The 57,671-nt window shown below is 39.2% G+C and carries 50 protein-coding genes and 2 pseudogenes (2 of these 52 only partly in view); 48 read left to right on the forward strand and 4 right to left on the reverse strand.

The window, feature by feature from the left end:
* The 13 genes and pseudogenes from GSF04_RS07610 to GSF04_RS07670 all read left to right on the forward strand — a co-directional run.
* On the forward strand, positions 1-1,278 hold the 3' portion of the coding sequence (locus GSF04_RS07610) for a GspE/PulE family protein (RefSeq protein ID WP_193522402.1). The gene continues 363 nt to the left of window position 1, outside the view; the window shows 1,278 of its 1,641 coding nt (coding positions 364-1,641); its start codon lies off the left edge, out of view; its stop codon occupies positions 1,276-1,278.
* Positions 1,278-2,474 (forward strand): type II secretion system F family protein, encoded by a 1,197-nt coding sequence (locus GSF04_RS07615; RefSeq protein ID WP_017217148.1) that lies wholly within the window; start codon positions 1,278-1,280, stop codon positions 2,472-2,474. The genes GSF04_RS07610 and GSF04_RS07615 overlap by 1 nt, the downstream gene beginning before the upstream one ends.
* A 3-nt stretch (positions 2,475-2,477) precedes the next feature.
* A complete protein-coding gene (locus GSF04_RS07620; RefSeq protein WP_017217147.1) occupies positions 2,478-2,903 on the forward strand; it encodes a prepilin-type N-terminal cleavage/methylation domain-containing protein in 426 nt (141 codons plus the stop codon).
* A complete protein-coding gene (locus GSF04_RS07625; protein ID WP_211859170.1) occupies positions 2,890-3,300 on the forward strand; it encodes a prepilin-type N-terminal cleavage/methylation domain-containing protein in 411 nt (136 codons plus the stop codon). Before GSF04_RS07620 ends, GSF04_RS07625 begins: the two co-directional genes overlap by 14 nt.
* Positions 3,287-3,976 (forward strand): type II secretion system protein, encoded by a 690-nt coding sequence (locus GSF04_RS07630; protein WP_211859171.1) that lies wholly within the window; start codon positions 3,287-3,289, stop codon positions 3,974-3,976. Before GSF04_RS07625 ends, GSF04_RS07630 begins: the two co-directional genes overlap by 14 nt.
* 37 nt (positions 3,977-4,013) lie before the next feature.
* Positions 4,014-4,859 carry a type II secretion system protein GspK gene (locus tag GSF04_RS07635; protein ID WP_165383822.1) on the forward strand — a complete coding sequence of 282 codons (846 nt, stop codon included), beginning with the start codon at positions 4,014-4,016 and terminating at the stop codon, positions 4,857-4,859.
* Positions 4,859-5,971 carry a hypothetical protein gene (locus GSF04_RS07640; RefSeq protein ID WP_039494212.1) on the forward strand — a complete coding sequence of 371 codons (1,113 nt, stop codon included), beginning with the start codon at positions 4,859-4,861 and terminating at the stop codon, positions 5,969-5,971. The genes GSF04_RS07635 and GSF04_RS07640 overlap by 1 nt, the downstream gene beginning before the upstream one ends.
* On the forward strand, positions 5,968-6,537 hold the full coding sequence (locus GSF04_RS07645; RefSeq protein ID WP_211859172.1) for a hypothetical protein: 570 nt from the start codon (positions 5,968-5,970) through the stop codon (positions 6,535-6,537). The genes GSF04_RS07640 and GSF04_RS07645 overlap by 4 nt, the downstream gene beginning before the upstream one ends.
* 2 nt (positions 6,538-6,539) lie before the next feature.
* On the forward strand, positions 6,540-7,115 hold the full coding sequence (locus GSF04_RS07650; RefSeq protein ID WP_211859173.1) for a hypothetical protein: 576 nt from the start codon (positions 6,540-6,542) through the stop codon (positions 7,113-7,115).
* 5 nt (positions 7,116-7,120) lie between these two features.
* Positions 7,121-9,184 carry a secretin N-terminal domain-containing protein gene (locus GSF04_RS07655; protein ID WP_039494215.1) on the forward strand — a complete coding sequence of 688 codons (2,064 nt, stop codon included), beginning with the start codon at positions 7,121-7,123 and terminating at the stop codon, positions 9,182-9,184.
* 435 nt (positions 9,185-9,619) lie between these two features.
* Positions 9,620-11,320 (forward strand): hypothetical protein, encoded by a 1,701-nt coding sequence (locus tag GSF04_RS07660; protein ID WP_211859174.1) that lies wholly within the window; start codon positions 9,620-9,622, stop codon positions 11,318-11,320.
* A gap of 591 nt (positions 11,321-11,911) precedes the next feature.
* Positions 11,912-12,292, forward strand: a pseudogene (locus GSF04_RS07665) (hypothetical protein); the annotation flags it as partial.
* 11 nt (positions 12,293-12,303) lie between these two features.
* Positions 12,304-14,175 carry a hypothetical protein gene (locus tag GSF04_RS07670; protein WP_211859175.1) on the forward strand — a complete coding sequence of 624 codons (1,872 nt, stop codon included), beginning with the start codon at positions 12,304-12,306 and terminating at the stop codon, positions 14,173-14,175.
* A 134-nt stretch (positions 14,176-14,309) separates the two neighbouring features.
* Here the strand turns inward: GSF04_RS07670 and GSF04_RS07675 are convergent, their stop codons facing one another.
* Genes GSF04_RS07675 through GSF04_RS07685 form a run of 3 tightly spaced genes read right to left on the reverse strand, consistent with a single transcriptional unit; the run spans position 14,310 to position 17,368 of the window.
* Positions 14,310-14,981 (reverse strand): sulfotransferase family 2 domain-containing protein, encoded by a 672-nt coding sequence (locus tag GSF04_RS07675; protein WP_039494220.1) that lies wholly within the window; start codon positions 14,979-14,981, stop codon positions 14,310-14,312.
* A gap of 1 nt (position 14,982) precedes the next feature.
* Positions 14,983-16,182, reverse strand: coding sequence for an oligosaccharide flippase family protein (locus tag GSF04_RS07680; protein WP_211859176.1), 1,200 nt, complete (start codon positions 16,180-16,182; stop codon positions 14,983-14,985).
* A 31-nt stretch (positions 16,183-16,213) separates the two neighbouring features.
* Positions 16,214-17,368 (reverse strand): glycosyltransferase, encoded by a 1,155-nt coding sequence (locus GSF04_RS07685; protein WP_211859177.1) that lies wholly within the window; start codon positions 17,366-17,368, stop codon positions 16,214-16,216.
* A gap of 87 nt (positions 17,369-17,455) precedes the next feature.
* On the opposite strand from GSF04_RS07685, the gene GSF04_RS07690 reads away from it, so the two are divergent.
* Both GSF04_RS07690 and GSF04_RS07695 read left to right on the forward strand, forming a co-directional pair.
* Positions 17,456-18,103, forward strand: coding sequence for a sulfotransferase family 2 domain-containing protein (locus GSF04_RS07690; RefSeq protein ID WP_211859178.1), 648 nt, complete (start codon positions 17,456-17,458; stop codon positions 18,101-18,103).
* A 64-nt stretch (positions 18,104-18,167) separates the two neighbouring features.
* Complete coding sequence (locus GSF04_RS07695; RefSeq protein WP_211859179.1) at positions 18,168-19,289, forward strand: glycosyltransferase family 4 protein; 1,122 nt, start codon at positions 18,168-18,170, stop codon at positions 19,287-19,289.
* Between the two features lie 52 nt (positions 19,290-19,341).
* Here GSF04_RS07695 and GSF04_RS07700 read toward each other — a convergent pair whose 3' ends face one another.
* The gene (locus GSF04_RS07700; RefSeq protein ID WP_211859180.1) at positions 19,342-20,910 is read right to left on the reverse strand and encodes an Ig-like domain-containing protein; all 1,569 of its coding nucleotides are present in this window, start codon (positions 20,908-20,910) and stop codon (positions 19,342-19,344) included.
* A 247-nt stretch (positions 20,911-21,157) separates the two neighbouring features.
* Between GSF04_RS07700 and GSF04_RS07705 the strand changes: the two genes are divergently transcribed.
* The 33 genes and pseudogenes from GSF04_RS07705 to GSF04_RS07865 all read left to right on the forward strand — a co-directional run.
* Positions 21,158-22,549, forward strand: a complete 1,392-nt coding sequence (locus GSF04_RS07705; protein ID WP_211859181.1) for an oligosaccharide flippase family protein — start codon at positions 21,158-21,160, stop codon at positions 22,547-22,549.
* A gap of 2 nt (positions 22,550-22,551) precedes the next feature.
* Positions 22,552-23,724, forward strand: a complete 1,173-nt coding sequence (locus GSF04_RS07710) for a glycosyltransferase (RefSeq protein WP_249122497.1) — start codon at positions 22,552-22,554, stop codon at positions 23,722-23,724.
* On the forward strand, positions 23,721-25,295 hold the full coding sequence (locus GSF04_RS07715; protein ID WP_211859183.1) for an asparagine synthetase B family protein: 1,575 nt from the start codon (positions 23,721-23,723) through the stop codon (positions 25,293-25,295). The genes GSF04_RS07710 and GSF04_RS07715 overlap by 4 nt, the downstream gene beginning before the upstream one ends.
* Positions 25,296-25,543: 248 nt before the next feature.
* Positions 25,544-26,626, forward strand: a complete 1,083-nt coding sequence (gene wecB, locus GSF04_RS07720) for a UDP-N-acetylglucosamine 2-epimerase (non-hydrolyzing) (RefSeq protein WP_249122453.1) — start codon at positions 25,544-25,546, stop codon at positions 26,624-26,626.
* On the forward strand, positions 26,626-27,702 hold the full coding sequence (locus GSF04_RS07725; RefSeq protein ID WP_211859184.1) for a glycosyltransferase: 1,077 nt from the start codon (positions 26,626-26,628) through the stop codon (positions 27,700-27,702). The genes wecB and GSF04_RS07725 overlap by 1 nt, the downstream gene beginning before the upstream one ends.
* A 19-nt stretch (positions 27,703-27,721) precedes the next feature.
* On the forward strand, positions 27,722-28,495 hold the full coding sequence (locus GSF04_RS07730; protein WP_211859185.1) for a WecB/TagA/CpsF family glycosyltransferase: 774 nt from the start codon (positions 27,722-27,724) through the stop codon (positions 28,493-28,495).
* Positions 28,496-28,502: 7 nt separating this feature from the next.
* Positions 28,503-29,783 (forward strand): Vi polysaccharide biosynthesis UDP-N-acetylglucosamine C-6 dehydrogenase TviB, encoded by a 1,281-nt coding sequence (tviB, locus tag GSF04_RS07735; protein ID WP_039494231.1) that lies wholly within the window; start codon positions 28,503-28,505, stop codon positions 29,781-29,783.
* A 16-nt stretch (positions 29,784-29,799) separates the two neighbouring features.
* A complete protein-coding gene (locus GSF04_RS07740) occupies positions 29,800-30,747 on the forward strand; it encodes a Gfo/Idh/MocA family oxidoreductase (protein WP_088531608.1) in 948 nt (315 codons plus the stop codon).
* Entirely contained in the window at positions 30,747-31,325 is a 579-nt protein-coding gene (locus GSF04_RS07745; protein ID WP_211859186.1) for an acyltransferase, read from the forward strand. The genes GSF04_RS07740 and GSF04_RS07745 overlap by 1 nt, the downstream gene beginning before the upstream one ends.
* 12 nt (positions 31,326-31,337) lie before the next feature.
* Entirely contained in the window at positions 31,338-32,420 is a 1,083-nt protein-coding gene (locus tag GSF04_RS07750; RefSeq protein ID WP_211859187.1) for a DegT/DnrJ/EryC1/StrS family aminotransferase, read from the forward strand.
* 24 nt (positions 32,421-32,444) lie between these two features.
* Positions 32,445-33,374 carry a glycosyltransferase family A protein gene (locus GSF04_RS07755; RefSeq protein ID WP_052258250.1) on the forward strand — a complete coding sequence of 310 codons (930 nt, stop codon included), beginning with the start codon at positions 32,445-32,447 and terminating at the stop codon, positions 33,372-33,374.
* 2 nt (positions 33,375-33,376) lie between these two features.
* Entirely contained in the window at positions 33,377-34,528 is a 1,152-nt protein-coding gene (locus GSF04_RS07760; protein WP_130126903.1) for a hypothetical protein, read from the forward strand.
* A gap of 52 nt (positions 34,529-34,580) precedes the next feature.
* Positions 34,581-35,747 (forward strand): nucleotide sugar dehydrogenase, encoded by a 1,167-nt coding sequence (locus tag GSF04_RS07765; RefSeq protein WP_039494236.1) that lies wholly within the window; start codon positions 34,581-34,583, stop codon positions 35,745-35,747.
* Positions 35,748-35,822: 75 nt separating this feature from the next.
* Complete coding sequence (gene rfaH / locus GSF04_RS07770) at positions 35,823-36,302, forward strand: transcription/translation regulatory transformer protein RfaH (RefSeq protein ID WP_130126901.1); 480 nt, start codon at positions 35,823-35,825, stop codon at positions 36,300-36,302.
* A 994-nt stretch (positions 36,303-37,296) separates the two neighbouring features.
* Complete coding sequence (locus GSF04_RS07775) at positions 37,297-38,412, forward strand: polysaccharide export protein (RefSeq protein WP_039494238.1); 1,116 nt, start codon at positions 37,297-37,299, stop codon at positions 38,410-38,412.
* A gap of 11 nt (positions 38,413-38,423) precedes the next feature.
* On the forward strand, positions 38,424-38,858 hold the full coding sequence (locus GSF04_RS07780) for a low molecular weight protein-tyrosine-phosphatase (protein ID WP_039494239.1): 435 nt from the start codon (positions 38,424-38,426) through the stop codon (positions 38,856-38,858).
* Between the two features lie 14 nt (positions 38,859-38,872).
* Positions 38,873-41,104, forward strand: a complete 2,232-nt coding sequence (locus GSF04_RS07785; RefSeq protein ID WP_211859188.1) for a polysaccharide biosynthesis tyrosine autokinase — start codon at positions 38,873-38,875, stop codon at positions 41,102-41,104.
* Positions 41,105-41,168: 64 nt separating this feature from the next.
* Complete coding sequence (gene cysD / locus GSF04_RS07790; protein ID WP_211859189.1) at positions 41,169-42,083, forward strand: sulfate adenylyltransferase subunit CysD; 915 nt, start codon at positions 41,169-41,171, stop codon at positions 42,081-42,083.
* 100 nt (positions 42,084-42,183) lie between these two features.
* The gene (locus GSF04_RS07795) at positions 42,184-42,531 is read left to right on the forward strand and encodes a four helix bundle protein (RefSeq protein ID WP_095730100.1); all 348 of its coding nucleotides are present in this window, start codon (positions 42,184-42,186) and stop codon (positions 42,529-42,531) included.
* 207 nt (positions 42,532-42,738) lie between these two features.
* The gene (cysN, locus tag GSF04_RS07800; RefSeq protein WP_211859190.1) at positions 42,739-44,172 is read left to right on the forward strand and encodes a sulfate adenylyltransferase subunit CysN; all 1,434 of its coding nucleotides are present in this window, start codon (positions 42,739-42,741) and stop codon (positions 44,170-44,172) included.
* Positions 44,169-45,098: a hypothetical protein gene (locus GSF04_RS07805; protein ID WP_211859191.1), complete on the forward strand. Its 930-nt coding sequence runs from the start codon at positions 44,169-44,171 to the stop codon at positions 45,096-45,098. The genes cysN and GSF04_RS07805 overlap by 4 nt, the downstream gene beginning before the upstream one ends.
* The gene (locus GSF04_RS07810; protein WP_211859192.1) at positions 45,076-45,804 is read left to right on the forward strand and encodes a glycosyltransferase; all 729 of its coding nucleotides are present in this window, start codon (positions 45,076-45,078) and stop codon (positions 45,802-45,804) included. The genes GSF04_RS07805 and GSF04_RS07810 overlap by 23 nt, the downstream gene beginning before the upstream one ends.
* A 1-nt stretch (position 45,805) precedes the next feature.
* A complete protein-coding gene (locus GSF04_RS07815) occupies positions 45,806-46,342 on the forward strand; it encodes an acyltransferase (RefSeq protein WP_211859193.1) in 537 nt (178 codons plus the stop codon).
* Positions 46,343-46,502: 160 nt separating this feature from the next.
* Positions 46,503-47,660, forward strand: coding sequence for an O-antigen polymerase (locus GSF04_RS07820; protein ID WP_211859194.1), 1,158 nt, complete (start codon positions 46,503-46,505; stop codon positions 47,658-47,660).
* Entirely contained in the window at positions 47,657-48,742 is a 1,086-nt protein-coding gene (locus GSF04_RS07825) for a glycosyltransferase (protein WP_211859195.1), read from the forward strand. Before GSF04_RS07820 ends, GSF04_RS07825 begins: the two co-directional genes overlap by 4 nt.
* Positions 48,732-49,976 (forward strand): glycosyltransferase, encoded by a 1,245-nt coding sequence (locus GSF04_RS07830; RefSeq protein WP_211859196.1) that lies wholly within the window; start codon positions 48,732-48,734, stop codon positions 49,974-49,976. Before GSF04_RS07825 ends, GSF04_RS07830 begins: the two co-directional genes overlap by 11 nt.
* 14 nt (positions 49,977-49,990) lie before the next feature.
* On the forward strand, positions 49,991-51,112 hold the full coding sequence (gene gmd / locus GSF04_RS07835) for a GDP-mannose 4,6-dehydratase (protein ID WP_211859197.1): 1,122 nt from the start codon (positions 49,991-49,993) through the stop codon (positions 51,110-51,112).
* Between the two features lie 68 nt (positions 51,113-51,180).
* Positions 51,181-52,146 carry a GDP-L-fucose synthase gene (locus GSF04_RS07840; RefSeq protein WP_211859198.1) on the forward strand — a complete coding sequence of 322 codons (966 nt, stop codon included), beginning with the start codon at positions 51,181-51,183 and terminating at the stop codon, positions 52,144-52,146.
* Between the two features lie 10 nt (positions 52,147-52,156).
* On the forward strand, positions 52,157-52,630 hold the full coding sequence (locus GSF04_RS07845) for a GDP-mannose mannosyl hydrolase (protein ID WP_211859199.1): 474 nt from the start codon (positions 52,157-52,159) through the stop codon (positions 52,628-52,630).
* 5 nt (positions 52,631-52,635) lie between these two features.
* Positions 52,636-54,045 (forward strand): mannose-1-phosphate guanylyltransferase/mannose-6-phosphate isomerase, encoded by a 1,410-nt coding sequence (locus GSF04_RS07850; protein ID WP_211859200.1) that lies wholly within the window; start codon positions 52,636-52,638, stop codon positions 54,043-54,045.
* Positions 54,046-54,048: 3 nt separating this feature from the next.
* Positions 54,049-55,463 (forward strand): annotated as a pseudogene (locus GSF04_RS07855) (phosphomannomutase).
* Positions 55,464-55,604: 141 nt separating this feature from the next.
* Complete coding sequence (locus GSF04_RS07860) at positions 55,605-57,041, forward strand: undecaprenyl-phosphate glucose phosphotransferase (RefSeq protein WP_211859201.1); 1,437 nt, start codon at positions 55,605-55,607, stop codon at positions 57,039-57,041.
* 41 nt (positions 57,042-57,082) lie between these two features.
* A protein-coding gene (locus GSF04_RS07865) for an oligosaccharide flippase family protein (protein WP_211859202.1) crosses the window boundary here: on the forward strand, positions 57,083-57,671 show its 5' end (the start). Its footprint extends 710 nt past the window's final position; only the first 589 of its 1,299 coding nucleotides appear in the window; the start codon lies at positions 57,083-57,085; its stop codon lies beyond the right edge, outside the window.

Here is a 57,671-nt window from a genome sequence, read left to right on the forward strand (position 1 = left end):
GCGTCGGAATCTGTAGTTAAATCAATTCTTTCTGAATACTCTACAAATAAAAGCAACGTAGATGAGGTTAGTTCGGGTTCAGAAGAACAAAGGCTAAGGGATTTAGCATCAGAAGCTCCGATTGTTAATTTGCTGAACTCCCTAATGACTCGCGCCTTGAGGGAAGGTGCATCGGATATGCATATTGAACCTTTTAGAGGGCGTTGTCGTGTTCGCTATCGGGTCGATGGTGTACTACTGGATATAGAAAAACTCCCGTCATCGATGCAGCTGCCTGTAGTTACCAGATTAAAAATCTTATCTGGGATGGATATTGCTGAAAAGCGCCGCCCGCAGGATGGTAAAATTGAGCTTAAACTTGCTGGTCAAGAAATTGATATTCGTGTTTCTGCGTTACCTGTAAACGAAGGTGAGTCGGTCGTAATGCGATTTCTTCGTAAAGAGAATGTCACTTACGATATAAATGTTTTAGGGCTATCACCAGATATAGAAACCGCTTTACGTGCAGATATTAAGAAGACTGCGGGAGTTATACTGATGACAGGCCCTACAGGGTCCGGTAAAACAACCACACTGTATACATTTCTTAATGAACTAAACAATGATGATGTAAAGATCATTACTTTGGAAGACCCTGTAGAATATCAACTGCCTGGAATCAACCAAGTACAAGTTAATAGCGATATTGGTTTTACATTTGCGTCTGGTTTACGCTCTATAGTGCGTCAAGACCCTGATGTAATAATGTTAGGTGAGATTCGAGATAAAGAAACTGCACAAATAGCGTTGCAGTCAGCGTTGACTGGGCACTTGGTATTCTCAACTGTTCACACTAACGATGCTGCGAGTGCTTATACTAGGCTATTAGACTTAGGTGTGGAAGAATTTCTTTTAAATGCAGCTTTAGTCTCTATTGTCGCCCAGCGTTTAGTAAGAAAAAATTGTTCTCATTGCTCTGAACCCGTGAATTTGGAGCAAGAAATTATAGAGAAGTACCTGCTTCATGATCTTGCAGACAAATGCAATGAAACTCTACAGCCGAAGGCCGGTGTAGGTTGTGAAAATTGTGGTTTTACAGGCTTTAAAGGCCGGCTTGCCATTATCGAATATTTACCTTGTGACGATTTTATAAGAAGTACTCCAAAAGACAGTAACTTCGTTACAGTTGCAAGACAACACAATTTAGCTTCAGGTAGAAGAACACTTGTTGAAGACGGATTATTAAAAGTTATTAAGGGACAAACAACGATTGCGGAAGTACTCAGGGTTGCGGGTTAATGAACTATATATATCGAGGCTATGATGGCAGTGGTGCAAAGCTTAAAGGGAATGTAGAGGCAGAAGACAAAACTCAAGCCATTGAATTGTTGGAAGCGCAAGATATAACCGTAATTGAATTAAAGGAAGAGCGAAAAGGGATAACTCTTTTTGGAGGCAGTAAAGTTGGCTTGTCAGAACTTGAATTTATGACATCTGAACTCAGCTTACTTTTGGCCTCTGGAGTCAAAATAGATAAGAGTTTAGAGATTATTAAAAACTCTAAATCTGAGCCTCAATTGGTCAGATTAATTGAAAAAATATTAAGCGCAATTAAGTCGGGTGAAAAGCTATCTGAAGCATTTAAAAAAAGTTCACCGATATTTGATGACCTCTATTGTAACCTTATTCAATTAGGTGAAGAGTCGGGGATGTTGAGTGCAGTCTTTAAGGACCTAGCGGACGATTTAAAGTTTAAAAAGCAGCTAAAAGATAAGATCATATCTTCACTTACGTATCCTGCAGTTATTTTTGCTGTTTGTATACTCAGTGTATTTTTTATATTTAACTTTATTATTCCTAAAATGGCAGTGATGTTTGAAGGAATGAAAGAGCTGCCTTGGTATACCTCTCTCATGTTAGATGCCAGTCAATGGATGCAAAATTATCAGTTTTATTTAATTGGTGGAGTTTTGTTATCAGCTTATGGGATAGTTAATTTCACAAAAAAAAACAATGCCTTCAAATCGTGGCTGAACTTAAAGTCTTTAAGAATCCCGGTGCTCTCCCATTTTATCTTATTGGTCGAACGTATTCGCTTTAATAGTGCTTTAACGATGATGATAAAGTCAGGGGTCGTCGTCGACAAGGCGATAGGGTTTGCACAAAAAAACTTACGTAATATCGAGTTAGCCAATCAAATAGAAGTGGCTAGAAAAAAGGTTAATGAAGGTGAAAAACTATCTTCTTCCTTAAATCAAACAGATCTCTATCCTGCATTTTTTGTTTCGTTATTGGAAGTAGGTGAAGAATCCAATAATTTAGAGCTGATCTTTAATGAAATTGCTGACCGTTCAAAAAGTGAGTTTGAATCCTGGACTCAAAAACTGACGTCTTTACTCGAGCCTATTATGATATTGATTATGGGCCTACTCGTTGGGGGAGTTGTAGTTGTGATGTTACTGAGTATGGTATCAATGAATGACATTGGGATTTAGATAATGTCTACGAGCCGTGGCTTTACTATGGTTGAATTGCTGGTCGTCTTGGTATTGATTGGGCTACTTAGTAGTTTTGTAGGTCCAATGGTAATTTCTCAGGTAGAAAAAACAGAAGCTAAAATAGAAGCTGCTCAAATCCTTAAGCTATTTGAGAATGCCAGTCAAACAGCATTTTGGCTTAATGAGAGAGTATTATTTCGCACCGAAGCAAATAACATTCTGGTTGTTAGAGAGATAAGTGGGAAACAGATTGTTAAAAAAGAGTTTAGAGTGCTTCGATTTAAAACTGGAGAAATTGAGATTGGGGCTACAGGGGATAGCAGTGCAAGAAGTTTGAATTATTACGTGAATGACCAAATGCGTACAATCGAACTTGTCTCAATGTGGCCTGAATATAAAGGACTGCCTGTAAATGCATTCAATTAAGGGTTTTACACTGATCGAAGTATTAATTGCGTCCATAATTCTTTTTTCGACCATCGCGTTAAGCACACAAGTTTTTCAAGGGGCAATTATCTCATCGGAGAAAGCTGCGGACCATATAAAAATCTCAGCGATTAAGATGCTATCGTTGGATTTCATTTCAAGTGAAATTAGGAAAGGAGAAAGAAAAGGAAGCTTTTCGAATATGGGCGTTATGGTGAGCTGGGAAGCTAATGTGATTAAGAAAGGAGCACCTCCGGCGGTATTTAATTTTGACGAAAACCAAATGCAATATTTTGAAGACAAATTTGAAGTGCTAGAAATTTCTGCCACTTTTCAGTTTGGAAGGTTAGTTGACACAATGAAATTCAAAGAGCTGTATTGGCATGAAAAGTCTTAAAGGCTACACACTTGTGGAGCTGCTAATAGCTATGGCGGTTATGTCAAGTTTGATGCTAGTAGGTAGCTTTAGCTATCAGTTTTTTGCAAACCGTTGGAATAAAGAGTTAGGCTCCTTCTCAAAAGTTGAATCACTGTCTTCTGGTCTTATTGCTTTACAATCTATTTTTAAAGGCATATCTCCCTTTGTTATCTATAATACTTCAACCTCACCTCGGACCCCTACTATCTTATTTGAAGGTAACAACGACGCTTTGTTAGGATATACAAAAAGAGGTCTGATGTATGAAGAGGAAATTTTTCGCATACTTATAGAGCCAGAAGGTGAGGGCTTTCAATTAGTTTATCAGTACAATAACTTTAATAAAATGAGGCTTTTAGAGACTACAGATACAATTGAATTTGAGAAAAGTGTTGTATTGCTGAATAACATAAAGCACGTCACCTTTCAATATTATGGTTGGAATAGCATTACCGAAAAAGTAGAATCGGGAAGTATTGGCACAACCCCCAATTTAATGGAAAAGTACTCTTCAAGTACCACTCAATTGCTGCCTTTATACATTCTTGTGAGCATAGCAACCGAGGAGGGAAGTGCCGTAATAAAGGTGGATACGGAAAAAGGGGCGCATCGACATATCTCTCCTTATATCGGGAGGCTACTGGATGAAGTCTAGAATGTGTTGTGGCATCGCATTAGTACAGGTCCTTATCATGGTAGCCATGATTTCGCTCTTCCTTTTGTACATTCAGCAAGTTAATAGCGCTAAAATCAAGCAGACTGAAAGAGTAAAGCTCAGAGCAAATGCAGAAGCTGCATTGCAATCAGCTAAAGCAGAAGTTGAGTTCCAATTGTTGACGAATTCGAAGCAGTTGGTCGATGCTCACAACAATTTTGACCAAGAAGACAACCGACGAAATTGGAATCTACATGGAAAGAAATTTCCGCTAGAGGGAAACGTGTATGCCTCTATTCAAGACCATGCTGGGTTAATTAGCATACATCACTATAGTTCATTGAGAATGACACGTGCATTAAAGGCACTAGGGATGAACGAAACTCAAGCGCTAAAGTTAATAAGCGCTCTGCGAGATTGGCAAGATGAAGACTCTTCTACCGCTGATGTCGGTATCGATGGAGTAGTAGACTATAAAATAAGAAATGGGTTGGTGAGTCAGATTAGTGAACTAAGCTGGTTTAGTTCTTTAGATGAGAAAATGCTCAAGCAGGTAACTTCGTTATTTACTACCCACTTTAATGGTGAGTTCAATCCGTTAACAGCGCCTGACAACCTTTTGAGAGCAGAGGTGGGCGAAGATTATGGTGATAATATAGTAGCTTTAAGGGATAATGGTCAGCTGACGGTTAATCAATTTCAAAATTTGACTGGGGTCGTCAGGGGGGATGGTATTCGTTTTTCTCCTTCAAACTGGTTTAGCGTTTTATTAGAATATTCTGAACAGGACATCACTATCAGAAGAAAGTATGTATTGAATGTGAGTCCATACAGTAAAAGCAAAAAACCGGTCGTGTTATTAGAAGAGTCCAGCATAAGGTAGTGATTAAGTTGTTAAGCAAAATAAAAAATCTGTGCAATAAATTGCTAAGTAAAGGAGTTTACTATTTTGATGGTGAACTAAAGGCAATTGACTTTAATAAAAAGCAGCTATGTGTTGTTGAGCAAAAAGAGATAACTCCTTTAGTGGTGATCGTGTCTAGTGACCATTACAAAACAGAGTTGAGAACGGTTCCTTTTACCACGGATGCTGACGTAAGAAGAGCATTAAAGCTTAAGCGCAACACAGGGCAATTTTGGACTGTTGGTAAAAAGCTCTCTCAAAAAACTGAGGTAAACTATTGGCGGTTCAGTGATGCAGTGCCAAAAGGTGTATTCACTGTACCTGAAGCGCTATTTTATTTGTGTGCAAATAAGCTTAGATTTCTGGAGGTAGAAGGGCATCGCAGCAGTTACTATATGAGCTTTTCAGAAGGAAGTTTTCAGGTTACGAGGAAATTTGGCCTGATTAATTCAGCCGAAAAATTTTTGCTTTCAATCGGTGAACCCCAGCATTTTTCTCAACAGTTTAAATCAGCTGACAACTCACTTTTAATAAATAGTCTTACTAATTTGGCGAGCTTTAACTCACTTAGACTTTGCTTGTCATTTTTTAACAGTCAAGCGGCTGGGATTGACAAGATAAAGCTTACAAATAGCGTTATACTACCGCTTTCTTTGGTTTTGTTTATATATTTGTCTGCATCTAGTTTATATCTAATCGGGAAAGAGCTTTATGTCACTTCTAAATACCAATCGATCGAGTCTTCTGCTTTTTCATTAATTGAAAATCAAAATAAGTTTGATGAAACCAAAACGAAGTTAGATGCAATTAACCGTCTTGTATCTCAAGATGCAAACTATCCAGCTGCACTTTATGTCATGACAAATGTATTTAACAAGGTAAAAATGTCGAACCTATTGTTTGAGTCAGGGCGGTTTGTGTTTAGAGCTGAAGCCGAAAAGGCAACAGATATATTGGCTATTGTCAAAGAGCACCCTAGCGTTCGTGATGCCAAGTTTGATTTACCTGTAGTCCAAAGTCGGGCAAATGAAAGGTTTACTATTAGTTTTACGTTAAGCAACACACATGTTATTGAAAAGGTAAATAAATGAAAGAGTTATATAAATACCGTGTTTCATTAACTATAATCGCGTGTTTGGTTATATTAAACTTCGTTGTGGTGCCAGTATTAAGTTGGCAAGAATCAAAAGGGGAAGCGCTCCTTTTGGCTCAAAAGAAGTTGAACAAGGCAAAATCAGTTATAGAAAATAAAGAACATATTAATGCAACCTCAGAGCAACTCCAAGTAGTTGCTGATGATGTTGAGCGGTTACTGTATAAAGTAGAAAATATAGAAGACTTTAAGTTAGAAGAGCAAACTAGATGGCAGTCTTTAGCTGAAAGTCAAGAGTTGCGAATTAAACGCTTTGGTTGGAAAACGCCTTTTATCGAACCAGTTTCTGGACTTGGCCGATTAGATTTAGAGCTTCAAATAGAAGGGGATGGCGATAAAATTGTTGACTATTTGCTCGATATAAAAGCTAAAGATAAGTTAGCAATTGACTCAGAGTTTAGATTATCTTTTCGGGGTCAAAGAGAACAACAGCTTGGCATTTTTAGTGTATACCTTAATCGTAAGTTTTATTTTGATCCCAATAGTGCCGGTTTTCAGGAGTAATCATGGTTCTAGCTAATATGAATACTAAAGTGGGCGGGATTTATCCAAAAATTGTTATGCTAACCATGAGTCTAACCATAATCTTTTGTGTTATAGACTTCAGTGATAAAGCCTTTTGGGCATCAAGCGAAATATCGCCTAATGAAGTCGATATTAGCGCATTGGCACGAGTTCAGTGGGGGATTTCAAACCAAACTATATCTAAGTATAAAGAAAGTTTTGATGGATATAGATATGAAGAAGTCGAATCGTCTGAACCGGTAGAAAAACAGTTTACAAAAGAAGACGAATACACCCAAAGTGGTTCGTTGACAGAAGTTTTTGTTGATAACAATGTTCTAAAGTTGAAGGCAGTTATCAGTAAAGGCGAAAGTTTTCAGGTTATTATTGAAGTGGAAAATAAGCAAACTGGTGAGTTATCTATTTCACAGGTGACAAATAATAGTGATTTGTTTAGTTTTAAAGTCAGAGTGATCAACACATTGAGTATAGAACTAACTCGAACAATTGAAAGCCGTGAACAAAAAATACAGTTAACGATGTTCCAACTTCCAACAGCTTCACAAGAGGTGCAGTAAAGCTCATGAAACAAATTAATAAGTCATTCTGCTTTAGTATGATCACGGTACTCACTCTTTCGGCATGCAAGTCCACAAATCCCAAAGATGTCGGAGTGTATAATGTTGACAAATCCTATATCGAGCAAAATATTCGTAATACTGAAGTTGAGGGGGCTGAACTTCTTGGCGAAACAAGCGTTAACAATAAAGAAAGGATAGCGGATGGTTCGCTACAATTTTTGCCAAAATATCGTACATACATCAACGAATCAAAAGTAACAGATGATGTTATCGATAGGTTTTCAAATACAGAAATGCTCTCTGTTAGTGCAGAATCGCTTAGGATAATTCACTTTTTACATTATGTTTTAGGCGATCAGCTGAAACTAAATTATGTGTTATCTGATGAGCTTAAAGATGATAATCAAACGATAACGCTTAATATTCAAGATCAAGTGAGTGAAAGAAAGTTATTTCTACTTTCACGCGAGCTGTTGGAAGAAAAAGGCTACGTGTTAAGGTTTCGAGATAATATTTTTTACGTGCATCAAAAAGAAGACAGTAATAGCACGCTTAAAGATGTAGTGTTTGGATATGGAAAGTCTGTAGATGATGTACCTCAAACCAGTAATGAAATTATTCAAATGGTGCCATTCACTTATGGTATGCAAATGGGGATGGCGAACACATTAAGGCAAATGCTCGGTATAAAAGCCTCTTCTGATGTAGAGAGAAATGCCATAAATGTATACGGAAAAAGAAACGAGATCATTAGAGCGCTTGAGCTCATAAATATGTTCGACAGGCCTAGTCTTGCTAACCGTGAAATAGGTGTATACCAATCTGTATATATGCCAACAAAGAAAATGTTAGACAGTTTGACAGAGCTGCTTAAACAAGAAGGGATCACCCTACAGACCGGGAGTTCAACGGCTGGCACCGTAACCGTGGTTAATATAGAGCAGCAGAATCGCTTGATCATGTTTGCGAATGAGCGCTCATTATTAGACAGGGTCGTGTTTTGGGCTGAAGAACTGGATAAACCGATTAATACGGCTGAAAAACAGTATTTTATTTACCAACCTAAATATTCACGTGCAGTGGATATGGGAGAAAGCCTTGAAGCGTTAATTGGTAATGGAGGGAGTTTCTCCAACTCAACTTCTGTCGCCAATGAGGCCTCTTCAAGCGCGTCACGCCCAAGTGTCACAAGCGCATCGAATAAAGACCTGAAAATGGTTATTGACGAACGCTCTAATTCCGTTATTTTTTATACAACGGGGGAAAGCTACCAGCAAATTCTACCACTAGTTAAGCGATTAGATATATTACCAAAACAGGTGATGCTTGAGATGGTAATTGCTGAAGTGTCTATGACAGATGAATTTAAACAAGGGGTGGAGTTTCTACTTAAAGGAAGCAGTAATTATAGCTTAAGCACGGAAGGTGCCTTTATGGGGGAGGGCGGCTTTGGCGGATTATCCTATGCCCTGACCGGAGATAGGGGGAAAGTCGCCGTTAATTTGTTTGAGAAGAACTCGCTTGTGAATATTTTATCCCGCCCATCTATCGTTGTAAGAGATGGTGTGCAAGCATCGATCAATGTAGGTAAAGATATTCCAATTATAGGCCAGACAACTTCAGACCCAATTAATGGAGAGCGACAAACCACATCAATTGAATACCGAAAGACAGGTCTACAGCTTGATGTAAAGCCAACGGTGAACGCGCAAGGTGTTGTACTCATGGAGATATCTCAGAAAGTCTCAAATGAATTACAGCAGACTACCTCGACAAGTGGAAATCCATCACTTTTTGACAGAACCATAAAGACAGAAGTGGTTGCTGAAAGTGGCCAAACTATTGTGCTTGGTGGAATTATCAGTGAAAACCGCTCATTAAATGACTCTGGTGTACCCATACTTAAAGATCTGCCAATTTTGGGCGAATTATTCTCCGCAGATACTAAAGATGGCGATAAGACGGAGTTGGTTATTCTCGTTACGCCACGCGTTATTCAATCTAACGACGAATGGAAAGACATAAAAGAAGCGTTTAGGACTAAGTTTGAGCAACTTTCGTTTTAGGTGTTCACTACTTGTCATAATAATGTTCTAGACTTGTCGTAGTATTTTTACGTGTAGAAATACAGAACGCTGTACACATAGGTTCGAATAGCTTCAAAATTAGGAAAATTATATATTTATTACGCTATTTTCGCTTGATAGCTGGGAGAAACTTGAGTACACTCAGTACGATTCTTGTTTTGTTAACTAACTTATAACTAACAAAGCAAATTGAAAGCAACTGAAAAATGGATAATTTAGTAAGTTGTTTATTTTGTAGTCGAAAAGTGGTGCCGATGTTGACTAATTTACAAAACAATGGTTACACTCTCGATTGCTTAATTTGTTTGGTTGTTGCTTAGGCGACGGCCTAAGTACAATAACAAGTAAATTATTTGAAATGATAGAACACTCTAAACTATTATTTCAGTTTCATGAAACTTGGAGAATGGAAATATGTTCAAAAGAACTCTACTAGCGCTAGCAGTATCTGGCGTAGCAGTATCTGCAAACGCTGCAACAATTTACACAAAAGCATCAACATCTGTTCAAGCTGACGTTGAAAAATCAATCACAGCAAACGCGAAAGGCGAAGCTGGTGAAGCACTAGGTACTGATAAAGTTTTTGGTGGTGCAAACACTGACAACTGTACAGCTTTAGCGTCAGCTTTAGGTGTTTCACTTTCTAATGACGGTAAATTTGCTGTGGCGGCTTCTGGTAAAGCTGGCGATACAGCAGCATTTGCAGCATTAAGCGGTCTTAATAAAACAGAAGTTAAAATGACTGCAGATAATGTATGTACAGCTTCTGTTAAACCAGGTCTATCTACATCAAGCGTTAAAGATGGTCTAGAATACTCTTCAGTTAAAGCGATTGAAATCAAGCCTGTTATCGTTGCTGGTATCGGTGGTTACAAAGATGAAGATACTATCACTGTAAACCTTTCTGGTGCTAAAGTTGACCTTACTAAGACAACTGCTCCTACAATCACTGTTGGTAACGATGGTCTGAGCACTGCTCCAGGTAATTTCTCTTTTGATATCCTAGATATCACAGCAGACCGTGTACGTTTTACTGTTCAAACAGTAAACGCGAAAAACGACTTTGTTAAAGGTGGTGCGGTACTACAATTAGGTGGTATTTTCCTTGACTCTAAAGGTCTTTCTTCAGACACAGCAGTAAGTGTTGATTCTTTCGCAACTAACACTTCTGGTACTGATTTCGACGTGGCTTCAGCTCGTGTTATTACTACACTTGTGAACCAATACACAGCGTCAGTTTCATCTCTTCTAGATGCAGCTATCGATGTAGGTAAAGATCGTCAAGAGTTTGCTACTGGTACTAGCGATGCACTAGTAGTTGCAATGAAGAAAAACACTGACAACCTAGAGCTTACTCCAGCTGAAGTACATTACACTATTACTGGTGACTTCTCTTGGATGCTAGATGATGACATCGATACCAATAAAGATGGTAAACTAAGCTCTGCTGAACTTGGTAAAGCTGTGAAAGTTGCTGGCTTAACAGACGACGCTGCTAAGTCTTACGCTGTAAATACAGATCTGACTAAACTAACAGTAGTTAGCACAGTAACTGGTGCAGTTGATACTTCTGCAACAATCACATTTACCGTTCCTGGTCACGATGAAGGCAAACTTGAGAATCTAATGATTCCAGTTCAAGACTTCACTGTTGCTGTTGATGTTAAAGACAACAAAGCATTCTCTACAGCTGCTGTAAACATGCCAGCACTATCTGCTACAAACGCAGGTGCGTGGACGCTTAATGGTTCTGTAGTTATCGTTCCTTACATGCCGTTTGGTCCGAACACTCAACCAATTCTACGTCACACTAACGCTGGTACTCGTACTGGTGATATCACTGTACGTTACATGGTTGAAGACGAGCACAACGCATGGCAACCACTAGCGGCTGCAGGTGTTAAAGACGCTAAACCAGGTGTAAGAAACATGCTTAACATCGTTACTGATGCACTTAAAGCTGAAGGCTATGATTCAGAAAAGTCTGGCTTCAAAGTAGCTCTAGAAATCGTTACTAACGTTCCTTCAAGAGACGTTCACGTATACGGCGGTGCTAAGGTTGATGTTGACGGTCAAGACCGTATCCACTTAGGTACTTTCAAAACTAACAACTAATATTTGATATTAGTTCTAGTTTATAAAAGGCGAGCTTAGCTCGCCTTTTTGTTATTAGAGAAAAATAAAACTAGGTCATAAATTTAAACAATTGCTTTTTGCTACAAGATACCTAGCACGGAATAATTAGTCGCGCCTGAAACCAATTTAATTTATTGAATTACTTGAAGATCTAAACAATCTTGCTACCTTTAAATTGCAGCTTTTTTGAATCACACAGCCAAAACATTGCAATTTGAGTGTAAAAATAAAACCTACCATGCAAGCACCACAAAAACACCTGTTTCAAGTCGAGTTTATTGATATCTTTTCATCGCGTTATGAACTCGCGAAACTAGTAAAACTCATTGATTGACTGCGCCTAGAGGCAGATTCAAACAGCACTATGGCGATAAAGGCGCTGGTGCCAAGCCTATCCCCGCCTACCTCGAATATCTTAAACAAATTCACAAATTGTCTGATGAAAACACGGTGGCCATGTGATGCGAAAACCCGTATTGGTAGACAGGGGGAGGTGGACTATGACGAGAGCTCTTCAAATTTGCCTTTGTTAGGAATCCTTGGCAAAGAGTTTGGTCTGAATATTGTTATCGCCAGCATAATTGTAGTCTTGATGACTTCTTGCTAAAAAGGTTTCCAACGGAAACACAAGACAATTATGCTAATGGAGATGATTTATATCGACATATTATTCCTCAAACTGAGTGTATATTTGATCACAGAGATGTCTTTAAAGTTGATTTCATCGGTCGATTTGAAATGATAAATGAAGCCTTTAAGACATTATCTCTACAACTTTTTGGTGATGATAAACTTTTACCTCATGTAAATAAGTCTCCATCTAAGAAAGTGTTAAACTTATGTAATAAGAATAAGGTAGACTATCAGAGTGCATACAGCGATAAAGGGGTTCAGTTTACTGAAAAGTTCTCTGCTCGTGATATAGAGCTGCTCTCTTATCGCTTTGAATAACAGGAAAAAAAATGAAAGATTTAGCCCAGCTAGAGTTGTTAATAGAAAAACAGAAGTATAAAAAAGCATTGCCGCTAGCAAAAAAACTAGTTAACCATGACAGTGGTTTTAGGGTTACAGAGCTGCTTGGCATGGCTCAACATGGTGTGGGGCAATATGGTTTAGCCGCCATAAATCTCATAAAAGCCGCAGAGTTAGCTGGCACATCGAGTCAAAAAGCTGTTCTGTACCGAAATGCAGGTATTTGTTATCAAAACTTAGGTGATAAGTTTCAACTGCAGGCCCTGCAAGCTTTCGAGCTATCACTTCAGTTTGATCCTGGCTTCGATAATATACAAATGCGGGTCGCAGCTGCGGAGTTAGCTTTTAGCCTAAATCAATACGATTTAGCACTCTCATTAGCTGCCAAGCTTATGGCCTATTCGGATTACGCTGCATTAGGCTTAGTTATTACGTTAAGAGCACATTTGGCTAAAGGCGATCAAACTAGCTTTGAAAAGCAAATGCTGATTATCGAAGGAGAAAGCAGCGCTTTTCCTGAACAAGAGGCGAAAAACCTATTAGTAACGCTAAAAGAGGCTGATAAACAAAGTTGGTTTATGAATATGTTGGGGTTATTTTCCAATAGATTTTCGCATCAAGATTGGTTTAAATATTTGCAAGGCTTGCAAATTCAGCAACAACTCACAGCAGAAAAGCCTGAGGAGTTGATTGTATCCGATAGCAATGAAGTTGCAGAAATCATTAGGCAGTTAGTTGAAGAAATCAAGCGTTACGGTGGAAGTGTTTCAGAGGATTTAAGATTAGTTGCCTGCCAAGGTAATTTAAGTATTAAAGCCTTTAATCAGCAACCTAAGGTACTTATTGATATTCCACTGGAATGTATGCCTTTACTAGACGATTTTGAGCTTGAAGTAAATGGAAATACACTAATCTCGACACCAAAAAAAGAGCTATTAAATCCAACAGCGGTCAAAACGATGTCACTGATGGTAGAGCTTTACAACAAAGCAGATAAAGTAACGCAATGGAAGCTATCCTCTCCTTTTTTTACCTTAAGTAAAGATAGAGCTTTATTAGAGAAGCTTTGCGATGGTAAAAAATTAAATACTAAAGTGAATAAAGATAAGCGGCTTGCCTTAGAAGAAAAGTGGGATGAGTTATTTCTATCGAGCTTTTTCGGCTCGCGAAAATTTGCGTATAAAAATGACTTTTTCAACATAGGAAAAGAGGGCTATACCTCTGGATTATTATCTATAATTGATTTCTTTAACCATAGGTGTGGGGCGTCGCCATATAAATTAAGTAACAAAGGTATATCAGTGGAGGGAACACCGGGTAATGCTGAAGCCGAGGTTTTCGTTAATTACAACCAATTTGACCCGCTTTTAACGTATTTAATTTATGGGTTTGTTGATTGCGCAAGCGACTATTTGTTTTCTATTCCTTGTCATATCTCATTAGCAGAACTCGAGTTTGAAGTATTTGGAAATACAGCAGTACTTGACGTAGAAAATCGATCAAATAGAACATCTCATTTAGCGGCATTTTTGCCTAATATTGCAGTAAAGGAGCAAAGCGTCGGCATCGATAAACTACTTATCACACCGAAGCATCCAGAATTACTAAGAGAAGCTATACAGACCGTTCTCTTAAGTGTAATGGATAAAGATAAAATCAATGACGTAATACTTGCAGACTTAGTGAAGAGTTTTGAAAAGCAGTTGCTGACGCAAAATATTAGCTATTGGCGAGAAGTTGAAGCACTGGCTGCTGAAAGTGCACTAGAGAATAGCGTTATTGATAGTGTCAACTTGCTTTGTAAGGAGTCTAAATCCATGATTCAGAGATATGCGAGTAAACATTCAATAACTTTATTCTAGGTAGTTAAATAAGCTAACGATACGTAATAACATGATGCCGATCACAATCTCTCACGATTGTAGACCTCGTAAAAACCTAACTGACGTGATTGGCATCAATGTTATTTGGTGATCGCGATGCATAAAATATGCATTTATTCAAACTGGTACTTAAACAACTCAATATCCCTTTTGTAAAAGTCAGCAACAAATTCAGTTGTTTCGTTGTCAAAGTAGGATTGATAAGAAGGCTTTACTTTCTTACCAATTAACTTTTCTAGCAGTGGGTGTCTTTTTGTTGTTTTATTTCTGTATGGCAAATCGACAACATGTCCAAAAACGCGTTGGCTGATAGTCTCAAAATCATTCATTAAGTTTTCGAATTTACCAACAGTATCTACTAAACAATCATTTCCTTCATAGAGAAAACAATGTTGTGGAACTAAGTGCCTTAAGTTCCCTATATGGTTTTGATAATCATCAGAGTCGCAGCTAGGCAGGTAATCCAGTACAAAGTGCTTAAAGCTAAACGGGTGCTGCTTGTATGTATATTCTGATACCAACCTACTCCAAGGGTTGCGCACAAAACTAAATTTATAGTAATCGTGAAATTGCTCAGGAGTTATGTAGCCAAGTTGCACATATTCGCTGGCGGTTAAATGAGCGAGTCTAGGAGGGCCTTTCTTGGGGTTACTGTTTTTTTTGAGTAAAAGTGGCGCTCTTTCTTCCCAGGTTAAGGAAAGTTCATTAAGAAATGCACTTTCAATACTCTGACCTGCAACTTTTGGTATGTGAACAAAGATGCAGCGATGTTGGTGAGATATCATGTTAATGATTCCTAAGTATTTTGTATCTTGCGAAGTAATATCCGAGGAGGTTTTGCGTGCTCATTGCAATGGCTGTTGTAATAGCAGCGCCCAGAGGACCATGATTAGTAATGAGGTGCATGGCCAATATAACAGTAATAGCAGCAGTGAATATGCTAATATTTTGGTAGGTTTTTTCTTGGCCACTCATCGTTAACAGTGTGATTGCAGGTCCCGTAATAAGGTTAATAACTTGACCAGCTATAAGTACCAGTAACCATAATTCACCTTGTTTATAATCCTCGCCAAAAATGCCTAATAAATATTCTGAATAAAAATAGAACAGTAAAACCGTGATTGCGGCGACGAAAATAGATGTTGATTGACTAAGTGAAAACAGTTTCTTTACTTCATCTAGACGATGTTGTGAGTAGCTTTTTGCGAACTTTGCGGCCGTTACACTATTTAAGGCAAACAAAAAAATACTTGGGAGCATCGCTAGCTTGGTTACGATGGCATAAACGCCAAGTTGCGAAAGAGACACTTGTGTGCTTAGGTATAGTTGGCTCCCTTGTTGCACCACTAAATAAACTAAACCGCTAATCCAAAACGCTTTTGCACTTATCCAGAATGAATAGCGTGGTTGGGGTGTTGTGGTGCTAGGGGGGCGAAGTTTAATTACAATAAATAGGCTAGTAATAGCTGTAATGCACAGTGCGCCAGTCACAAGATACAATACCAAAGCAAGAGTGCTCAAATGCATGGTTGTAGCACCAAAGAGCAGTATACAGAGGCTAGCAAATCCACTGAATGTGGTAAATAAGCTGGGTTTTGATAAGCCTTTGAAAATGCATGCGTTTAGATTGATTATTGCAGTGGCGAATGAGGCTATATGCAGTAATGTCCAAAATTGAAAGGTAGAGATACCTGAAATGGATAATAAACTATAAAAGTGACAGAGTAATCCAGTTGTCACTACCGTGATAGAAATGCAGGTAAAGAAAATAGCATATATACGCGGTAAAAACCTTGCAATATCTGTGTGTTGCTGTGATGCAATGAAGCGAACCGCAGCTTGGTCCAGTCCACATTTACTTATTGCTACAATAAACAGAATGAGTAGTTGAAATAAGGCAAATAGGCCAAAATCATCTGTTGATAATTTTTGAGCAAAGTACCAATTAACTAGAAAGCCTAGTGCCGTTGTAAGTAGTTTTAGCAATAGTGGAAGCCTTATTTGGCTTAGAAAATTATTACTTAACAATTGCGTTATACTCTCGTATTAATTGTTGTGCGATTGCATCTCTACTGAAGTTGCTATCGATGTAAGCGTGTCTTTGATTGTGCTCATTTAAGCCACACGACGTCTTTTTCAGTACTTCAAACATGAGTTTGGTGAGGGTATCAATCGTGGCGTCTTCGGCAACTTTCCCATTTAGCTTCTTAACGACGTATTCAGGCCCTTCACACGGAGAGCTAATGACTTCTAATCCACAAGATAGTGCTTCATGTACAGCAACAGAAAAGGTTTCATATTCGGACCAATTAACATAGCAGTCGCTGGATTGCATCAGTTTAGCGACGGTTTCTCTAGAGCTATCGCCAATAAATTTAACTTGTTTTAATTTTAACGACTCGCACAGTGTTTTGAGTTTTTGTTTATCTTCTCCGTCTCCAACTATTAATAGTTTGGCTTTTGGGTGTTCTTCAGTGATGTATGAAAATGCGCTAACAATGCTAGCAACTCGTTTAACTGGCCTTAGGTGTGCCACAGTAATAAAAGTGAAATCATCATGTATTTTTTCTTTAGGAGTGAATAACTCTGAGTCAACCACATTGCCAATGATCTCAATAGTCCTATCTAACTCAAATCTGTCCCGTAAGATGCTAGCTAGGCTCTCCGAGACGCAAACTAATTGATTTGCCGCTCGGTAGGCTTGACCTATTAATTGTGTCTCGAATTTAGGAGTTGTCGATAATTTTGCTGCTGATGCATGTTCTGTAATTATAAAGGGTATCTGATACTGTTGGGCTATTTGTTGTGCTGCAAGACCAGCTGCTCCTCCAGGTCCATAAAAGCAGCTATGGGCATGTAATACATCAGGTAACCCGAAGTCTCGAGTATATTGCTCAAACAGTTTTTGATACTGCACTATTCGTTGTTTTAAGTTTATTCGGTACAGTGCAGGTAAAGTAAAATATCGATTTCTTTTGGTATCGATTTGTACATCATTTAATTGAGAAGGTGGTGTACAAGTCAAGGCATGTTTTATTGAAACCGGCTCGGGATAGATAACGCCCACATTACATCCATGTTCTTTTAACGAAAGTGCCTGCTCTTTGAAAAAAGAGCCTAAGGTTGGTTTTTGACTGGTGTGATACCAAGAGGGTAGAAATAATACATGCATGTTGTAATTCGAGTCGTATTGCTAAACAGCCAAGCGATTGTTCTGGTATAGTATCACCTAATTTTACAGAATACTTTGATATTTTCGATGATTGAAAAGCTAACAAGGCTTCTTAAACGCTGGTTGCCACTTCCTGTCTACCCGTATAAATCTTATATGATAAGAAAGCAGTGTATTTTTATTCACATTCCAAAAAATGCAGGTACCAGTGTCTTAAAGGCATTTGGCTATAGAGGTTATCGGCTTCATGCTAAGTGGTTTGATTATAATGAATCTAACCCATATCTTTTTGAACGCTATCATAAGTTTGCTATCGTTAGAGCGCCCTTAGCAAGGTTATATTCTGCTTACAACTATGTGATAAAGGGTGGTAACCAGAGTGAAGGGGATAGGGCGTTGCAACAGCAGGTGCTAAATAATGCCAGAACGTTCACGGAATTTGTAGATAAGATATTGACTCCTGAATTTGTGTTGTTTCAACCTTTATTTCAACCACAGAGCTACTATATATTTGATTCTCAGTATCAATGTAAAGTTGATACTATTTTACGCTATGAATCTTTGAATCACGATTGGCGTAAGCTTTGTATTTTGAAAGGATGGACAATGGAGTTACCTTGGTTAAATAAAGGGGCTTCAACATTACCCGAGGCGCTCTCCCCGCAACAGCTCGAAAAAATTCAATGTTTATATAAAGTTGATTATGAATTACTAGGTTATCGCTTCAATGAGTAGGAATACGATTATACTCACAAGCAATGCTTACCTTCCTAATATTGGAGGGGTCGAAAATTCCTTAATGCAATTGAGTAAAGCGTATCATGAGTTGGGTTTTCGAGTTGTGATCATTGTTAGTAACGTTAATACTGTTAATAAACAAACCTTACCGCTTTGCGAAACTACCGAATACGCAACTATTTGGAGGTATGACGTTTGTTTTCATGGGCAACAGCACTCTAAGTTGAAAGCATCCCTTTTGGGTTGGCAAAATATGCGACGTTGCTTTAGGGCCGCTAGGGTTGAGTTTGGTAACGCTTTGGTCATTAGTCGTTATCATATTACTACTATCCATGCTCGATTAGCTGGCTTTAGTCGAGTGAGCTATTTATTACCCGGTGTTGTTAAATTCCAAAACCAGCCAAGCAATACTCATAAGGTGGAAGGGCTAAGGCAAATCAAACAATGGTTAGCGATTTTTTATCATCATGCGATTCAAAAACTTGCTTTACAGGTAACTGAGAAAAATTTTGTGTTTAGCAGTAATATGTTAAACCAGTTAGCTCAAATTGGTTTTGATTGTAGCAAGGTGACAATGGTGAGCCCTGGAGTAGATACAAATAAATTTATTTCTCTTGATGTAAACGCTCAAACCGCCTTGAAAGGCAAGCTGGGATTACCCTTGGATAAAAACTTATTACTCGTTGTCGGACGGTTTACCGCGGCAAAGGGAATTGAGTATGCAATTCGGGCACAGAAAGAGCTTTTACATACACATTTAGTACTTGTAGGTGGTGGGGAGCAGGAGGATTATTATAAATCCTTAGTTGTGAAACTTGGTATTGAGGAATGTGTTACTTTCGTTGGTGCTGTAGCGGATACTTCTCCATTTTATCAGGTAGCGTCACTATTTCTTATGACATCAACTTATGAACCGTTTGGACAAACTATTCTTGAAGCATTAAGTTGTGAAGTGCCAGTTATTGCGTTTCGCGCAGGAGAGACTGTGAAAACGGCAACTTGCGAGATGCTTGGTGACGATGCATGTTTTTATGTGAATACATTAGATGCTAGTGATTTGGCAAAAACTATTTCATGTGCATTAGCAGACGTTGAAAAGCGAGCGCAAATTTCGCGTAACGGCGTGGCTTTTGTTAGGCAAAAATACAGCTGGAATGCATTGGCTAAATCACTAATAAAGTAGGCAAATATTGCTATTTAGGATTTTATCAAAAATAGCAATATTACTCGTAAGATTACTCTGTTGTGGGGTTGTATTGGTATATTTGACTTGTCATTTGGGTCGTAAACGCACCTCCAATTTGGTACTGCTTCTGATCAACTGACTCCATTTTAAAGTCACGCAAGTAGTAAGTTTCAGAGCCTTGTTGCTCCGTAGCACTTGGATTGCTTGATAGGTTACTCCACTGCATAGTTTGAGTATTGTAATTCAAAACGTGTGCTGCGCTATGAAGCTGAATGTTTTGCTGATTATGCGTCAGCGTATAGTAGCTCCCGAAGAGCTCAGCCGGCACCTGCTCATTTAAGAGTATCTGAGCGCTTGAGAGTTGATACTGAATTAAGTGAGCTTGTTGCTCTTGAGTATTGTTAGCCGTTATAAATAATTCGTTTCCGATAAACTGGCAGTCAGTAATCGATAGATTTGGTAGTGATGCCGGTTTGTGCGACCAAGTTGTATCAGCGGTGGCCAGCTGATAAGCATACGTGGTGTTAGCTTGTTGGGTGAACGCAACAATCGTGTCATTGTTTGCACAACTCGCTAGAACATTATTTTCAAAAGGGGCAAATTTGGGCGCTGCAATTGATGTCCATTGTTGTGTACTAAAATCAAAGATCTCCATTGTCTCCTTGGGGGAGGAGGTGCTTGGGCAGGCCTCTGTTCCACCGAAGAGGAACAACTTATTGTTTGATACTTGAGCTTGATAATAGTAGCGAGACTCGTTTGCAGAAGGTAACGCTTGCCAATCCGTGTTTGTGGTTGCAAGTGAGTGGATCTCAGGTGCGCTTAAAGGTGCATTTGCGCAACTCATTGAGGAAGAAAGTGATGCTGCATGACTTGCAATGATGATTTCCTTTCCAAGTGTCGCAGACTGCAAGTGACTACCTAGATTGTTTGGGATCTCTGAAAAAGCTTGCCATGGTTGAGATACAACCTCTATGTCGAAAGGGGGCAGCGATACGCTATGTTCGCCATCCAGTACAGATATAACAATTTGCCGATAGTTACCAAGCTGTTCAATATTAGCCGGCTTTCCACTTAGCTCACCGGTTGTTGTATCAAATTCCGCCCAACTAGGTTTGTTGGTAATTCCGAATTGATATGTGCTAGTTTCACCGTCAACATCTTCAACAGTTGGCGTGAAATGATAGCTGTCGTTAAGTTTGATAGCTTCGGGCGAGGGGGTTCCTGAAATAGTGGGAGCGTCGTTAATCGCTTCGACTGTTATATCGACGGTAACTTCATTACTCAATACCCCACCTTTTTTAAATTTGTAAGTGAAACTGTCAGTGCCATTTTTGTTTGGTTCTGGTTGATAACTTAGGCTCAAGCCACTGCTGGTGAGCGTGCCAAGAGTGGGTGACTTTATGACTTCAACGGTTAATGTGTCGTTTCCACTTGGTGCGGACTTTGGGCTAACCGCAAGCGTGTAAGTTTCATCTTCTTGGGTGGTAAATGCTGTTGATGTTTCTACAGTAAAGCTTCCTTGGCCACCGATTACATCATTGTCATTGTTATCTGAACTCCCTCCACAGGCGCTTAACAAAGCACTAGCAATGATAGTAGAGATTATTGACCTTTTCATAAATACCTTCTCCTTGAATGTTGTGCTCACCTCTAGTGTGAGTATCTGTTGGACGAAATTCAAGCAATATCTTTTCAATACCTTGAACGCTAATATTATGGCTTACGATAAGGTATTTTGTGGCGTAGATGAGTTGCATTGCTCGTGTTAGAATGGAAGTTTGATGATGAAGTCAAGGTTAATACTTTTCGCGTAGTGACTGGTTTGACTGTTGATGTGTTAATATTGCAAATTAAAAGATACGCGCTTGGCCACAAATAACTTTTTAAAAAATATCCTAACTCTTGTTTCGGGCACTGCTTCGGCGCAACTCATTTTGTTACTGATCTCGCCTGTTTTGACACGACTCTATAGTGCGCAGCAGTTTGGTAACTTCGGTGTGTTCGTCAGTATTATCACTATACTTTTAGTACTCGTCAGCTTGAAGTATGAGCTCGCGCTTCCCCTTGTAAAACAACATTCAATTGCTAAGGTGCTACTACACCTCTGCTTTATCTTGATCATATTGAGCTGCACAGTGGTTGCAGTTGTTGTCTATGCATTTGATTCATGGTTGGTAGAGCATCTCAATCTATCGCTAAATAAAAGTGAGCTTTATCTTATCCCTGTTGCGCTATTTGCTTGTGGTTGTTACCAACTTTTGCATTTTTACGCGATTAAAACAGAATCTTTTCGGGTGTTAAGTGTGTCAAAAGTGACGCAATCTGTGATTATAGCAATAGCGCAAGTTGGACTTTCGTTGTGGACGGTTTTTGGTTTAGTGCTTGGGCATACTTTCGGGTTTATTGCATCGACTTTGATGTTTTTATTACAAAAGCGAGATACGTTACACTTTAACGGCTACAACCCAAAACGGTTGCTAGCGGTTGCTACACGCTTTAAAAACTTTCCTAAGTATACGCTTTGGGCTTCATTGGCTAACACCTCAAGTACGATGTTGCCTGTAGTACTGTTTTCTGGTTACTACTCTGCGGCACTTGTTGGGCTCTACATTTTGGCACATAGAATGTTATTTGCACCTGTAACGCTCATCGGAAATGCGGTTGGAAATGTCTTTATGTCAAACGCCAAACATTATTTAGTTGCTGGAACGTTGGCAAAAAATACCCTGGATATTCATAATCGCCTGATACTGATTGCTATGCCTATTATGGCCTTAACTTTGCCTTTTTTACCTGAGATCTTTGCAGTGGTTTTCGGGGAAAAGTGGACTGAAGCGGGGGAGATTGCCCAGTTTATTGCTATATGGATCTACTTTGTATTTACTGCGTCTCCTATCAGTACTGTTTTGGTTGCAATGGAAAAGCAAAAACTTGCGGCTTATTTCGATTTTGGTTCTTGTATCGTTCGTCTAGGCAGCGTAGTGCTGTTATCTTCCATGGCTTTTAAAGATGCAATTATGTACTTTTCAATTATCAATGCACTTGTAGTAAGTGCGTTCATCTTATTGGTTTTTTCTCAGCTCAATATTTCTATAGCAGACTTGATCATGCCGCATTTAAAAGCGTTTGCTGTTTTATGTTTGCCAAGTTTTGTGATTATTCGCTTACTTGCCGAGCAAAGTGATTTCATTGGTTTTCTCAGTGCAGTGTTTGTCGTGTTGCCATTAACATTACTGATGATAAGGAAAAAGATTTGAAAGTGCTCGTTTTACCTTCTTGGTATCCACCGTACAAAGGGGAGTTTATTCAGCAACAGGCGGAAGCGCTGGCTGAACAGGGACATGATGTCATAGTGCAAAGCGTAGAGCGTATTTCACCAAGAGAGCTACTGCGATGGTTGAGTGCTTGGTGTTGGTTGTTTTCCGGTCGTTACACGTTATCGCAAGAAGGTCCGTTGACTGTCGCACGGGCGCCATTACCTGGTATTCCAAAGTTTTATGCATTATATGCTGAGCTGTTTGCATTTAAATCTAAGCAAGTATTTAAACGTTACAGAAAGGTGATGCAGTACCAGCCAGATGTGATCCACGCACATAGTTTAATATGGGCCGGGTATGCAGCGAGCAAAATCGCAAAAATGTTTCCGGTTAATTATGTGGTCACAGAGCATCGAGGGCGATTTATTAATAATCAGTACGTAAATGAGAGTGAAAAAAAGGAAATGTCACTGGTACAGGTTAAAAAAGCGCTGCAAGGGGCAAGTAAAGTCCTATGTGTCTCATCTAAGCTTATTCCTTACCTGCAGAAAGTGTGCCCTGAGGCCAAGCTTGAAGTCCTTGCCAATATGGTAGATGTGGATCGTTTTACAATGAAACGTTCAACAGTACACCAAGCTTGTCAGTTTATCTGTGTTGCGCATGTGACGCCCCTAAAAGGTCATGAAACTTTGCTCCAAGCCTTCGCGAACGTAGCATCCAAAGATAAAGATGTCTCATTAACGATAGTCGGTGATGGTTGGTATTTAAACCAGGTCAAGGAGTTAGCTGTAGAGTTGAACCTAGAGAGCCGGGTCAGTTTTACGGGTAACTTGACGGCGAGTGAAGTGGTGAGTGCGCTTCAGCAGGCAGATGTTTTTGTTCTTCCAAGTCAATACGAGGCCTTTGGGGTTGTATATATCGAAGCAATGAGTGCTGGCTTACCGGTTATCGCCACGAATACTGGTGGGGCTGTGGACTTTGTAAATAAAGAAAATGGCATTTTGGTTGAACCAAATAATATCGAGTTACTTGCAAATACGATGCAGTATATGAGGGATAACAGAGCACAATACTGTAGCCAAACTATTGCAAAGCAAACTAAGCAGCGTTTCTCCACTGTTCACATTGCCAGTCAACTTAGTAAGCACTTACAGAGTGTATCGGAAGTCAAATGATGTATAGCGTAATAACAAACCATGTAAAAGCATTTGATGCCCTCGGAAGCCCCTACTTAGAGCAAAAAGGGCTCGATGGTAGTGAGTTTGGTCGTGGGTTTTTCGAACGACACTCCCTCTCTTCATTATCTGGATTTTTTGCATTGCTCAGCCATGAAGATGAGTTTGTGAGGCTTATAGCTGATAGAGTTCGCTCGATTCCATTATTTTATGCAGTAACGAATGACAAAATATTGTTCTCCTCCAATTATGCTTGGCTGCATTCGGAGTTACAGCAAAATGAAGAGTGTGAGCAGGGGAAGGCTGAGTTCGCATTAACTGGCTATGTGTGTGCAGATAGAACGCTATCTAAGCAAATAAAGCAAGTTGAGGCGGGCCAAGAAGTCATCATTTGTAAGCGCACTGGGACAGTCAGCAAATCAAACTATTTCCTATTCCAACATCATGAGCCTGAGGTTCAGGCTGAGTCTCTATATGTTGAACAGTTAGACATGGCTGTGAGGGCTGTATTCAAACGGCTTATAGAATTTGCCGCTGGACGCCAAATTGTGCTGCCGCTTTCTGGTGGGTTTGACTCTCGACTCATCGCTTCAACGATAAAACAACTTGGCTATCAAAATGTCGTCTGTTTTTCCTATGGCTTAACAGGAAATAAAGAAGCAACGCTGAGCAAGCAAATTGCTACTGGGCTGGGCTTTCAATGGTACTTTGTTGAGTATAACGAAGATAAATGGCGCAATGCTTGGTTTAGTGATGAAGCCAATGAGTTTCGAGAAATGGCCTCTAATGGTGTGTCTTTACCACATATACAGGATTGGTTGGCGGTCAGAGAATTAAAAGACAAACAGTTAATTTCAAGCGATGCTGTTTTTGTGCCGGGCCACAGTGGCGATTTTGTCGCAGGCTCTCATATCCCAGACATTGTCTTTGAGCAACAGCAGTTCTCAAAATCTGACCTAACCTCACAATTGCTCACGGATCACTATCAGAATGTGCCAAGGCAACTAATTGAAACGCAGACATTTAATCGAATAAAGGTAAGCCTGCAGCGGCAATTATCAGATGGCGATGTTCTTAATGCAGAAGCGTTCGCTAATCAATATGAGCTTTGGGACTGGAGAGAAAGACAGGCAAAATACATTATCAATTCGGTTCGTGTGTACGAGTTTTTTGGCATGCAATGGTGGTTGCCCTTATGGGATAAGGAATTTGTTGAGTTTTGGTGTGAAATGCCACTGCAATATAGGAAAAAACGCCTTTGGTATAACGCCTATGTTGCTGACAGATTCAAATCCGTGGTTGGCGCCCAAAGTGAAATCGCGGATAAAAATGCGGCGGATTTCAGTTTTGCTCGTAAGTTAGCGCATAGACTTTATCAAGTGATGCCTACACCGCTCAAACAGCTTATCTATGGTAAAAAACTCAGAAATGACTTTGATAATCACTTTTTGGCATTTGGGGCGTTGCTTTCTGATGAGCAAAAAGATGAATATGCCAAGTTTGGTTACACCATGATTGGAGTTTATTCCTTACTGTTCTTACAATCTCGCTGGGGAAATAAAGAGAGCTAGCAGAAAGTTTTGTTGATTGCATTCTTTAACAGTTTTATTTCTTATACATGCTATATTCGCTCAGCTTTCTAAGCAAATTGTGACTTTTGTAGGCAATTAACAGCCTATCGGTTGTATCATTGCTTGGTAATAAGGTAAAATCCGTCGGTTCACGGGCTGTGTAAAACGCGGTTTTGTAGGAAAAGTAGAAGGTCTTCTGAAATAGGTCTCCTACGAGGAATATTCTCAACTAATTTGGCTACATATTTATGAAAGTTGTAACAGTAATTGGGGCAAGGCCGCAATTTGTCAAAGCCGCTACATTTAGTCGCGCAGTCAGAGAGCACAATCAAACCAGCCAAAAAGCAGTGCAAGAAGTGATAGTTCATACGGGGCAACATTACGACGCCAATATGAGCGATATCTTTTTTGAAGAGATGCAAATTCCCAAGCCAGATTACAGTCTCGGAATTGGTGGTGGCACCCATGGACAAATGACCGGCCGTCAGTTGGAAGAGATTGAGAAGGTACTATTAGAAGAAAAGCCTGACTGGGTTTTGGTTTATGGTGATACCAATTCGACACTCGCTGGTGCATTAGCTGCAGCTAAGCTTCATATTCAGGTTGCTCACGTTGAAGCAGGGCTACGTAGTTTTAATATGAGAATGCCTGAAGAGATTAATCGCATCCTAACTGACCAAATCAGCAAAATTCTATTCTGTCCTACAGATACCGCTGTGCAAAACTTAGTACGAGAAGGTTTTAAAGACAAAAGCTGTCAGGTACGCAATGTCGGTGATGTGATGCTTGATGCTGCTAGTTTCTATACACAAAGCGCAAAGCGACCAGCTATCCCAGAATATGACAGTTTCTATCTGTGTACAATCCACCGAGCAGAAAACACCGATGATGAAAATCGTCTCAAAAGCATCATTACAGCACTAAATGAGTTATCGGAAACTCAACCTGTTATTTGCCCAATTCACCCTAGAACACAAAAATTAGCTGAATGCTTGGGTCTTGAGATTAAGTTTGACGTAATACCGCCGGTGAGTTATTTCGAAATGGTATGGCTGTTAGAGCATTGCGAGATAGTACTAACGGATAGTGGTGGCCTTCAAAAAGAAGCGTATTTTTTCTCAAAGCCATGTATTACAATGCGAGATCAAACTGAGTGGGTTGAACTGGTCAACACCGGTGTGAATCAACTAGTTGGTGCTGATAAACAAGCAATTTTAAATGCGGTTGACGCTGCAAAAGCAACGAACTTTGCTCAAGCTGAGAGCTTATATGGTAACGGTGAAGCCGCGAAGACGATATTGGCAGCTCTTCTGGAGTTTGAAAGCGCCTAATGAAACATCAGTTTGAATATATCGCTTTTGTAGATGCCGAGAAGACGCCCGGTGTTGCAAAGAAAATAGATAGTACAGTTGCTTCTGCACAAAAGTTGGGCTTGAATGCCAAGTCTACTTTGCTTGCGCCAACGATGTCGGGAGCGTGGGGATTTATCAAGGCCCTGTTGAGCACCAATACAGAAGTATTGTTTGTTCGTTTTTCTAGTTTATTGTTTCCATTTTTGTTTTTTCCTTTTTTGCTCGCGCGACTAAGAGGAACAAAAATAGTAGTGGATGTGCCAACGCCACGAAAGTCCGTGCTGGTAGAGCTTAAAACATCAGAGCCAAGAATGCTTGTAAGAATGTTTAAACAGAGTATCTCATTACTTTCTGCCAGTTGGGTGCTAATGCCTGTAAATCTAATAGTGCAATATGCGCAAGAATCTGCATGGTATTTATTCGGCGTTAAGCATAAAACACTTAAAATAGGTAACGGTATTAATATACCTGAAGATTTGCCTGTAGCGCTGTCATCCTGGCAAGCCGATGATACCTTAAATTTAATTGCGGTAGCGCAACTCGCAGATTGGCATGGATATGATAGATTGTTGAAAGCAATCGCAGAGTTAGCAAATAAACCTGATGCGCCGAAAGTCAGTTTGACTATCGTAGGCGAAGGGGAAGCGTTTGAACCTTTGAAGAAACTGGCAAAATCATTAAAAATTGACTCGCAAGTTGAGTTTACGGGATTTTTATCGGGCGCTAGATTAGATGCACAGTTTAACAATGCACATATAGGCATAGCGAGCCTTGGCTTGTATCGCATAGGGCTTGATGAAGCTTCAGTATTGAAAGCCAGAGAGTATGTAGCAAGAGGATTAAGTGTCATTGGTGCCGCCAATGATCCTGACTTCCCCGCGGATTCTGATATTCGCTTGATGGTGAGTAATAGTGATAGCACGAATGACATCACGACGTTGATTTGTGAGTTACCGACTAAAACATTAATGTCACCTAGTGAGTTAAGAAAGTATGCGGAAGAAAACCTGAGCATGGAGAGTAAGCTCAAGCGTATTTTAGATAAGTTAAATTAACAGATAGTGTAGGCGTAATTTGATTCATTCAAAAGTGTTAGATAACAAACTGTCCTCTAAAACAGTCTTTGATAAATTACTAGATGAGAGTACAAAAGGGCTGCCGCGTAGTATCGCTGTGACTTTTGTAAATCCATTTTCATACTCACTGTTGAGTAAAAATGCTCGTCTATTATCGGGACTGGACGTTATTTTTTCAGATGGTTCGTTGCATACAAAATTACATAACACTTTTAACCAAAATAAAATTCAGCGATTAAGCTTCGATTTTTCTTCGATAGCAGTCGATGTTTTACGCTTTGCCAATCAAACAGGAAAACGCATCGCCTTTATTGGCGCAAAACCGACCTTAGTTGATGTCGCCGTCAAAAATTACGTCAGCATGTTTCCAGACCTCAATGTCGTTTATAAGCATCATGGTTATGTAAATGATGCGGCACTTAAGTCACAAGTCATCGCTGAGCTTAATCAGCAGCAGCCAGAAATTATTGTTTGTGGCATGGGGACTCCAAAGCAAGATGAATTTATTGTTGAATTAAAAAATGCTTTAGATACTCCTGCGTTACTGTTCACTTGTGGCGGATTTATTGAGCAGTCAGCAATTAAAGCTGACTATTATCACCCATTAGTAAAAAAACTTGGATTACGTTGGTTGCAAAGAGCGGTATTACACAAGCATGTTCGTCAAAGGCTTGTAAGAGAATACCCAAAGTTTGTTGTTAGCTATCTGCGCGCACAAATGAAAAATAAACGCACTCAGTCAATCGAAGAAGCCAACCCTCGCGAGAAATAGGAAAAGTATGTTTTCTCCTTCACCAACAAAAAAAATAGGCATTATTGGCCTTGGTTATGTAGGTCTGCCGTTAGCAGCTGAATTTGGTAAATATTTTGACGTTGTTGGGTTTGACATCAATAAACGTCGAATTGAGCAATTGCGTGACGGGTTTGATGCAACGTTAGAAGTGAATAAGACACAGCTAACTGAAGCGGCTAAGCTTTCTTACTCCTGTGACGAAAATGACTTAACCTCATGTAACATTTTTATCGTTACTGTGCCTACACCAATTGACGATACACATGCACCGGATCTTAATCCTCTTCGTAAAGCGTCGGAATTGGTGGCTCGTCATATCAGCAGTAACGACATCGTCATTTTCGAAAGCACAGTATATCCAGGCGCAACAGAAGAAGTCTGTATTCCTATTATTGAGAAGAATTCGGGCCTTAAGTTTAATCAAGACTTCTTTGCTGGATATTCACCAGAGCGGATTAATCCAGGTGACAAAGTTAATACTTTAACAAAGATTACTAAGATCACTTCAGGTTCGACCCCTGAGGTCGCCGACTTTATCGACGAGATGTACCGCTCAATTATTACCGTTGGTACGCATAAAGCATCTTCAATTAAGGTTGCAGAAGCCGCAAAAGTGATAGAGAACACCCAGCGTGACTTAAACATTGCTGTGATTAACGAGTTTGCAAAAATATTCAATCGCTTGAATATTGATACGGAAGAAGTACTAAATGCAGCAGGCACAAAATGGAACTTTTTGAAATTTAAGCCTGGACTGGTCGGCGGTCACTGTATCAGTGTTGACCCTTATTATCTGACTTTTAAAGCTGAAGAAGTTGGTTATCGTCCAGAGGTCATACTTGCCGGACGTCGTATCAATGATGGTATGGGCGAATACGTTGCGACACAGCTCGTTAAGAAGCTTTCAAGCCGTAAAATTCATATAGATGAAGCAAAAGTACTCGTACTTGGGTTTACCTTTAAAGGTGACTGTCCTGACGTGAGAAACACTAAAATCATTGACGTAGTGCGCGAACTTCAAGATTTCAATATGTCAGTTGATGTCTACGATGGGTGGGCGAGTGCAGAAGAAGTAGAAAAAGAATACGGTATACAACTTGTCAATCAGATACAGCACGGTCAATACGATGGTATTATCCTCGCGGTCGATCACTCTGAGTTTAAAGAGTGGGGCGTGGAAAAGATCAGAGCATTCGGTAAAGAAGATCATGTTTTATACGATGTTAAACATGTATTAAACCCACAAGATGCAGACATAAGGCTATAACAGAGCAATGGAAAAGATGAAGAATTTCGCATTAATTGGTGCGGCGGGCTATATCGCACCTCGTCATATGAAAGCCATTAAAGAAACTGGTAATCTGCTGTCGGTTGCCTATGACATCAATGATTCTGTGGGTATCATCGATAGTATTTCACCGCAAAGTGAGTTTTTCACAGAGTTTGAGTGCTTCTATGACCATGCGCATCAATTGAAGCGCAATGAAGCGACTAAGCTTGACTATGTTTCTGTTTGCTCACCTAACTATCTACACCACTCGCACATTACCGCTGGTCTGCGTTTGGGCTGTGATGTGATATGTGAAAAACCTTTAGTACCGACGCTCGCTGAACTTGATGACCTAATTCAGGTTGAGCAAGAAACCGGCAAGAGAGTATTCAACATATTACAGCTAAGACATCACCAAGCTATCTTAGATCTGAAAGATAAAGTCGCAAGTTCGTCAAATACCGACAAGCATGAAGTGGAGTTAACATACATTACTTCTCGTGGTAAGTGGTACATGCAAAGCTGGAAAGGCGACCCTAGAAAATCTTTTGGCGTGGCGACGAATATCGGTGTTCACTTTTTTGACATGCTGCACTTTATTTTTGGTGACTTACAGCGCAACGAATTGCATTTTATGAACAATGACAAAGCGGCTGGTTATTTAGAGTATGAAAATGCCAGAGTAAAATGGTTTTTGTCTATTGATGCTGAAGATTTACCAGAGGTCGTTAAAGGTAAGCAACCGACTTATCGCTCAATCACTTGTGATGGCGAAGAGTTAGAGTTTTCGGGCGGCTTTACCGATCTCCATACTGTTTCTTATCAAGAAATTTTAGCTGGCAGAGGCTATGGCTTAGAAGACGCACGTCACTGTATCGAAACCGTAAATGCAATCCGTCAAGGTAAAGTGCATATCGAATCACAAGCGGATGTTCATCCGTTTTTACAAGGTAAGCTCTAATGGCCTACCAAAAACATGAAAGCGCGATTGTGGATGATGGCGCTCAGATAGGTGAAGGCTCTCGAGTTTGGCATTTTGCACATGTTTGTGGCGGAGCCAAAATTGGTGCTGGCTGTTCGCTCGGGCAAAATGTTTTTGTCGGTAATAAAGTAGAGATTGGTAATAACGTTAAAATCCAGAACAACGTGTCAGTGTATGACAACGTTTATCTGGAAGACGATGTATTTTGTGGTCCGAGCATGGTGTTCACTAACGTCTATAATCCGAGAGCGTTTATAGAGCGCAAAACTGAATACCGAGATACTCGCGTCCAGCAAGGCGCAACGCTTGGTGCAAATTGCACAATCGTGTGTGGCGTTACAATCGGCTCGTATGCATTGATTGGTGCCGGCGCTGTGGTTAATAAAGACGTTCCTCCTTTTGCGCTTATGGTCGGAGTACCAGCGAAGCAAATCGGTTGGATCAGTAAATATGGCGAGCAACTAGACTTGCCCCTTGAAGGTGAAGGTCGTTGTGTTTGTCCGCATACTGGCGAGCAGTATGTACTAAACGGAAACCAACTTAGTCATCAATTTTAATGGAATGATGTAATGCAATTTATCGACTTAGCTGCACAGTATCAGCATTTAAAAACAAAAATAGATACACGGATCGCAGCGGTATTAGAACATGGTCAGTATATTATGGGGCCTGAAGTACAAGAGCTTGAAGCCGCATTGTCTGATTATGTAGGTGTAAAGCATACTATCACTTGTGCTAACGGTACTGACGCGCTGTCTTTAGCTCTGATGGCATTAGATGTGAAAGCTGGAGACGCCGTCTTTTGTCCAACTTTTACATTTTTCGCTTCCGCTGAGACTATCGCTTTTGCAGGAGCGACTCCCGTATTTGTCGATTCTGATGAAAAAACATTCAATATTTGTCCAATCGATCTTGAAAACCGAATTAAGCAGGTAATAGACGCTGGTGAATTGAAACCTAAAGTGATTATGGCTGTGGATTTATTCGGCTTACCTGCTGATTATCCAGCGATTAAAAAAATTGCGGATAAATATCAACTAAAGATTATTGAAGACGCAGCGCAAGGGTTTGGTGGTGAGATTGATGGTAAACGTGCAGGCTCTTTTGCCGACATAGCTACAACCAGCTTTTTCCCCGCTAAGCCATTAGGATGCTATGGTGATGGTGGGGCGCTATTTACCGATAACGATGAATATGCTGCATTATTACAATCACTACGAGTTCATGGTAAAGGTAAAGACAAATACGATAATGTTCGCATCGGCATGAATAGCCGATTAGATACAATTCAAGCCGCTATTTTATTGGAGAAGCTTGCAGCTTTTCCTACCGAATTGGAGAATCGTAACCGCGCCGCCAAGAACTATACCAATGAGCTACAGTCGCAGTTTGTTACGCCTTTTGTGCCTGAGGGATATTTAAGCTCATGGGCGCAATACACTATCCAAGTAGATAATCGTGAACAGGTAATGCAATCATATAAAGAACAAGGTATTCCGACCATGATTTACTATGGCACCTGTATGCATCAGCAAAGTGCTTTTGAGCATTTAGGTCATAAGGAAGGTGATTTTCCGATTGCTGAAAAACTGGCTAAGTCAGTACTGAGTCTGCCTATGCATGGATATTTATGCGCCGACAGTGCCGAATAATTTTGCTTGTGAGTGCTTAAAAGAATGAATATTTCTGTAGTTATTCCGCTTTTTAATAAAGCCGAATATATTGAACGAGCTGTTCATTCTGTACTATCTCAAAAACATCCAGCGAGTGAGATCATCGTCGTAGACGATGGCTCCACTGATGCTGGAGCGAGTGTAGTTGAAAAAATAAACAGTAGTAAGGTGAGATTATTACAACAGGCTAACAAAGGCGTTTCTGCTGCAAGAAATGTTGGTGTTCGTGCTGCTAACGCTGAGTTTGTCGCATTCTTGGATGCTGATGATGTTTGGCATGATGACTTTTTGTCTAATATTCAATCCCTTTATCAAACTTTTCCCGATGCACGTATTTTTTGTACTGGCTATGAGTTCAATACAGTGGAAGGGAAGCGAGCGGCCAAAAACCAACATTTGCTAGAAAATAGAGGGTTGCTGCAAGATTATTTTTTAGCGTGTTGTAATGCTGATTTACCAATAACCTCGTCATCTGTTTGCATTGCAAAAGAGAGCTTGCTAAAAGTCGGTGGGTTTAAAGAAGGATTAAGCCTTGGTGAAGATCAGGCCGTATGGGGTAGCGTTGCTTGTCAGTGGCCAATTGCTTACGATAAGTCAGTGTCTGTGATGTATGATTTAACGGCTTCTAGTGTTGGGCAGTCGCCGTCGGACTTTGAGCAGCCATCTCCACATATTTTTGAATTTCAGCGTTTGCTGGATGATGGTATTGTGCCTATTGAGCTTATTGGAAGTGTAAAATACCTACAACACCTTACCGTGATGAGCAGTGTGAAAAGTAATTTACTCATTGGTAATCGCATGAAAGCATTAAAGCTTCTGCTAACCCACCCTTTATTACAATGGGACAGGTATCGCGTAGCTGCTTTTTTCTTACTAATAATGCCAAAGAGCTGGATCGCTCGTAGCTATATGGCTTTAAAGCATCGGAGATAAGCATGGTTAGAAAGCAGTTTTTGTTTTTCTTTCTAACATTAGCAATCATGAGTATTGGTATTATTGGTCAATACCATGTGCTGCCAACTAATGCTATTTTCGAATTGCTGGTTTTATGCACTTTTTTGTTTGTTGCTAAGCGCATGTGCCCAAGCGCATGGCTCGTGTTCAGCTGTAGCCTGCTTTATTTGATTATTACGTTAGCCTTAGCTAAGATTCGCGGTATCCATCCTGTTGATTACTTTATTGCCTATAAAACTTTTTTTTATCTCGCTTTATTGCCATTTTTTTCCTCTAAAGTGTTATTCGAAGAAAAGCTACTGCGACGTTTTTGGTACATTCTTCTGCTACTATTTTTCATCAAATACGTTATATGGATTGGCCTTGGGCAGGAAGGTCGGCCAGGTATTTTTACCGAAAATAACTATGAAATCATGTTTGTACTGCTATTAGGGTGTGCAATATGGGGCTTTAATCGCTCTTTGTCATTATTTGACTGGATGGCATTAGGTGTGGTTACTTTTCTTTCAGGTTCTCGTTCTGGTGTGATCTGCTTTCTTGCAATGTTCACCATTTTCTATATTAAAGACTTTGGTTGGAAGACCATAATTAAGTTGCTTGTTGTTGCTATAATCGCTGCTGGTGTCGCTGCAACCTTTATTAGTCGTTTGTCGGGCGGTGATATTGAAGCAATCGATAGGGTGGTTTTTTTCCAAGGCTTTTTGAAAGCGATCTCAGGCTGGGGATGGCAGGAATATTTGATTGGTTCGCAAACACTTACAGCAATGCCCGAGAGTGTGTGTACAAGGTTGCAGTATTACCAATCACTATTTAGTGCAGGCAAGCCAGGCGTGTGTTACTCAGTTATATTACATACTTATCTCACTAGAGCGATATTTGACCATGGCTTTTTAGGATTGTTATTTATCTTTTTGGCAGTGAATCAGCTACTCAAATTGAGCGATGTTTCACCGCGAGCAAGACTTGCCTGCATTAGTATTTTATTTTTAAATGGAGCATCAGTCAGCTCGATGAATAGCGTATATGCTATTGTTGGACTGATTATTGTTATGACCGCGTTGTATCCTGAGCGGTTGAAATATTATGGTTCTTCAAGTGCAAAGTCAGCTAGAGAGCTAAATGCGTCCACTTAACTGTCATCTTCTTTACTTATAGTAAGCTGAGGGTTGAAAAGAGGCTAAAACTATGAAGATAACAGTTGTTGGTGCAGGTTATGTTGGGCTTTCCAACGCAATTCTTCTCGCGCAGCATAATCAAGTTACATTGCTAGATATAAACGAGTCCAAGGTGCGCTTGGTGAATGATAAGATTTCGCCTTTCTATGACCCTGAGATTTCAGAGTATCTGCTTTCGAAAGAGCTCGAATTAGTAGCCACAACATGTGCAAAGAGTGCTTTTGGTAACGCTGAGCTTGTTATAATCGCTACACCAACTGATTATGATCCAAAGACGAACTTTTTTAATACAAGTAGTGTAGAAAATGTAATAGGTAAATTGCTAACTATCAATTCTCAGGCGAAGATCGTAATAAAGTCTACAGTTCCTGTGGGTTTCACCCGTAAAGCTAGGGAGCAGTTTAACTATGAGAGTATTATATTTTCTCCTGAATTCTTAAGAGAAGGTAAAGCGCTCCACGATAATTTATATCCATCAAGGATCATAATTGGTGCTAAATCAGAACATGCACAAGTTATAGCTAACCTTTTTCAACAGGGGGCATTAAAAGCGGATATTGATGTGCTTTTTAGTGGGTCAACGGAAGCTGAAGCGATCAAGTTGTTCTCGAATACTTATTTGGCGATGCGTGTAGCCTACTTTAATGAGTTAGACAGCTATGCTGAATCTCATGGTTTAAATGCTAAGCAGATAATTGAGGGGGTGTGTTTAGACCCTCGAATCGGTAGTCATTACAACAATCCCTCATTTGGCTACGGTGGCTATTGTTTACCAAAAGACACGAAGCAGCTTTTAGCCAACTATAAAGACGTACCCAATAATATAATTCAAGCAATTGTTGATGCAAACACAACAAGAAAGGACTTTATTGCCGAGTCAATTTTGCAAAAAAAACCTAAGGTGGTGGGGATCTACCGATTAATAATGAAAGCGGGATCAGACAACTTTAGAGCTTCTTCTATTCAAGGTGTGATGAAAAGAATAAAAGCGAAGGGAGTCGAGGTAGTGGTTTATGAGCCAGTACTGAAAGAGACAACTTTCTTTAATTCTAGAGTAGAAAACAGCCTCGATGTATTCAAACGTAGCTGCGATGTAATCATCTCTAATCGTATGGTTGAGGAGTTACAAGACGTTACTGAAAAAGTCTACACAAGAGACCTTTTTGGCAGTGACTAGGCTAGACCTAATTGAGAATATACGTATAATAGTAGGCCTAATTCGTTAGGCTTATTTTATTAGGGAACGCAACGCATGGAATGCTGGTATTTGCTCTACTGTAAACCAAAACAAGAACACAGGGCACAGTCAAATCTTCAAAATCAAGGGATAGAGTCTTGCTTCCCAACTTTCGTAAAAAGAAAAACCTCTGGCTCAAAAGCGGTGAAGCAACCGCTGTTTCCACGATATTTATTTGTTAAGCTAGATCCACATTCTTCACACTTTTCTGCTGTAAAAAACACTCGCGGTGTTTCTGACTTTATTCGTTATGGTATCGATCTGCAAATGGTACCAGATGAACTCGTCGCTCAATTAATGAATAAAAATGAAATAGCGGACGAGCTCGATCTTCAAGAAGGCGACTTGGTTCAGTTAACAGACGGCTGTTACAAAGACATTCACGCCATATATCAACAACCTGATGGAGAACTTCGTAGCATTTTATTAATTAAACTGCTTAACCATTATGCACAAATCGTTGTTGATAACTGTACAATAAAAAAGGTACAATGAAAACTTCATCCTTTATTCTTATTTAATTGTTATAAAAAGGGTGTACTCTGGTTTGACTGTAAACTTCTTCACGTTGTTAGAAAAATTACATTCTCATAGCGGAACGTTGGTAATTTTGTAGCCGTAATTTAAAAGCTCAAACCATTTCGTAGCAGCGACTTTATGTCGCGACAAAATGGTTCTGGCGCGGATTTACGCCGCAAAAACATAAACACCTAAGGTCTACGTGGTAGGAGCGAGTTCACCTCGCGATCTTTTACTGTAACTAAAACCAGCATTTGGGAGCTACAACCTAAGGGCGGAAGCGTGCCTGAATGCCGTAGCAGCGACTTTATGTCGCGACAGAATAGTTCAGCAGTGGCTTTACGCCGCGAAGACATAAACACCTTGGGTCAATGTGGTAGGAGCGAGCTCACCTCGCGATCTTTCACTTAAACCGAAACCAGCATTTAGGAGCTGCAACCTAAGGGCGGAAGCGTGCCTGAATGCCGTAGCAGCGACTTTATGTCGCGACAGAATGGTTCAGACGGGCTTTACGCCGCGAAGACATAAACACCTTGGGTCAATATGGTAGGAGCGAGTTCACCTCGCGATCTTTTACTATAACTAAAACCAGCATTTAGGAGCTACAACCTAAGGGCGGAAGCGTGCCTGAATGCCGTAGCAGCGACTTTATGTCGCGACAGAATGGTTCAAACTCAGACGTAGCAGCTTTACGCCGCGACCAAGGACCAAAGATTAAATTGCAAATTAAGAAACAACAAAAACAACAATCTAAAAAATGAACTCAAACTTGATAAAGGCTTTTAACCACATCTCTAGGTAAAAACATAGAATATAGAGTGAGATCTTGCGCAAAACCTAGTACTCACTTGCGATTAACAATCGTGCATGCTTTAATTAGCCCACGAAATTTTTATTGTCCCTCTACTATTTAATAAAGGGCAATAAAAGTAATTAAAAGAAAAGATTACAACACTTTTGGGAAGAAACAATGGCGCTACGCTGTAAAACTATCATTGCTTCAGCCGTTCTGATGACAATGAGCGGCTGTACACTTGTTCCTGGTGGCCATTTTGAAGGAATCGGCTCTGGCGAACAAACCGCAAATCTAGAACGCGACTTAGAAAAAGTAAATATTCACATCATCGACTCTCAGTTAGTTCAAGAACACAAAATCAAACAAGCCAAAAAAATTGACCGTTCGTCACTTGCAGGTATCGATGTCTCAAACTATGAATATCGTTTAGGCGTTGGGGATGTCATTACAATTGGCGTTTGGGATCACCCTGAACTTACAATCCCGGCTGCGGTACAAAGAACAGCCGAGTTCGATGGCTTTCGTGTTCAATCTGATGGAACTGTTAACTTCGCTTATGCGCCGAAAGTTCCAGCAGCTGGGAGAACCATTAATGAGTTGCGTGATGAGCTTGTCAAAAGGCTAAGCCGTGTTATCGAAGAACCTCAAATAGATGTCAAAGTGGTTGGTTTTAGAAGTCAAAAAACATATGTAACCGGTGAAGTGACTAAGCCAGGTGTATACCCAATCACAGAAACGCCAGTCACGCTAATTGATGCAATAAACCAAGCCGGTGGTCTGACTGAAAGCGCAGATTGGGAAACCGTAACTTTTACTCGTGGTGAGAAAACAGAGGTTATTCAACTCGATGATTTCTATGCTGAGGGTGATATCTCACAAAACCGTTTGTTGCAACATGGCGATATCATTCATATCAGCCGCAACGACAAACGTAATGTTTATGTTTTAGGTGATGTAATTAAAGCAGGCAAAGTAGATGTAAACCGCTATGGCTTGAGTTTAGCTGAAGCACTTACGGATGTAGGTGGCTTTAATGAGCGTACAGCTGATGCTAATGGTGTTTTTGTACTGCGTAAACGCGACCTACAAAAAGACGGCGTGCTTGCAGATGTATACCAACTACACGCAAAAAATGTTGCCTCATTGGTACTTGCAGAACAGTTTGAGCTGCAACCCCAGGATATTGTGTACGTTACCAGTGCGCCACTTGCTCGCTGGAACAAAGTTATCAGCTTACTATTGCCTTCGCTATCTACTGTGGATGCAATTCAAGATATTGAAAATCAATAGTGTGATTGCTCATGTTTGATAGTGTATTAATGGTTTGCGCTGGCAATATTTGCCGCAGTCCAACCGCAGAATATGTATTAAAAAGCAAATTGGCGGGTAAGAATATTCAAGTGTCGTCGGCGGGCTTAACCGCGTTAGAAGGTAAATCAGCCGATGCAATGGCACAAGAGCTTACTAAGGCGCAAGGTATCAACATGAGTGAGCATCAAGGTCGCCAGCTCAGTGGTACGCTTGTTGCGCAAAACAGTCTCATTTTAGTAATGGAGCATAGGCATCTTGACGACTTATGCAGCCGTTACCCTCAAGCTCGCGGTAAAACCTTTTTACTCGGTAAATGGGTTGGCGATAAAGAAATCCCCGATCCTTACCGCCAATCTAAAGAAGCGTTTGAACACGTGTATGAGCTTATCGATAGCGCCTGCAGCGCTTGGCAACAGTATTTATAAGGAATTAAGAGTATATGAATGCTCAGCCAAATCTAATTTCTCCGCAAAAAACACAAAAAGACGACGAACAAGAAATAGATCTAATCGCATTATTTGGTGCGCTACTTGATGCCAAGTGGTTTATAACGAGCGTTACCGCTTTGTTTATGCTCTTAGGTGTTGCATACGCAATATTTAGTACGCCAATTTACCAAGCTACAGCTATGGTACAAGTCGAAGAAAAGGGAAGTTCCGTCCCTGGTTTTGATGACATGGCTAGCATGTTTGAGAGCACATCCGAAGCAGTGACTGAGATTGAGCTACTTAAATCAAGAAGCGTAGTAGGTGAAGCGGTTGACACACTACAATTAGATGTCGTCATAGAGCCTAAACTATTCCCTTTATTTGGTAACCGAGCTTTTCGTAACTTTGTAGCGCTAAGTGAAGGTGAAGTTGCTGAACCAAGTTTAGGGGCTGAGTCTTACGCTTGGGGTGGAGAAAAAGTCGAAATTCACCGATTCCGAGTCCCTAAAAGTGCCGAGGAATTGGAGTTTACTCTTAAAGCACAATCTCAAGAAGGCTTCTCGCTCTACGATGAAGATGGAGAAGAGGTGCTTTCTGGTAAAGTGGGACAAGAAGTAAAGTCAGGAGAATTTGAGCTAGTTATCAAAACTTTGGTTGCACGACCTGAAACTGAGTTTAGTATCGTAAAGCGTAATCGCCTGCAAACGATATTGGATCTGCAGAAAGAAATTTCTGCATCTGAAAAGGGCAAAGATTCAGGGATCATTAACCTCGCGCTGCAAGATAAAAGCCCTGAATATGCAGAAAAAGTGCTAGACAAAGTGGCAAGTATTTACGTGCGCCGTAATGTTGAGCGTAACAGTGCAGAAGCGCAACAATCACTAGAGTTTTTAGAAGTACAATTACCTGAGGTTAAGCGTAGCTTAGAGCGTGCTGAAAAGGCTTTTAACGATTACCAAATTCGTCAAGAATCCATTGATATTAGCCTAGAAACGCAAGGTGTTTTAGAGCAAATTGTAGCGCTAGAAACAAAACTACAAGAGCTAGAATTAAAGCGCTTAGAGCTTGGCCGTAAATTTAAACGTGAGCACCCCTCTTACCGTGGTGTTGTTGAGCAAATTGATACGGTCAAGCAACAAAGAAATGAATTAACTGGAGAGGTGCAAGGGCTACCTGAGACTCAGCGAGAGTTGCTACGTTTGAAACGTGATGTTGAAGTAAATAATGAAATCTACACTCTGCTACTAGGCAAAACTCAAGAGCTGGATATTGTTCGAGCCGGTACGGTAGGTAATGTTCGTATTGTTGACTATGCAGAGGTAAATACAACAGAACCTGTGAAGCCGCAAAAAGCTCTAATAGTGGTTGTTGCAACTTTACTAGGTGGTATGCTTGCTGTTGCCATTGTTTTGGTCCAAAAAGCGATGCACAAAGGGATAGAGGACCCTGCTGAAATAGAAGCATTAGGCTTGCCTGTTTATGCGAGTGTACCTTTCTCTGAGTATCAAGTTAAGCTAACTGGCTTTGCCAAGGCTCGACAAGGGAAGACTGCAAAAGCAAAATCAATTTTAGCTATCGATAACCCTGCGGATCTCTCTGTTGAAGCATTACGTAGCCTACGTACGAGTCTTCACTTTGCGATGCTAGAAGCTAAAAATAATGTAATCGCTATTTCTGGCCCAAGCCCAGGTGTAGGTAAGTCATTTATCACAGTTAACTTAGCAACAGTGCTTGCTCAAAGCGGCAAAAAAGTGCTGGTGATCGACGGTGATATGCGTAAGGGCTACTTACAAACACAGTTTGGTATGAAATGGGATAATGGTTTGAGTGATTACCTATCTGGACGTTTAAACCTGAGTGAAACTATCAAGAATACGCAACTTGTAGGTCTTGATGTGATGACTCGTGGCCAGATACCACCAAATCCGTCAGAGCTTTTAATGCACCAAAATTTTACCAAACTAGTAGAAGAAGTGAGTAGCGTATACGACTTGGTGATTATTGATACACCACCTATTTTAGCAGTAACAGACCCTGCAATAGTTAGCGCACATGCAGGTACTACGCTGTTGGTGACGAGGTTTGGCCAAAACCACGCAAAAGAGCTAGAGATAACGCGTAATCGTTTTGAACAAAATGGTATTGATGTAAAAGGCGTTGTGTTTAATGGTGTTGTTCGTAAGTCAATGAATGCCTATGGATATTACGGCTACTACAACTACGAATATAAGAGCGATAAATAAATTACTATAGGCTGCAGTCTCGAAGCCCGAGGTTTGCAGCTTAAAACTTATAAATGGAGTAACAATGGAAATCTCCCAAGCCCGTATGACTCACCTAAAACAACTAGAAGCTGAGTCAATTCATATTATTCGCGAAGTGGCTGCAGAATTCGATAATCCAGTAATGCTTTACTCTGTCGGTAAAGACTCTGCTGTAATGCTGCACTTAACCATGAAAGCATTCTACCCTGCTAAACCTCCATTCCCTTTAATGCATGTTGATACAACATGGAAGTTTAAAGAAATGATAGAGTTTCGCGATAAAATGGCCAAAAAGCTGGGTTTTGATTTGCTAGTACATATTAACCAAGAAGGTGTAAATACCGGTGTTGGACCATTTACTCACGGCAGTGCTAAGCATACGGATATCATGAAAACGCAAGGCTTAAAGCAAGCGCTAGATAAATACCAATTTGATGCCGCTTTTGGTGGTGCACGCCGTGACGAAGAAAAGTCACGTGCTAAAGAGCGTGTTTACTCATTCCGCGATAAAAACCATCGCTGGGATCCTAAAAATCAACGTCCAGAATTATGGAATACCTTTAACGGCAAAGTAAATAAAGGCGAAAGTATTCGTGTTTTCCCGCTGAGCAACTGGACCGAGCTTGATATTTGGCAATACATTTACCTAGAAAACATCGACATTGTACCACTTTACCTAGCGGCAGAGCGTCCAGTGGTTGAACGTGATGGTACTTTGATTATGGTTGATGATGAGCGTATGCCACTGAATGAGGGGGAAGTGCCAATGAAAAAAATGGTCCGCTTTAGAACCCTTGGTTGTTACCCTCTAACTGGTGCCGTTGAGTCTAACGCAACAACGCTGCCTGAAATTATCCAAGAAATGTTACTCACCAAAACCTCAGAGCGCCAAGGCCGTGTAATTGACCACGATTCATCAGGCTCAATGGAGAAAAAGAAAATGGAAGGGTATTTCTAGAGCGCATAGCAGTGCTTCGTGCCTCAAGCTATGAGCTGCGAGCGTAACTATATAGTTAGGAACTTTAAGTGAGTAGCAAAATTGATTTACAGGGATAGTGATGAAATACGAAAATTTAGAGGTATGGCAGCGTAGCTTTCGCCTAAGCATAGAAATTTATAAAAAATTTGAGCTGCTAAAAGATTTTGGCCTGAAAGATCAAATGTGTAGAGCTAGCGTTTCTATTCCTAGTAATATAGCGGAAGGCTTTGAAAGAGAGTCTGAAAAAGAAAAGGTTCGCTTCCTGATTATAGCAAAGGGGTCTTTAGGTGAATTAAAAACACAGTTAATGATTGCAACTGAAGTAGCTTATATTTCAAAAGAAGATAGCTTACCAATTATTGATGAGTGCGAATTAATTGGAAAAATGCTCGGTGGCTTAATTAGAACAATCAAGAATTGCTCGTAGCCCGTAGCCCGTAGCCCGCAGCTCGTAGCCCGTAGCCCGTAGCCCGTAGCCCGTAGCCCGTAGCCCGTAGCCCGTAGCCCGTAGCTCGTAGCCCGCAGCTCGTAGCTCGTAGCCCGTAGCCCGTAGCCCGCAGCTCGTAGCTCGTAGCCCGTAGCCCGTAGCTCGTAGCTCGTAGCTCGTAGCCCGCAGCTTAAGTAAGGACTTAAAATGACCGACCAAACCAAACCAAACCTTCTTGAAACAGATATCGAAGGTTACTTAAAACAACACGAAAACAAAGATCTACTGCGCTTTTTAACCTGTGGTAATGTTGATGACGGTAAATCAACATTAATCGGCCGTTTGTTACATGACTCAAAATTAATTTTTGAAGATCACATGGCGGCAATAAAAAATGACTCAAAAAAATTCAATACCACAGACGAAGAGTTCGATTTAGCATTACTGGTAGATGGCCTACAATCAGAGCGTGAGCAAGGTATTACCATTGATGTAGCTTACCGTTATTTTGCCACAGAAAAGCGTAAGTTTATTATTGCTGACTGCCCAGGGCACGAACAATACACACGCAATATGGCAACCGGTGCATCTAACTGCGACTTAGCCATCGTGATGATTGATGCCCGTAAAGGAGTACAAACACAAACTAAGCGCCACAGCTATATTGCATCACTACTTGGCTTAAAACATGTAATAGTAGCCATTAACAAAATGGATTTAGTTGATTACAGCCAAGATGTATACCGTAAAATTAAGGCGGACTACAAAGCCTTTGCTGAGCAATTAGATATTCCTGATGTGCGCTTTGTGCCAATCTCAGCGCTTAAAGGCGATAACGTGGTAGATAAAGGTAGCAACCTCGACTGGTACCCAGGTGCAACACTCATGCAGCTGCTTGATACAGTAACCATTAGCGATGACAAGAATTTAGATACCTTCCGCCTACCTGTACAGTATGTAAATCGCCCTAATTTAGACTTCCGCGGTTTTTGCGGCACCATTGCTAGCGGCATAATTAATGTTGGCGACCAAATTACAGCATTTCCATCGGGTAAAACATCGTCAGTAGAGCGTATTGTTACTGCCGATGGCGATTTATCAACGGCTTTTGCAGGCCAAGCAATTACATTAACTTTAAAAGACGAAATTGATATTTCGCGTGGTGATGTAATTGTACGATCAACTGCAGACCAAAAACAGCTACCAACAACAAGCTCAAACTTTGCAGCAACGATTGTGTGGATGGCCGATGCCGCAATGCAGCCAGGTAAAGAGTACGAGCTTAAAATTGGTACTAAAAACACCTTTGGTAAAATCAGCAATATTAATCACCGTATTGATGTAAACACCCTAGAGCAAATTGATGCCAGTGAGTTGCAATTAAACGAGATTGCAAACTGTACTATCGAAACATCAGCACCTGTGGTTATTGATCAATACAAACAAGTGGTAGGAACAGGCTCGTTTATTATTATTGATCGTTTAACTAATGTAACGGTTGGGGCGGGTATGATCACAAATACAACCGCCGAAACTCTAACTTTGATAAGAGAACCTCGTACTTATACTGAAGCTGAAGTTGCTTTAAATAAATATATTCGAGAGCATTATCCTGAGTGGGGGTGTAAAGGTGTATCATGAACAGAGAAAAAAATAAGATAACTATACATATAGGTTTTCATAAAACAGCAACAACGTCATATCAAAAGAGTATTTTCCCAAACCTTGAAAATGTAGAGTTTTTGGGGCGAAATTGGAAAGGAGTCTCTGAAAGTGCATCTTTATATCAAGAAATCTGTGAATATTGTTTTAATAGTAATAGGGATGAAAGAAATTACGAAAGAATAAATACTAAGTTAGCGGATTTACTCGAAACTAAGTCAATTCTTATTTCTGATGAATGGTTTTTAAGTGATTATTCAGGCTTTTATGGCGTGAAATCGTGTCCATGGCAGATGAAATTAAGGAAATTAGCTAAATTATTATCTAATTTTGAACATGAAGTTATAGTTTTTATTCGTTCGCCACTGGATTGCCTATTTTCACAGTATTGTGAGTTTAAGACTGTTGGGCTTCCTGATGCTTTAAAAAGTTTTAATAGGTATTTAAATTCCAATGATGCTAAAGCATATGATTATTGTGAATTAGACCGGTATTTAAATACAATATTTCAAAGTGTCAATTTTGTTACTTTCGAAACACTTATATCTTATCCTGTTTCAAAGTTATATTTGGAAAGAGAAGTGCTTAATGTAAAAATATTAAAAAGTGAATTAGAACATACAAACAACAAAGTCATAAACAATGATAAAGTTCAAGTCAAGGTGGTTAAAAAAGGTTTTTTTGCAAAGTTCTATGATAGTTATATCTCGCACAATTTAAGAAGGAAACTCAAAAAAATAAAAGTTCTAGGTGATATAAAGAACTATTTATATAGTAACAAATCATCAATAGTAACAGTGCCGTTAGACGAAAAAAAAATACCAGTAGAAATGGAGCGGATGTTTTCTAATGCTGAAACTTTTTACCAGGGGAGATTAGATTATGAAAGAAAGTTTGAAATTTAGTGTTGTTATTTCCGTTTATAATGATGTTGTTAATATTGAAGATGCCTTAAAATCTGTTTTTTCTCAAAGTTTTAAATCTTATGAATTGATTGTAATAGATGGTGGTTCGAATGATGGAACATTTGAATTATTGGATAAATATAAATCGAGATTTACATACTTCATAAGTGAGAAAGATTCTGGGATATCTGAGGCTTGGAATAAAGGCTTAGCAAAGGCTGAAGGCGATTTTGTGGTGATATTAAATAGTGATGATTATTGGCCACCCAATTACCTAGAGTCAATAAGCGCTCAGTTGCCAGTTAAAGAAAAAAGAAAAGCTTTGTTTTATGGGAACACTCAAATGGTAATGGGTGAGGAAAAAACAAAGTTAGTATGTAAAAAGTATATAGAACCATTCGTAGGTTTTTTGGGGTTTAGGTTTATGCACACAAGCTTGGTAGCTTCTAAAGAAGTGTATACTATGGTTGGTGAGTTTAATACATCTGTCAGAATTGCGATTGATACTGAATGGCTGATGAGAGCAAGGATGAAAAATATTAAGTTCTTAAAATTAAACCATACCAACTACATGAGAGAAGGTGGCGTATCTGACTTAAATCAAAATAAAGCTTTTTCTGAGTTTCTATATTTCGGAAAATCGATGGGCTTTCTAAAGTTACCAACTAAGTTTTATCTAAAAGTTAGGGATTTAATAGTAGGCTAATATGAAAAATCAAATATATTTTCTAGTATTGCGTTTTTTAAATTTTATTATTAATCTCATGTTCTTCCACTGTATTAAAAATAAACTCTTACGCTTTTTGAATGTGAAGTTATCTAGTTCAGCTACTATTAATGGTCGAGTCAGATTTTTCGGTTTTCGTGAAGTAACAGTCGGGATAAATTCTTGTATAAATTTTGGGTGCTATTTAGATAACAGGGATTCTATTAAAATCGGAGATAATGTATCTATAGCTCATGATGTCAAAATCTATACAGCTGGCCATGATTATAACAGTAATGACTTTTCTTTCGTTAAAGCGCCTGTTGAAATAGGTGATAATTCGGTGGTTTTTTCCAATGTGCTTATAATGCCTGGGGTTAAAGTGGGTAATGGTGCAGTAATACTTCCAGGGAGTGTGGTAACAAAAGATTTAATTGAGCTAGGTGTTTACGGTGGGGTCCCTGCGAAGCTATTAAGAATGAGAGCTGCTGACTCACTAAATTATGAAATTAACTATAAATACTGGTTTGCTAATTAATATGACATCCATTCTTTTAGTGATTAATTTATTTCTAATAATTTCATCTACATTTTTATTTCTTAGGTTTGTAAGAAATGTAGCTTTCATACTGCCGAATGTTTTTTTATTAATTTATTTTTTTATTGTGCCATTATCTTATTCAATCACTGGGTTTTCAATGTATGGAAATTCATATTCAGATAATGTAATTGAAGCCTATTTATTTTCAGGCTCTCTTTTTATATTTTTTTATAGTCTAGCTTTTTCTTTTTTTCAAAAATGTACATTTGGTGGCAAGGCAACCAATTTATTCAAGCTTTTTTTAGAGTCACCACTTAAATTAAATGTTAATTTATTCTTCTTAATATTAGGTTGGTTTCTAATCTCCTATTTTATTGGGGTTGCTAGAACTGGTTCCTTGCTTTATTTGTTCACTAGTTCTTCTAATGCTTTTGCTGAAATGATGGCGCTTGCAAATGGTAAATATTTTTTGATTTTTATGACTTCTGGCCTTGTTTATGGCTTGCTAGTTTTGATTATGAGAAAGTTAAATGATGAAATATCTTTCAATAAGGTATTGTTATTTACTTTGAGCTTATCTTTTTTTCATTTTTACTTCAGCACTCCAGCCACAAGAACATGGTTTTTATTATTAATGCTTTCTATAACTTTTCATTTTTACGGAGATATAAATAAACTTAGCTTTAAAAAAATAATATATATTTCTGTAAGTGCAATTGTTATGTTGCCATTACTTGTTATCCTAAATTTTATTAGGCAAGGTATGAGTATAGCCAGTGCATCATTAGAAATTAATAAGATTATGCTTAATTTTGCTCAGTTTGAAAATGCTCTTATATTAATCGATAAAATTAATTTTGATTTGGATTTTACTTACTTTAAATTCCTTTTTGCTTCTATTAGCCCTTTATCTATTGTGCCATCTGCAATTCTACCTTTTCAAAAACCAAGAGCTGACAAAGAAGCATATTTAACTGAAAATATATTTGGGGACGCCATAGATCTAAACTTTTATCAGGAAGGGTCGACCTTAACATATACAATGCCTATTTCTGGTTATGCAGACTTTGGATATTTAGGGGTAATTTTAACTGCGCTTCTTTTTGGTGTTACACTAGCTTTTTTTCTAAAATTGTTTAGGAAAGTTGGTAGTTTAAAATTGTTAATAATCTATCTAGCATTGTTTTCAAGTACTGCCATAAGATTTGGTTATGAAGGTTTGATTTCTGTCTTTTATGCATTCCTTTTGATGTATTTTATTCAGTATTTGTTTTTTAATTTAATATCTTCTTTCGTGAATATAAGAAGGGCTTGAAATTGTTTTATTTCTTTACAACACATAAAAAGTTTTTATTTCATAATGGTGGTGATGTTTACACTCGTAATTTGATATCTTTTCTTAAAGCTGAATTTGAAATTGATGTTGGGTACTTTCAACATGATCAATCTTCTAATTTGATTTGTAAATTTAAAAAGCTATGGTCCATAGTTTCATCTTTATTTAGTTATTACCCAGCTAAGGTTTGCTACTTTAAAAGGAAGATTAGTAAAAATGAAATTGAAAAAATACTACTTTATAAAGCTCTTTTTATAGATCATCTTGATTTATATTGGTTTGCGATTGAAGCAAAAAAGATAAATCCAGAGTTAAAGGTTTTTTTAGTTAATCATAACTTTGAATCTAAGCTTTATAAAAGTGGGTTATCAAGAGTGTTACGGTTCTTTTTATACTTTGATATTAAGAAGTATTTAGACTTTGAGGTGAATGCATTAGCAACCTCTGATTTCGTAATTGCTCTATCTAAACAGGATCAAAATATTTTTACTAAGTACAACAAAAATGTATTTTTACAACTTCCTCTGTTTGACTATGAAAGAAGTAAGGCGCCTATATCTAAGTCAAAATATATTCGAATTGGATGTATAGTAAACATGAATTGGTGGCCTAACGCAGAGGGAGTTAATTGGTTTTTAAATAATGTAATCCCGATAATAAATAATCAATACAAATCAAAAGTTGAATTTAACTTTTATGGGCCAAAAACTGATAAGCTCGATGTGACGAGTGGCATCGTGAATGGTCATGGTTTTGTTGAAAGCTTATCAGAGGTTTGGCTCAATAATGATATTATGATTAATCCAGTTTTCAATGGCTCGGGTATTAATATAAAAATGTGTGAATATTTATATAATAATAAACCAGTATTATCTTCTAGTTTCGTAAAAAATGCTTTCCCAGAAGAAGCTTTGTCATCTGTTGTTTTTGCTGACTCTGCAGATGAATGGGCTTCAGCTATTTGTAATTTTGTGGATGGTATAATTCCGGAGGTCTCGGAAGACACGCATTGTTTATTTTCAAGATTATCTTTTATTGAGGAATTAAAGTTTGAAAGCTAAAATTCTTTATGTCATGAGTCGAATGCCATATCCAAACTCAGGTGGACGAGAAAGAATGATACACCAGACTTTAAGGATGTTGAAGGGTAGCAATTATGATATTGATGTTTATTATTTCTCTAAAATCAAAGATAATAACCTTGAACAGAGGCTTATAAAAGAATATGGAATTCTAAATATATCACATATTCCTATTAGTAATTATTTACTTGCAATGTTCAAATCCGTTTTGTCTTCTGAACCATTTCAATTTAGCTTTTATAAGAGTAGCGCCGCAAAGACTCTTATCGATAAATCTTTTAATAATAATTATAAAGCAATTATTTTTGATATGTTGAAAACCACATCAGCTGTTTCGGAAAAAACTCTTAAGCTAGGCAAGGGTTTAGTTTTAGAAATGGATGATCTTTTATCATTAAGATATGAAAGAATGAGGGAAGCAAAAGTAGAGTCATTCTTAGGGCAATTTGATGATCATATTAACTCCAAGTTTATAAAAATGCTTTTAAGTAAATTATCTGCTTTTATTCTATCTATAGAGTCAAAAAGGATGGCTAAGTATGAAGCTCGCGCTTTAAAATATTTTGACATTGTCACTTTGACAAGCCCCAAAGAGGCGGATCGCTTAAAGCTTTTGGGAGAGACTGAAGTAATTCCTGTGCCCCCCTCTGTTAATGTTTTGGGTACAGTGAGTTGTAATGGTAAATATAAAAGTAATGATTTAGTATTTGTTGGCAACCTTTTAATGGAGCAAAATTTAGCAAGTCTAAGTTACATTATTCATAAAATTTTACCTACTATGCCTGAAGTAAAGCTGAAAGTTATTGGTAAGTATGATAGACGGGTAGTTAATTTAGTGGATTCTTCAAAACATAAAAATAACATTCTGCTTCTTGGGTTTGTATCTTCTTTAGAAGAGCACATTCTATATGGGGATGTATTATTGAGTCCAATTCTTTTTGGTAGTGGAGTGAAAACAAAGATTGTAGATGCATTAGAAATTGGTGTTCCAATTTTGACGAATGAACTGGGGATTGAAGGTCTTGATCTAGTAAGTCATGAGAATGTGTTTTTGTGTGATTCTTACAAAGATTATGCAAAATTTTACTCACTTCTTATGAATTCTTCGGATACATATGCAAAAATTGTAGAAAGTGCGTGGAAATATGCAGAAGCAAACTTAAATGAGTCTATACTTATGAAGCGATATCTTTCAGAAATAGAAAATATTTAGAGAGTATTAAATTAATGGAAATTAAAAAAGCTTTAATAACGGGAGTTACAGGGCAAGATGGATCATATTTAGCAGAATTCTTGCTTGAAAAAGGCTACGAAGTCCATGGTATTAAACGTCGTGCATCGAGCTTTAATACAGAGCGTGTAGATCATATCTATCAAGATATCCACGAAGATAACCCTAAGTTCTTTTTACACTATGGTGATTTAACAGATACATCAAATCTAACCCGTATTTTAAAAGAAGTACAGCCAGATGAGGTTTACAACTTAGGTGCCCAAAGCCATGTAGCTGTATCGTTTGAAGCGCCAGAATATACAGCAGATGTAGATGCTATTGGTACTTTACGTCTATTAGAAGCAATCCGCTTTCTTGGGTTAGAGAAAAAGACTAAATTCTATCAAGCTTCAACGTCTGAGCTTTATGGTGAGGTACAAGAGATCCCGCAAAAGGAAACTACACCTTTCCACCCTCGCTCACCTTACGCTGTCGCGAAAATGTATGCGTACTGGATTGCGGTAAATTACCGTGAGTCTTATGGTATGTATGCATGTAACGGTATTTTATTCAACCACGAATCTCCTCGTCGTGGTGAAACGTTTGTAACGCGTAAAATCACACGCGGTCTTGCGAATATCTCACAAGGTCTAGAGAAGTGTTTATATCTAGGTAATATGGATGCGCTACGTGACTGGGGTCATGCAAAAGATTATGTTCGCATGCAGTGGATGATGCTCCAGCAAGATACTCCTGAAGATTTTGTGATCGCGACAGGTAAACAAATCTCAGTAAGAGAATTTGTGTCTTTATCAGCAAAAGAGTTGGGTGTTACGCTTGAGTTCAGTGGTAAAGGTGTTGATGAAATAGCGACAGTGGTTGCGATTGAAGGTGATAACGCACAGGCACTATCAGTAGGTGATGTGATTGTGCGTGTAGATCCGCGTTATTTCCGCCCAGCAGAAGTTGAAACATTACTAGGCGACCCAACTAAAGCGAAAGAGAAGTTAGGTTGGGAGCCAGTGATTACTGTAGAAGAAATGTGTGCAGAAATGGTTCAACATGACCTAGCTAAAGCTAAGCAGCATGCATTATTAAAGTCTCACGGCTATGCTGTGAATGTTTCAGTAGAGTAATCTCAGAGCAGTAAGTTAGAAATAAAGTGATAACCCAGCTTATGCTGGGTTTTATAATGGATAAAGAAATGAGTTCTAAAACAGTTTTTATCGCAGGCCATAATGGTATGGTTGGCAGTGCAATTGTTAGAAAGTTAAAGCAATCTGATGATATTAAGGTTATTACAAAAAGCAGAGCGGAGTTAAACCTGTTGGACCAGCAGGCGGTTCGTACATTTTTTGAAGAGAATCAAATAGACCAAGTATATCTTGCTGCGGCAAAAGTGGGTGGTATTGTTGCGAACAATACTTATCCGGCAGAATTCATTTATGAGAATTTAACGATTCAAAATAATATCATCCATAGCGCGCACTTATCTGGCGTTAATGATTTACTGTTTTTAGGGTCAAGTTGTATCTACCCGAAATTTGCAGAACAACCGATGACAGAAACGGCACTTTTAACTGGTATTTTAGAACCAACTAATGAGCCTTATGCGATAGCTAAAATTGCAGGTATCAAGCTGTGCGAATCTTACAATCGTCAATATAGTCGTAATTATCGCTCTGTCATGCCAACTAATCTGTATGGAGAAAATGATAACTTCCATCCAGAAAATTCTCATGTTATTCCAGCACTTATACGTCGCTTTCATGAAGCAAAGTTAGCAGGTGATGACAAAGTGGTTGCATGGGGTACCGGCAAGCCGATGCGAGAGTTTTTGCATGTAGATGACATGGCTGCAGCATCAATCCATGTAATGAACTTAGATTCAGAAACATACAGTGCAAATACACAAGAGATGTTAAGCCATATAAATGTAGGTACAGGCGTAGACTGTACAATTAGAGAGCTTGTTGAAACCGTTGCGAAAGTAATTGGTTTTGAAGGTGCTATAGAGTTTGACGTGACTAAGCCTGACGGTACACCGCGTAAATTGATGGATGTGTCTCGTCTTAAGTCGTTGGGATGGGAATATAGTATTTCCCTAGAGGCAGGTCTAAAAGATACATATGAGTGGTTTTTAGCAAACCAAGATAATTTTAGAAAATAGAGAACATAGGATGTTTCTAGATAAAAATACGTTTTCGACAGTAATAGAAAGCGCGCCACTTGTTTCAATCGATTTGGTTATATTAGATGAGAATAACCAAGCACTGTTGGGTGAGCGGCTAAATAAACCAGCACGAGGGAATTGGTTTGTGCCTGGCGGACGGATTTTAAAAAATGAATCGCTTGCAGATGCATTTGAAAGGTTAACTAAGGAAGAGCTTGGTGAGGCATTTCCACTTTCAGAAGCTGGTCTTTTAGGGCCTTATGACCATTTTTATGATGACAATGTTTTTGGTGATGGCTTTAGCACACATTATGTTGCCATTGCTTATATCCTAAGGCTGAGCAATCCGCTAAATGACTTACCACACAATATTCAACATGGTAAATACCAATGGTTCGATATAGACAGCCTATTAAAAGATAAAAAAGTTCATAAGCATACTAAATGGTACTTTGAAGCATTACAGAATATACAGGGATAACAAATATGATACTTCCTATCATCATGGCAGGCGGCTCAGGCACGCGTTTATGGCCATTGTCACGCGGTAACTACCCAAAACAATTTTTAAAATTGCATGGTGAAAATACCATGCTGCAAGAGACTATTTTAAGATTAAATGGTCTTGAACATGCACCTGCGATGTTAATTTGTAACGAAGAACACCGTTTTATTGCTGCTGAGCAAGTTCGTCAAATAGGTGTGGCGCATAGTGGCATCTTTCTAGAGCCTGTAGGCCGTAATACCGCCCCTGCTATTGCATTAGCAGCCTTTAAAGCAGTTGAAAACAATCAAGACGCATTATTGCTCGTTTTAGCTGCTGACCATGTAATTGAGAATCAAATCGCATTCCAAGAAAGCGTGAACAAGGCAAAATTGTTAGCGGACCAAGGCAAACTAGTAACTTTTGGTATCGTTGGTAACACCCCTGAAACGGGTTATGGCTATATTAAACGTGGCGCAGAAGTTGAGCACGGTTTTGTTGTTGATAGCTTTGTTGAAAAGCCAAATATCGAGACAGCTAAACAATATATTGAGAGCGGTGACTATTACTGGAATAGCGGTATGTTCTTATTCAAGGCAAGTCGTTACCTTGAAGAGCTAAAGGCATTTCGCCCAAATATCTATGAAGCGTGTCAAAAAGCAGTGCAAGTACAAAATAGCGACATGGACTTCGTTCGCGTAGATAAAGAAGCATTTGAAGCATGCCCAGATGAATCTATTGATTATGCAGTAATGGAACAGACACAAGACGCAGTTGTGGTACCGATGGATGCAAACTGGAATGATGTAGGCGGCTTTGCAGCATTATGGGAAGTGTCTGAGCAAGATGAAAATGGCAATGCTTTCATTGGTGACGTTAAATCTGTAGATACAAAAAACACCCTAGTATTTGGTGAAGACAAGTTAGTGACAACAGTAGGTGTTGAAGACTTAGTTATCGTTAACACAAAAGATGCTGTACTAGTTGCGCACAAAGATGAGTCTCAAAAAGTAAAACAAATCGTTAGCCAATTAAAAGCGGACGAACGCTCAGAAGTCACATTCCACCGTGAAGTATATCGCCCTTGGGGTAAATACGACTCAGTAGATAACGGTGAGCGCTTCCAAGTAAAACGTATCACGGTTAAACCAGGTGCAAAACTATCTGTGCAAATGCACCACCACAGAGCAGAGCATTGGATTGTGGTTTCTGGTACTGCAAAAGTACAAATTGATGATACAGAGCAATTCGTCACTGAAAATGAATCAGTATACATTCCTATTACTGCGGTTCATGCATTAGAAAACCCAGGTAAAGTTGATCTCGAGCTTATTGAAGTTCAATCGGGCTCTTATTTGGGGGAAGATGATATTGTGCGCTTTGAAGACCGCTACGGAAGAGTGAAAGGTTAAGTAATGAATACAAAGTCAGTAATTCAAACAAGTGGTATTGCATTTGGTACCAGTGGTGCTAGGGGTCTCGTTGTCGACTTTACACCAGAAGTGTGTGCAGCCTTTTCAATTGCATTTGCTCAGAGCATTAAAGGTGAGTTCGCATTTAATAAAGTGGCCATTGCGATAGATAACCGACCAAGCAGTTTTGATATCGCTAAAGCCTGCGCAGCAGGTTTAAAACAACTTAATATAGAGGTTGTTTATTATGGTGTGGTACCAACACCAGCACTTGCTTATACAGCGATGCAAGACAATATGCCTTGCATTATGGTTACAGGTAGCCACATTCCATTTGACAGAAATGGTTTAAAGTTCTACCGCCCCGATGGTGAAATCACCAAACAAGATGAACAAGCTATTCTTTCTACTGATTTTAATTTTTTTGAATTGAATCTAGCCGATATCAGTTTACCAACAAGTGATAAAGCAAAAAATGCTTACACCGCTCGATATACAAATCTATTTGATAGCGAGATACTAGCTGGTAAAAGAGTGGGTATTTATGAGCACTCGAGTGCGGGTAGAGATATTTATAAATCACTCTTCGAGCAACTGGGTGCAGAAGTTATTTGTCTGGGGCGTAGTGACGAGTTTATCCCAATCGATACCGAAGCTGTATCTGATGAAGATAAACAAAGAGCCAAAGAGTGGGTAAGTAAATACCACTTAGATATGTTGTTCTCAACTGATGGTGACGGTGACAGGCCGCTAGTTGCAGGTGAAAACGGTGAGTGGTTAAGAGGTGATATTTTAGGCCTGCTTTGTAGTCAAGCACTTTCAATTGAAGCGCTTGCAACACCTGTTAGCTGTAATACAGCCATTGAGTTGTCAGGTAGCTTTAAAACAGTGAGCAGAACAAAAATTGGCTCGCCATATGTCATAGAAGCCTTTGCAGAGTTAGACAAAACTTACGCGAGAGTAGCGGGTTTTGAAGCAAATGGTGGTTATTTACTGGCGAGTGACTTTGAATTTAATGGTAAAGCACTTAAAGCGCTGCCAACAAGAGACGCGGTATTGCCTGCGCTGATTGTAGCAACAATGGGTAACAGCATAGCAAGCTTGCTAATAGGCTTACCACAACGTTTTACTGCAAGTGATAGGCTAAAAGATTTTGCGACAGAGAATAGTAAAACATTAATTGCCGAGCTAAGTGCAAATCCAAATATACTGCTAGCCAAGCTGGGGCTGGGGGAGCTCAGTTAATCTGTACTACAGATGGGTTGAGGCTCTGTGCAGAGAATGGAGGTATTGTGCATTTGAGGCCTTCAGGGAACGCTCCTGAGCTGAGATGTTACGCAGAATCGACTTCTGAAAAAGAAGCAATTGTGTTGGTTGACGGAGCTTTAAAATATGTAAGATCAAGAATAAATTACTAAAGAATAATAGTATTCGCTGAAGGTGCCCCCTTCAATCATAGATAAATTGTAGTAAAGGAACTATCTTCTACTATATTTTCTGTTTTACTTTATGTTTAAGTAAAATAATAGGCAATCAAGCAAGAAGGCTAGCTAGGTTCCATGGTTAACTTCTATTCCATTGGTGGATCAGAGATTTGCGCAAAAATGAATAAAGGTATTTTGCAAAATAATTCAACTGTAATCGCATTTGTTCAGCGAGTATTAGATATTGTAATAATAGTAAGCTGCCTATGGGTAGCTGTCACTCTTGAAGGTTTACCTTGGCTAATTCAGCATACTACCGCCGCTTTACTTGCCGTTTTTTTGTTTCACTTTACCAGTGAGTTAGATGAGCTCTATATTTCATGGCGAGGCTTATCAATTATCAAAGAGCTTAAGAAGGTGGTTTCTCATTGGTGTGTGTGTGTGGCAATCTTATTTTTAAGCGTTTACTTCTTAGCGCCCCAGTATCTTGAACCTGCAGGACTACAACTCAGTTGGTTTGTACTTGTAATCCTGAGCCTCTCTACATACAGGGTAGTTTTGCGCTTATTATTGAGGTTATTAAGAGCCCAGGGAATCAACACTCGAACTGTTATTATCGCTGGCGCGGGACACTTAGGACAGAAATTAGCAAATACTATTGTTACGCACTCTAGTTTTGGTTTGGTTTTCAGCGGGTATTATGACGATAATCTCTCGGAGGACAATATTGTAGCTGCTCAAACGCTAGGTAACTTGGAGCTACTTGTTAAAGATTGTAAAGAGGGGGGGGTTGACCGTGTTTATATTGCCTTGCCCCCACATGCTTATGAAAGAAGAAACTGGTTGGTCAAAGAGTTGTCTGATAGCACCGCAAGTGTTTATATTGTACCTGATATTTACACTTACCAGTTGCTTCATGCGAGAAGTGATTCAATCGTTGGCATTCCTACCATAAGTATTTATGACTCTCCTATTGATGGTAGCAATGCCATTATTAAACGTATTGAAGACATTGTACTCTCTATGCTTATTTTAATACTTATATCACCTGTTTTATTCGGTTTAGCGCTTGCGGTTAAGTTTACCTCTAAAGGTCCAATATTCTTTAAGCAAAATCGTTATGGAGTTGATGGTAAACCCATAAAAGTCTGGAAGTTTCGTTCAATGAATGTAATGGAAGACGGCGCTAAAGTGACTCAAGCAACCAAAAACGATGAGCGTTTTACCCCTATAGGTCAATTTATTCGCAAAACCAGTTTAGATGAGTTGCCTCAGTTTATAAACGTACTCCAAGGTAGTATGTCAATTGTAGGGCCAAGGCCCCATGCTGTTGCCCATAACGAAGAATATCGTAAACTGGTCGATGGTTATATGCTACGGCATAAGGTAAAACCAGGCATCACTGGTTGGGCACAAATTAACGGTTGGCGCGGAGAAACCGATACACTAGATAAGATGGAAAAGCGCATAGAGTTTGACCTTGAGTACATCCGTAACTGGTCCTTATTGCTTGATTTGAAAATAGTGTTCTTAACTATATTCAAAGGTTTTGTAAACAAAAACGCGTATTGATAACTTGGCAACGGGCAGCGGGGCGGATAAATGAGAAGTACATGCTTACCAACTTAAAATCTATTTTTAGTAATGCCGAACATCTCCACACGGCTATTAACGCAGCTTTAGCTTTGATTATTCGTATTGTAGGTGCATGTACTGCATTTCTGTTTAATTTAATCATTGCAAAACAGTTAGGTGCAGAGCAAGCAGGTTATTTTTTCCTGGGCTTTTCATATGTGATGCTGTTATCAGCAATAGCAAACCTTGGCTTTGAAAATACTATATTACGTTTTACTTCATCAAATGCTTGCTTTGGTCATACAGTCCGAGCAATTTTGAATTTTTCTCTGAAGTATGTTGTCGCGGTTTCAGGTGTACTTTCGGTAATAAGCTTCCTTTTGGCACCATGGCTCTCAATAGTTGTGTTTAAAAAGCCTGAGTTTAGTGAAACACTGCAATATATAACGCCAGCGATAATTGGGCTAAGTTTTGTGCTTTTAATAGCAATGAGTTTGCAAGCTCGTCATAAATTGATTGCAAGTATCTCCTGTCAAAACATAGCTCATTTTATGCTGTGTGGTGCGGCGGTTATTGTGCTTTCTGTAAAATCAGCCAGTACCGCAGCACTTTATTTGAGTTTATCGC

The sequence above is a fragment of the Pseudoalteromonas sp. A22 genome, from assembly GCF_018141345.1.
GTDB lineage: Bacteria > Pseudomonadota > Gammaproteobacteria > Enterobacterales > Alteromonadaceae > Pseudoalteromonas > Pseudoalteromonas maricaloris.

Excerpts from the sequence above, each read along its gene's own strand:
- GSF04_RS07615 (WP_017217148.1), top strand. The coding sequence starts at position 1,278 with ATGAACTATATATATCGAGGCTATGATGGCAGTGGTGCAAAGCTTAAA.
- GSF04_RS07620 (WP_017217147.1), top strand. The coding sequence starts at position 2,478 with ATGTCTACGAGCCGTGGCTTTACTATGGTTGAATTGCTGGTCGTCTTG.
- GSF04_RS07625 (WP_211859170.1), top strand. The coding sequence starts at position 2,890 with ATGCATTCAATTAAGGGTTTTACACTGATCGAAGTATTAATTGCGTCC.
- GSF04_RS07630 (WP_211859171.1), top strand. The coding sequence starts at position 3,287 with ATGAAAAGTCTTAAAGGCTACACACTTGTGGAGCTGCTAATAGCTATG.
- GSF04_RS07635 (WP_165383822.1), top strand. The coding sequence starts at position 4,014 with ATGGTAGCCATGATTTCGCTCTTCCTTTTGTACATTCAGCAAGTTAAT.
- GSF04_RS07645 (WP_211859172.1), top strand. The coding sequence starts at position 5,968 with ATGAAAGAGTTATATAAATACCGTGTTTCATTAACTATAATCGCGTGT.
- GSF04_RS07650 (WP_211859173.1), top strand. The coding sequence starts at position 6,540 with ATGGTTCTAGCTAATATGAATACTAAAGTGGGCGGGATTTATCCAAAA.
- GSF04_RS07655 (WP_039494215.1), top strand. The coding sequence starts at position 7,121 with ATGAAACAAATTAATAAGTCATTCTGCTTTAGTATGATCACGGTACTC.
- GSF04_RS07660 (WP_211859174.1), top strand. The coding sequence starts at position 9,620 with ATGTTCAAAAGAACTCTACTAGCGCTAGCAGTATCTGGCGTAGCAGTA.
- GSF04_RS07670 (WP_211859175.1), top strand. The coding sequence starts at position 12,304 with ATGAAAGATTTAGCCCAGCTAGAGTTGTTAATAGAAAAACAGAAGTAT.
- GSF04_RS07675 (WP_039494220.1), bottom strand. The coding sequence starts at position 14,981 with ATGATATCTCACCAACATCGCTGCATCTTTGTTCACATACCAAAAGTT.
- GSF04_RS07685 (WP_211859177.1), bottom strand. The coding sequence starts at position 17,368 with ATGCATGTATTATTTCTACCCTCTTGGTATCACACCAGTCAAAAACCA.
- GSF04_RS07690 (WP_211859178.1), top strand. The coding sequence starts at position 17,456 with ATGATTGAAAAGCTAACAAGGCTTCTTAAACGCTGGTTGCCACTTCCT.
- GSF04_RS07695 (WP_211859179.1), top strand. The coding sequence starts at position 18,168 with ATGCAATTGAGTAAAGCGTATCATGAGTTGGGTTTTCGAGTTGTGATC.
- GSF04_RS07700 (WP_211859180.1), bottom strand. The coding sequence starts at position 20,910 with ATGAAAAGGTCAATAATCTCTACTATCATTGCTAGTGCTTTGTTAAGC.
- GSF04_RS07715 (WP_211859183.1), top strand. The coding sequence starts at position 23,721 with ATGATGTATAGCGTAATAACAAACCATGTAAAAGCATTTGATGCCCTC.
- wecB (WP_249122453.1), top strand. The coding sequence starts at position 25,544 with ATGAAAGTTGTAACAGTAATTGGGGCAAGGCCGCAATTTGTCAAAGCC.
- GSF04_RS07725 (WP_211859184.1), top strand. The coding sequence starts at position 26,626 with ATGAAACATCAGTTTGAATATATCGCTTTTGTAGATGCCGAGAAGACG.
- tviB (WP_039494231.1), top strand. The coding sequence starts at position 28,503 with ATGTTTTCTCCTTCACCAACAAAAAAAATAGGCATTATTGGCCTTGGT.
- GSF04_RS07740 (WP_088531608.1), top strand. The coding sequence starts at position 29,800 with ATGAAGAATTTCGCATTAATTGGTGCGGCGGGCTATATCGCACCTCGT.
- GSF04_RS07745 (WP_211859186.1), top strand. The coding sequence starts at position 30,747 with ATGGCCTACCAAAAACATGAAAGCGCGATTGTGGATGATGGCGCTCAG.
- GSF04_RS07750 (WP_211859187.1), top strand. The coding sequence starts at position 31,338 with ATGCAATTTATCGACTTAGCTGCACAGTATCAGCATTTAAAAACAAAA.
- GSF04_RS07755 (WP_052258250.1), top strand. The coding sequence starts at position 32,445 with ATGAATATTTCTGTAGTTATTCCGCTTTTTAATAAAGCCGAATATATT.
- GSF04_RS07760 (WP_130126903.1), top strand. The coding sequence starts at position 33,377 with ATGGTTAGAAAGCAGTTTTTGTTTTTCTTTCTAACATTAGCAATCATG.
- GSF04_RS07765 (WP_039494236.1), top strand. The coding sequence starts at position 34,581 with ATGAAGATAACAGTTGTTGGTGCAGGTTATGTTGGGCTTTCCAACGCA.
- rfaH (WP_130126901.1), top strand. The coding sequence starts at position 35,823 with ATGGAATGCTGGTATTTGCTCTACTGTAAACCAAAACAAGAACACAGG.
- GSF04_RS07775 (WP_039494238.1), top strand. The coding sequence starts at position 37,297 with ATGGCGCTACGCTGTAAAACTATCATTGCTTCAGCCGTTCTGATGACA.
- GSF04_RS07780 (WP_039494239.1), top strand. The coding sequence starts at position 38,424 with ATGTTTGATAGTGTATTAATGGTTTGCGCTGGCAATATTTGCCGCAGT.
- GSF04_RS07785 (WP_211859188.1), top strand. The coding sequence starts at position 38,873 with ATGAATGCTCAGCCAAATCTAATTTCTCCGCAAAAAACACAAAAAGAC.
- cysD (WP_211859189.1), top strand. The coding sequence starts at position 41,169 with ATGGAAATCTCCCAAGCCCGTATGACTCACCTAAAACAACTAGAAGCT.
- GSF04_RS07795 (WP_095730100.1), top strand. The coding sequence starts at position 42,184 with ATGAAATACGAAAATTTAGAGGTATGGCAGCGTAGCTTTCGCCTAAGC.
- cysN (WP_211859190.1), top strand. The coding sequence starts at position 42,739 with ATGACCGACCAAACCAAACCAAACCTTCTTGAAACAGATATCGAAGGT.
- GSF04_RS07805 (WP_211859191.1), top strand. The coding sequence starts at position 44,169 with ATGAACAGAGAAAAAAATAAGATAACTATACATATAGGTTTTCATAAA.
- GSF04_RS07810 (WP_211859192.1), top strand. The coding sequence starts at position 45,076 with ATGAAAGAAAGTTTGAAATTTAGTGTTGTTATTTCCGTTTATAATGAT.
- GSF04_RS07815 (WP_211859193.1), top strand. The coding sequence starts at position 45,806 with ATGAAAAATCAAATATATTTTCTAGTATTGCGTTTTTTAAATTTTATT.
- GSF04_RS07820 (WP_211859194.1), top strand. The coding sequence starts at position 46,503 with ATGTATGGAAATTCATATTCAGATAATGTAATTGAAGCCTATTTATTT.
- gmd (WP_211859197.1), top strand. The coding sequence starts at position 49,991 with ATGGAAATTAAAAAAGCTTTAATAACGGGAGTTACAGGGCAAGATGGA.
- GSF04_RS07840 (WP_211859198.1), top strand. The coding sequence starts at position 51,181 with ATGAGTTCTAAAACAGTTTTTATCGCAGGCCATAATGGTATGGTTGGC.
- GSF04_RS07845 (WP_211859199.1), top strand. The coding sequence starts at position 52,157 with ATGTTTCTAGATAAAAATACGTTTTCGACAGTAATAGAAAGCGCGCCA.
- GSF04_RS07850 (WP_211859200.1), top strand. The coding sequence starts at position 52,636 with ATGATACTTCCTATCATCATGGCAGGCGGCTCAGGCACGCGTTTATGG.
- GSF04_RS07860 (WP_211859201.1), top strand. The coding sequence starts at position 55,605 with ATGGTTAACTTCTATTCCATTGGTGGATCAGAGATTTGCGCAAAAATG.